This is a genomic window from Paenibacillus sp. EB106-04-04-XG159 (assembly GCF_058791835.1).
Genome location: NZ_JBYTDY010000007.1, coordinates 1 through 57,671, shown reverse-complemented (window position 1 = coordinate 57,671; position 57,671 = coordinate 1). Strand labels below are relative to the sequence as shown.

Genomic DNA, 57,671 nt, shown 5'->3' with positions numbered 1-57,671 from the left:
TTAACCATTTCACTCCGAAATCTTACTGTTCCGCACCATTTACCGTCTGTCAGCATATAGGCCAATATTGCGCCAGCCGCATAAAGATCTGTCCGAGCATCGCTTTGCTTGCCTTCGTACTGTTCAGGCGCAGCAAACCCGACTGTTCCCAGCTTGACTGTATCGCTATCAGCGCGCACATCGTGCTGCCTGGCGATGCCAAAGTCAATCAGCTTGACCGCCCCTTCTCTCGTCAGCATCACATTAGACGGCTTCAGATCTCGATAGATGATAGGCGGTTGCTGCTGATGCAGATATTGAAGCGCATCACATAATTGAAGCGCTATCGATACAGCTTCTTGCAAAGATATGCGCTTGCTCTTCACTCGCTCTGCCAAAGTCTCCCCTTCAATGAGCTCCATGACGAGATAAGCATGGCCACTCGCGTCAGGAGGGAAGAAGTCAACGATAATCGGCAGATTTGCATGCCGCAGAGCAGTAAGCCACTGAGCTTCGCGAAATAAATGATCTCGATCATATTCAAGCGGAATGGATTCTTTAATCGCCCATTGCTTACCCATCAATCGTTCATCCATCGCTGCATAGACGTAGCTCATCCCACCGCTGCCAATAAGGCGAACAATACGATATCTCCTTTGGAACAGCATGCCTCTAGTTAAACGTGAATGCGCTCTCGTACTTATCGTCCCCATCCACTCTTCTCTCCTTCGAAACTCAACATCATATATAACAAAACATCCCGAACAACTCCTGGTGCCAGGATTGTTCGGGATGCTTTCCCTTACTAGACGTGTATAATTGATGCCATTATATGCCAACGAAAATAGTTTGTCTAGCGTAAGTTCACTTTTGCATGATTATTGCCTAATCTATATTCGACTGATCATCATATACCGTTAGTAGTTAACGCTATTAATACTTCATCATATAAAGTGTGATCTCATCGCGATTGTGGAACAACTGCTTCGCACGCAGAATGTGCAAATGCTCCTCAAACATCGCCATGCATTCGCGAATCGTCTGCAAAGGCTTCTTATGCATCAGCTTCACCGTCACAATGATGGTACCGCCAGGCATTACAGCATCCAGCAACTCGATTACAAGCTGAGCCGTATGCTTCGGGCTCCAGCTCATATCACAGACGAGCAGATCGAATTCATTCGGCTCGAACGCCACCTCGGCCGCATTGCGCTGAAAGATCTGCAGCTGCGGATGCCCTTGCAAGCTTTCGTGCATCTTCGCTGGGTCAACCGCCGTTACATGCACCCCGCGTTCGAGCAGCAGGCTTGTCCAGCCTCCTGGGGCAGCGCCAATGTCGAGCGCGTTGCGATATGACGCGAAGCTCAAGCCGAAAGCGTGCTCCGCTTCGAGCAGCTTGAATTTCGCACGCGAGATCTGACCTTCCTCGCGTTGAAAGCGAATAGCGCCTCCCGGCCAGTCTGAGCCTTGATCCGCTATTGAAGCAATGCCCGTGTACAGATTGCCATCATGGATGAAGACAGACCATATCCATTGCGGCGCCCGCAGTACTGGTTCAAGTCCTCGCTGCTGCAGTGCAGCTTCAAACAATGGCTTCTGATTCAGCTCCGTCTCTTCCTTCCCCTTGCTCCGTCGCAGGTGAACGGACACTTTAGCGCCATTTTCCACCATAATGCCGCTCTCGGATATAAGCTTGTCCCACAGTCTAGCAGCTTGTTCCTCCGTTTGAATGTCTTCAGCGGACAATACCGCCATCACCGGGAACATGTCACGAATGAACATCGCAGGCTGATCGACCTGGTGACGCCATATCTCTGTTGCAGCATCCGGAAGCTCCATCAGGGCGACTTCCCCAGGCACGAAGATCTGGCTCTTCAACTGACCGTATCGACGTCGAAGCTCTTCCTGCGCATATGGAATATAACTATGATTAGCCGTAATGATCCAATGTGATCCGTGTTCATAGTGAGCCGTAAGCTGTGATGCTGCGTTATTATGTTCTATTTGCTCTGTCAAAATGAGATTCCTCCAGCCCTACGTTGACTTTAATCGAACCCATGGGCGATTATCCAGCCAATCGACTGCTACCGGCAGTCCGTAGGTGTGTGATAAATGTTCTTCTGTTAATACTTCTTCTTTCCGACCAGCAGCTACGAAACGGCCGCCTTCCAACAACGCGACATGCGTAAAGATCGGAACGATTTCCTCTAAATGGTGCGTTACATATACCGTATGAATATGACGGTCGCGAAGCTGTTCCAAGTCCTGCAGCCATTTTTCACGTTCATATAGATCTAAACCTGAGCATGGCTCATCCATCACGAGCAGCTTAGGATTGCTCATTAGCGCGCGGGCGAGCAATATTTTCTTACGTTCACCTTGTGAACAAACAGACATCGGCTGCTCCGCCAAATGTTCCAGACCTACTAATCTCAAATTATCGAAGGCCCGAGTCTTCCATTCCTCAGGTATCACCTCGTACAATCGCAAGTAGGCTTGGATCCCTGAGGCGACTATTTCCCATACAGGATCTCGCAAGGTGAGCTTCTCCACTAAAGATTGACCAATGTATCCAATCTCTTTGCGCACCTCACGTACATCGCATCGCCCATATTGATGGCCCAACACGTTTACTATACCGCTAGATGGAAATTGGTATCCCATTAACATTTCAAGTAATGTCGTCTTGCCTGAACCGTTACGCCCGAGGATAACCCACTGCTCTCCAGGCGCTGTCTTCCAATTCAGATCGTCCAGTATCGTACGTTCGCCTCGTAAAAAGTTGACCTGTTGCAGTTCAATCATCCATTCTACCTCCCCCGAGCAATGCAAACAAATGAGTGACGGAATGCAGTGCATAATGCAGTTCCGGAATACTATCGTTTCTGGAATGATGAGGCCATATCATAAGACAAGGAATGCTATGAATCTTATAATGAGCAGCCGTCTCAGGAGACATGTTCAAGTCAAGCCGATATAGCCGCAAATGAGGCAGAGCGTGCTGTACCACCCGCAGCATTTCTTCACCCAGCTTGCAAGTGCCGCAGATCGGACTGTACACATAAACCGCATCAGGTCGCGCGTCATCTCCTGCCTGATCGGCAGCATCTATTATAGAGAGCAGTTCGGGCAGTTTAATGTCCCTCATGCTTATCACTTGCTCCTGCTTGCTTCGCGCAAAGCGTCCATCGTTAATGACTCGTTATATAGCTCAACGTGCTCAGGCTTATTCGTATACAGCATCTCATACATTCGTTGTCGACCAGTCTGACAGGACGTATGTATATAGATGCGCTTGGCATATAGGCCGCGACGCACCATCTCCTTCACGAGCTCTGTGCCAGTCGGCTCTCCATAACCAAGATCATGGTCAAGAGACAGCATATCCACTTCTTCAAGTTCTAGAAGCTGAAGACATTCTTTAGCATTCTTAGCAAGCGCGAAGCCTTCAGGGCAGCGCCGCCTATCATCCAGATATACATGAATCAATTGATATCCCTCTCTTCTGTCTAGTGGTTAGCCATAATTTCGGTACGCTTAGCATGCTCAGATTGGCATGATGCACAGTGGACTGCAGGCTTTCCTGCAATTGTCATTTCCTCAATCTTCCCACTGCAAGTTGGGCATGACTCTCCGACGCGACCATTTAACTGATAAGGATTCGTTTCTGTATATTCAATTGCATCCTGAAGCCAAGCGAACATCGCCTCATATACAATTTTCCAATCCTCTTCCGTAAGCACCTCTGTCCTTACATTCGGCAACAAACCGGCACGAAAACATATTTCGTCGGCAACAACAGGAGTTATACCCGATATCACAGCAGGATTCGTCAGTGCTGTTTTCAACGCAGTACGGCGCTTCTCGAATATACGTTTGAACACTTCCGCATTCAAATTACGAGACAACGGGTCCGGCCCCCATTTCTTCAACTGTTCAGACAGTTCCTTTGCTGTGATCCACTGCAATGACAAAGAGCGAGCTCCGCTGACTTCCCAAGAACCGTTATCGAGCGTCAGAACAAGCTGCGCCTTTGCGGCACGTTCGCTATGAGATGACACAACTCCATCTTCAAGATGCTCTTGAGGTTTATCCTCTTTAGCCTTATCCGTCTCTTCGTTATGGACTGGATAAGCTTGCATCTCGCCTCCGAATCCAACTTGCAGCATCAATCGCCGGCCATCATCCAGATGGAAAATGAGCGCCTTGCCCCGTCTCTCCACAAATAAGAGCATTCGCCCAACAACACCATCAGCAAGCTCTTCCATCGAGACAGTCAACCAAGATTCACGCTGTACATGCACACCGCGAATTCGTTGACCTACCCATTGTTGATCCATTTTTCTGCGTATCAGTTCTATATCTGGAATCTCCATCATTGGCCATCATCCCTCTCTCTATCTATCATGTTTCTATTCTGATCGTACTGATTACTGCTCATATCGTTCTGCAAACCATTGCTTCATGGCGAATAAGTCTTTACATATGATGTCAGGAGAAACCCCTGTGTTCTCTATATAAAATGCCAAATTGCTCTCTGTTGTCACACCCGTTAACACTAAAGCTGTATGACAACCAGCATTTGCACCAGCCATAATGTCCGTCAGCATATTATCGCCAATCACGATTGCTTCCTCCGCTGTGCATCCCAGTCTCTTCAGCGCCACATCCATGATGATACGACTCGGCTTGCCGATGACGACAGGCGTGCTGTCCGTTGCAGCAGCGATGGCCGCAGTTAGCGTGCCAGCTCCCGGGGATATGCCTTTGTCTGATGGCAGCTTCAGATCTGGATTCGTCACGATATATTTAGCACCTGCGCGAATTGCGCTTGACGCTGCCTCGAGCTTCGCATAAGTAAAGCTGCGGTCCAGCCCCTGCACCACGACATTAAACTTCGTATCTCCATATACAGTCTCAGGTTCAGATGACCATTGTACATCCATTTCATCCAAGGCCTGATTCAAGCCCTGTTCACCAATTACAAACACTTGCTCACCGACATGCTGCTCACTAATATATGCAGCAGCTGCTTGTGAGGAAGTTACGACATCATCTGATTCCGCAGGTATTCCCATAGATTGGAGCAATGCAGCTACCTGTTCAGGAGTTCGCGTCGAGTTGTTCGTCACGAACAATACTGGCACATTCCAGTGGTGAAGTGCTGTAACGAGTTCATCTGCCCCTTCAATCATATTCGAACCGTGAAACATCGTACCATCTAAATCGATTAACGCACATAGACGTTGATTTGCTAGTTCTTCTTTTTTACAGTGTAGTCCATTATTCATGTTGACAATCCTTTCGTAACTCCATTCATTTCATTGTAATGAACACCGCACTGCCATGCAAGCATGGTTTGCATGAGAATTCGACTTCTTGCGACGACAACCCGCGTCGAACTCCGCTGAATCTTCATCATAATTCGTTCAAGACAACCAAAGTTGTCATTCCCTGCGCTTTCCCGGAAAATAATCAACGCGAACATTTCCCGATTATAAAAAAGAAACGGCTTATCGCCGCCTCCCTGTAAAGTGTATTATTCTTCATGCAGCTCATCAGAATTCTCTTCTGACGTTTGTGTCATGGATATCACAATATGCTCATCGGCAAGCTCAACTACGGGAAATACCTGACGAGCTTCATCAAGCAGCTCATTCATCATATCCTCGTCCTTGTATCTCGAACTGAAATGCGTTAACGCGAGCTTCTTGGCTCCGGCCTTTACTGCAATCTGCGCAGCTTGCTTAGCCGTTGAATGGCCGAATTCATTAGCGTTCTCTGCTTTATCGTCCAAGAAGGTCGCTTCATGGACTAACAGATCCGCATTCCGAGCTAATCGGACTGCATTATCACAGGGTCGAGTATCGCCAAGAATGGCTACCGTTCTGCCAGGGATCGGTTCACCCAGCACAGATGTTGCAAACAGAAACTCTCCGTCAGGAAGCTGAACATCCTCACCCTTTTTCAGTTGGCCATAGATCGGTCCCGGAGGAATTCCTTTATCGCGCAGCAGTTCAAACTTGAGCTTACCTGGACGATCCTTCTCTTGAATGCGATATCCGAAACTTTGAATACGATGATCCAAGGGAAGTGCTATTACTGAAAAATGCTCATCAGACCAGACGGGTCCAGCATCAATTTCCTTAATAAGCAGCGGATAGTTTACTTCCGTTCGACTGACACCGAATACCGTCTTCATATAATCACCCAAGCCCTGCGGTCCGAATACCGTTAGCGGTGTCTGTGCTCCTTGACTGGAACGGCTGGCCAGTAACCCTGGCAAACCGAATAGATGGTCTCCGTGCAGATGGGTAATAAATATAAATTCACATTTACTTAGCTTCAATGGCGAACGCAAGATCTGATGCTGCGTTCCTTCACCACAATCAAACAACCAAAAGGTGCCGCGTTCTTCATATAAGCGTAATGCCAAGCTGCTCACATTGCGACGTGTCGTTGGTGTACCTGCTCCAGTTCCTAAGAAATAGAGATCCACTCTTCCACCTTCATTCTCATTAAAATAATGGCTCGATGCCTCAAGTTTCTTTTACTATAACATATCTAATCGTATCTAAAGGTATAGTTTCCCGCCATTCTGCAGCTTCCATTCGTGCTGTTATCTGTAATGCAGTACTATTGATTCTGTTATACACAATTTTTGAGGCGGAGTCAGCAATTAGTTTCTTCGTTACCCTTATAGAAAAGAAAGCCTCTGTATTCTTAAAGGAATACAGAGGCTGCTGGCAAGAGATGAGCAAATTCAACTTATTATTTGATTTATGCTTTATCTACATTAAAATATTGAGCTTGAGGATGTGCAAACACCATTGCACTCACTGACGCTTCGGGTTCCATCATATAACCTTCAGTCAAGTGAATTCCGATATCTTCAGGCTTCATCAGTTTGAACAACGGTTCCTGATCCTCGAGGTTCGGACATGCAGGATATCCGAAGGATACGCGAATTCCTTGATAGCGAGCGCCGAATCGCTCCTTCATCGTCATGTCGTCGCGGTCAGGGAAGCCCCATGCTTCACGCATCATATGATGGATCCGTTCAGCAAGCCCTTCAGCAAGTTCAAGCGCAAGAGATTGCAGTGCATGCGAACGCAGATATTGTCCTTCCTTCTTCCACTCTTCAGCTTGATCTCGTATGCCGCTGCCCGCTGTTACAACAAGGAAGCCTACATAGTCCATCACACCGCTGTCCTTGCTGCGCAGGAAGTCCGATAAGCAGAGATATGGCTCAACTTGCTGGCGCGGGAATGTGAACGTGTGAAGCACTTCTTCCAGATGATCTGGATTGTAAATATGGATGGAATCGCCCTCTGATTGTGCTGGGAAGAAGCGATACATGGCGTTGGCTCTCAGCAAGCCGTTGCTCGAACCTTCACGCAGCAGCGTATCAACCGTTTCCTTCAGTTCCAGCGTCTTCGGATCACGAGCTTCCAGAAGCTTATCAATCTTGCCTTTCACTCCGAGATGATGACCTAACAGCATCTGGAAGTTCAGATAAGGAACGATCTGTTGCGTCTCGATGTCACGAATGACATGCCGCTCTAGATCAGGCGGAATATATACAATCTCTTCACGAATGTTTGAACGAACGACTCGTGACAATTGCGGAAGCTCATTTTCTTGCTCCTGCTCTAGTGCCAGCCGTTCTTTATGTGCTCGGAGTTCATCGACGAGCAGACTGCGCTCCTGATCATTCATCAGCTTATTGGCGATATCTAGTCCGTCCATAGCATCTTTTGCATAGAGAACAAGCCCGTCATATTCAGGTATAATACGATTTTTCGTAAACTTGCGCGTCAGCGCGGCACCACCAACCATGATCGGCACATCGATGCCCGCATTACGAAGATCCTGTGCAGTGATGACCATTTGCTGCGCTGATTTTACAAGGAGACCGGATAACCCGATCGCGTCAGGCTTCTCACGGTGATAAGCCTCGATTAATTGATCTGGTGGAACTTTAATACCGAGGTTCACGATCTCGTATCCATTATTGGAGAGAATGATTTCGACTAGGTTTTTACCGATGTCATGAACATCGCCTTTAACAGTGGCCAATAGGATCTTACCTTTTACCGCTGATTCATTTTTCTCCATAAACTGTTCTAGGAACGCGACAGAGGCTTTCATGACCTCCGCACTTTGCAGCACCTCGGCAACAATAAGCTCATTGTTGTTAAATAGACGTCCAACCTCTTCCATTCCAGCCATCAACGGTCCGTTTATCACCTCAAGCGATGAATAATTATTCAACGCTTCTGTTAGATCCGGAATGAGACCTTCCTTCGTACCCTCAACAACATAGGAAGCAAGTCGCTCTTCAAGCGAGAGATTGCTTGCTTTCTCCTTCTTTGCCACGATGCGGTCGCGGAATGCCGTCACAAATGCCGCTAACGTTTCATCATTCGTATGATACAGCAATTGTTCTGATAGCTTGCGCTCGTGTTCCGGAATAGAGGCGTAACGCTCCAGCTTTTCCGTGTTTACGATCGCGTAGTCAAGCCCAGCCTTTGTACATTCGTATAAGAATACGGAATTTAGCACCTCACGACCTGCAGGCGGTAATCCGAAGGAAATGTTGCTTACCCCGAGAATTGTCTGACAGCGCGGCATCTCAGCTTTAATCAATCGGATTCCCTCAATTGTTTCTTTAGCGGAACCGATGTACTGCTCATCCCCTGTTCCAACAGGGAATACCAACGGATCGAATATGATATCCTCGGGTTGAATACCATATTCATGGACTAATATATCATAAGAACGTTTGGCAACAGCCAGCTTATCTTCACGCGTAATCGCCTGACCTTTTTCATCAATCGTACCCACGACCAATGCTGCGCCATAGCGATGTACAAGCGGAACAACGCTCTCGAATTTCTCTAAGCCATCCTCAAGATTAACGGAGTTAATGATTGCTTTGCCTTGCGAATATTTTAAGGACATCTCAAGAACTTTAGGATCTGTCGTATCTATGACGAGCGGGGCCTTGACTTTCTTCACGACTTCCTGCAAGAAAGACGTCATGTCTTCTGCCTCATCTCGGTCTGGGTCCTGCAAACATACATCTATAACGTGCGCGCCTGTCTTCACTTGAGAGCGAGCGACTTCTGCCGCTTCCTCAATCTTGCCCTCAGCGATTAAACGCTTAAATTTTCGCGAGCCCAATACGTTTGTACGCTCACCGACCATATATGGGCGGCCTTCGTCTTCGATATATACGGTATCGATGCCGGATACAGCAGGAGGATGCTCGCCATATTTACGGCGCGGTTCGTAGTTCGACAATGTCTCAGCAAGTGCGCGAATATGAGCGGGCGTTGTCCCACAGCATCCACCGGCAATGTTCAGCCATCCTTGTTCGGCGAATGCTGCAATCTTGCGGGCCAATGAATCGGGTGATTCGTGATACTGTCCATTCTCGTCGGGCAATCCAGCGTTCGGATAACAGCTGACTGCCGTCTTTGCGATCGCTGACAGTGAACGAATATGATCGCGCATAAACTCTGGACCTGTCGCACAGTTTAGCCCGATCGAGATCGGATTCAAATGTTCTAACGATACATAGAAAGACTCAATGTTCTGGCCTGCGAGTGTAGTGCCCATCGGCTCGATTGTTCCTGAGATCATGAGCGGCAGCTTGATGCCAGTTGTCTCAAAGGCACGCTGTATACCAATTGAGCCTGCTTTCACATTCAATGTATCCTGCGATGTTTCCAATAGCAGCGCGTCAACGTCACTCTCGATGAGGGCCACTGCCTGCTCGTAATAGCTGTCAACAAGAGCATCAAACGTTACACCGCCAGTTACAGACAGTGTCTTCGTCGTCGGCCCCATCGCACCAGCTACATAACGAGGATGATCTGCCGTTGAATATGCTCGAGCGGACTCAACAGCGAGCTTGGCAGCAGCGAGGTTGATTTCGCGTGCACGATCCTGCAGATCATATTCTGCTAGTACGATGCTGGTTGCGCCAAATGTATTCGTTTCAATAATATCGGCTCCAGCCGCAAAATACTCATCATGGATTCCACGAATGACATCAGGACGCGTTAATACGAGCATCTCATTGCAGCCATCCAAATGATCTCCGCCGAAATCGTCTGGGCTAAGGTTAGCTTGCTGAATCATGGTGCCCATCGCACCGTCAAGAATTAGAATACGTTCCTGTAGACGTTCTTGTAACGTTGGTTTTCTCATCCCTCTGCCCACCCTCTATGTAAAAATATTTGAAAATAAGTGTAACAGAATCTTTCCCAATAGGAAAGATAGGGAATTATCGAAATTAACCATGTAAACGCTGTATATATTATTCTATTTTTATCAGCGTTAATTAAGCGATTACATTACTTTACTTCAAAAGTTTTGCTTGGCATGGAGTGCATAGCCCCAACTGTAACATGAGATATGATGGTATACTTGCCTGCTTGATCGAACTTATTAGACCACTCATACTTACCGTTTTCTTTATGCTTTACTTCTACCTTTTGGTGCTCCCCACCTTCGATCCACCATTCGAACTCTACTTTATCTGCATTCTCAACAACTTTAGAATTTTGCGTAACAGATGCTGTGATTGTTACAGATTCATTCAATCCTATCTGTTCTGGTGTGCTTAGTTCGACGTTGATCATCGCAAGAGAATTCATTGAACTTCCCATATCATGACCTTCATGCTCATTGCTGCAACCTGCTAGTAGTACGAACGCTACACTAGATATATATATGGCTTTCTTCCACATTCACCATTCACTCCTCTGCTTCTATGAGACGGCATATCATAACTTCCATTATATCCAACAATTTCTTGAACGTAATGACTCAATTGAGCTAAAGACAGCAGTATATGTGAACGAAATATGACATTTATCACACTGAAGCTGCGACATCAAAAAAGGACTGAATCTTCGTATGAAGATCCAGTCCTTCAACTGTTCTATTCAACCGTTTGCTGCTTGTTGATATGATTAATAACTTCCTGTAGTTCAGTTAGACTCTTAATCGTATACTCAGGCTGTACCGGTCCAGCTAACGGTTTATCATTGCGGTTTACCCAAGCATTATGCATACCTGCATTAACCGCTCCTTGAATATCTGTTGTAAGTTTATCCCCGACCATGATCGCTTCAGCTGCACGAATACCAGTCAATTTCATTCCGTGCTCATACAAACTGAGCGCAGGTTTACCCTTATCAAAGTTGCCAGAGATGAAGATATGGTCAAAATACTGCTGTATGCCCGGAATACCGTCAAGCTTCTCTTGCTGCAAGCAAGGTGCTCCATTCGTTAACAGCACCAGTTGATAGGATTGTCGCAGACGTTCCAGCACTTCAAACGTTTCATCATAAACATATGGCCGTTGGCGTCTCTCTTCCATGAATTGCTGTGCACAAGCACGCCCTAATTCCTCATCCTTCACGTCCAATGCTTCAAGGCCACGCGTCCAAGCCGCAGCTCGATATTGTGGAACAATCTCTTGCAGCATTCGAAACTCTTTATGCTCTCCACCTGTAAAGTGAGCCCATAGTGCTTCAAATGGATTAATGCCAATATTCTGAGTAAATGGATAAGTTTCATAGGAAGCATACAGGTCGCGTGCTGCAGCCCGAACAGACTCTTCCAACTTAACAGGATCGACTCCAGCTTTTTCCTGTGCAAATTGACACGTTGCTGCGAATGCTTCCTCTACACTGCGTTCATCCCATAGTAATGTATCGTCCAAGTCAAACCATATCGCCCGAATCGTCACTTTGCCCCACTCCTATGCTTACTTCGATACCTTCTCGTACGGAATTTGATGTTGTACCGCAAATTTAATGACGCCTTCTCCCATTTCTTCAGTATTGTATCGATTCAGGAAGCGGGAGAAGACCCAGTTGCTGCCTTTGCCAGACTTTTCAATAACGACATAACCTTGCTGAACTGTAATCTTCTTAATATCCTTGACATAAAGGAAGCGAGGTCGATTCCACTTGGTTGTCGAAACGTAGTCTTTGCCGATCTTGAGATAAGGCTTGCGGAAGAAGATGATCAAGCCTAGACCGATATAAGCAAAGATCGTTACCCAATAGAGCCAAGCTGACTGGGCACCTTGTGCAACTGGAACACTGCCTACCAAGGCGAATAACAGCGCTATAGCAATGAGCACAATCGGCAAAATAAAGTTTCTACCTTTAAATTGCTCGTACTTTTCCACACCGGTGTGGAGTGTAGGCTTGCCTGATTTCTGGCGTTGCTTGTTTAATGATGCACTGTTCTTGCGGACTTTTCTTTCCCAGCTACGTGACATGTTGTACTTACTCCTCCTAATCATGAACAATTCATTCGCTTAAGTAAAAATACTTCAGTTATACTAAACAGTATACACGGAATATACGTTTGAGCCGAGCTTATGATTCATTAATGGCATATACCATATAATGCATAACAGCTTAAAGCTCTTGTACGCTAACAAAGGTACGAACATTGCTGTCCGTACCTTGAGATCATGTTATTGAGGACCGAATCTCGATGTCGACGGCGCTTGTCCATCCTGATCTTCATCTTCAGCCCATTTTATCGTGTTTAGATGGCCTCTTACCTGCTCGCGAAATTGAACTAAATATTGTTCACGCAGTCGTGCACGCTCGCTTGCCTCATCATCAGTCAAGCCTACTGTCTTGTGCTTACGAGCAAGTTCGTTTATGCGGGCAATCAATTTCTCTAATTCCATATCTAACCTCCAAGTTGTCCTTCCAATACTAATACTTTGACATGGAGGTGATTCAAAGTCAAGCAATAAGCTCTATATACGAATCTCTTCTATAACACATCATGAGCATCATATATAAGGAAGAAATGAATACTCAGTTAGATGCAAGTATCGGTACTTCAATTACGTCGCCGGCTTGTAAATTGCTTGCTTTCATATCATTGTGCTTCATTATATCTTGTATGTATTCACGAATATCATAATTGCCCTCAGCAGGAAGATAAGTATCTGCGATACCCCACAGTGTATCACCTGGTTGAACAATGACACTCTCGACTTGTGTTCCCGCTTCTACTACGGCATCTGACTCTCCTGTCAACGCTTGTACGATGTTGGTAAAAGTAAAGCATAAACCTATAAATAATGTCATGAGCAGAGCTGTTCGACGCATTCTGCGTGAACGAATAGCTCGTGACTTCGCTTGTTGTTGTTTGACAGCGCTTCTAGCATATATTGATCGATAAGTTGTATACATCATGATTAACCAGTCCTCCAAACGTGTGTTCTGTTCTCTGTTCTTAATTTAACACGAACACTTGTTTGAGTCAACAACATTTTAGAACAAACGTTCTCTATATTTGTTAAGAGCTATTTACTTGGTTACATTAACCGAAACAGATAACATGCTTATAACTGATTAATCGATAAGAATAGCCACTTATAAAGTGGACAAGAATCTCCCCTAAAGTTTAGAACTTACGTTTGTACGAACGGTCGTTCTATGGTATAATTTAAAAAAAGCGCACTCATTGGAGTTGATTCTATTGTCTAAGATTTCTAGTCGCCAACAAGCGATCCTTGATTTTATACGCACTGAAGTTAGATTGAAAGGCTACCCGCCTTCTGTACGTGAGATTGGCGAGGCTGTCGGACTCGCATCCAGTTCAACAGTTCACGGTCACTTGGATCGACTCGAGAAGAAGGGCTTCATTCGACGTGACCCAACTAAGCCGCGCGCAATTGAGCTTCTAAACAGCCAAGATATGGTCGGAGAAGATTCGAACTTCAATCACGCGATCGCACGAGTACCTGTTGTCGGTAAGGTTACCGCTGGTGAACCTATTCTTGCAACTGAGAACATTGAGGATTATTTCCCGCTTCCATTAGACATGGTTCGTGAGGATGATACGGTATTCATGCTTAATGTTCACGGTGAGAGCATGATTGAAGCTGGCATACATAACGGTGACTACGTTATCGTGCGTCAGCAGCAAACTGCTAACAACGGTGATATCGTCGTCGCCATGACAGAAGATAACGAAGCTACTGTCAAGACATTTTATAAAGAGAAAGATCATATTCGCTTGCAGCCTGAGAACTCCACGATGGAACCGATTCGTTTGAATCATGTTACCATTCTTGGCAAAGTTGTCGGTCTGTTCCGTGATCTTCATTAATACACTTGCACGGCTAAAGAGAACGCCTCGCCGGTACTCATGATGAGAACCACGCGAGGCGTTGTTATTTTAGAAGCTTCTATGGAAACGGAAGTACTCATCCCAGTTGCCTAAGATGTTGATCGGAACTGTGGTTGTCTTCTGGACTCCATTGGAATACGTTACGGTAAATACAAATGAATACTCCCCATCAGCTAACATAGCCAAGTCGGTAGATGTATTGTCATTAGATAGATACCCTTCCCACGAAGCCTCACTACGCTTGGCAAGCTGCACCTGACCGATTCGCTCTGCATATACCTTGATGCTCACAGCTGTGGTTGCAGTGCCTGTTACCGTTGGCTTTGCGACCAACTCAAAGCTTTCTCCTGCCCAAAAAGTATTCAGCGATCGTTGTTTATCAGGATTCGCTTCGTTCCACTTTTGCAAATGATTCAGCCACTCCTTGGCATGCATTACTTGTCCTTGAATACAGAGCGGCAGCACTTCTATCTGCTTCGTTATACTGTGTTCTTCCATTCCATCAGACACTGTCAAGGTAACCATGTAACTTCCCGGGGTGATCCAACTTACAGTCGGATTAGTTGCAGATGATTGGTATCGATAATTGGGACCACTCATTTGCCATTTGTAAGTCATCGGATCTCCGTCAGGGTCTGTAGACTTATTGCTGAATCTAATCGTATCGCCTTCATAGGGTGGTTTTGGTATGTAATCAAAGTCTGCAATTGGCGGGCTATTGACATGTATCCTCATATATTTAGGAGCAGATTGTCCCCAATCATAGCCATCAAATACACGAACCACGACATAATAGTCCGTCTTGTCTTGCAGCGCAGCATTGACCTTCCAGGATAGCGCAGTACCATTTAATACACCCGAGGACTGTATCAATATACCACCATACTTGTATACCTTCACTTCATATTGCTTTTGTTGATCCAGATCCTCATCTGCATATGTCCAAGTGATCGTTGGAGTATACGTATCCACCAATGTCGGCTTCGTTTGATTTGTACTATCTGGATAGCTAATATTCGCCACAGGTACACGGTTGATGATCTGAATCGTCTTAGACGTCTCTGCTGATTGATTACTTGAATCGGTTACAACCTGTCTTACCTTAAATGTACCCAGTGTAGAAAATTGTTTGTACCAAATGTCACGCTTAGCACTTGCTAACGACTCTTTTCCGTCACTCATATTACTGATGTAATATTTGTGATCTAAGTTGAGAGAATTACCATCCTCTTTATCATAAGCCGTCGATTGAAAGCTTACGTCTACATTCCGATAAGTCGCAACCGGATTCGGAATGAATCCTGGAAGAGGGGGACTATCTACTATGGTCACACCAACATCAATATGGTTTACGGCCCATTGCGACCAAGCACCGTATTCATCCTTGACGGACAATCCTATCTCGTACATTCCCTTTTCCTGCGGCGCGGTTAGCTTCGCATCTACGACTTTGCCTGTTGGAGAAATGTAGTAATATTTTCTCTCCAATATTCCTCGTGTCTGCGCATAATCGATGCCTGTATTGTCTTTACTAATTTCTGTTGGGCTCATCCATCTGTCAGGATCGTAACTCTCGTCATTCCAATTGATCATACCATCTGCTTGCTGCGATACCTGGAACTTCGCTACAGGCCGACGATGGACGGTAATTTGATTCACGAATTCGTTGGAATCCATCCGATATTCATTGAATCTGTTATCTGGATACAGGTATTCAGGATGTGGATCGTCCTTGGCCTGTAAGCTCACGACATAACGTCCGACTTTATCAAAGGTCAGCTGCGTCGATTCGAAGGACTTACCATCCAAGCTGGATACTCCTTGGTTACGTAAAAACATCGGCGTGTGTTTATAGCTCCAAGTGAATTTTCCCGCCATCGGATCCTTTTCCGGATCATCGAAGTTAATATTTTCGTATTTCACTTCTGCTTTAGCTCCTGAAGGCTCCCAGATCGCGTAATTGTCCATCCACTCAACCACATCTGATTGAATAGGTTTGTAAGATAGTGCGCCAAAGTGTACGAAGGCTTTATCAGAGAAATAGCCAAAAGCACCGCTCACATAGGAACCGTCTGTAACATTAAATACAGGAGTGTTATTGATATAAAACTCAATCTTGTCTCCTAACGTGCGTAATCGTATATTAAATGTCTTGTTGTCCTGCAGTGGTTGATTGCTTTGAGCTAGGATGTGGGCTGCACCGTTTACGTATTTCATCAAATAGACTTTTGTTCCATCAAATTCAATCGCATACTTATTAAACGGACTCTGCATTCGGAATGAAAATCCTAAACGTTCTCTATCCCAATCCTTATTTGTCACCTTGAAGTTAAACTTCATCTCCACATTCGATAGATCAATCGGACTGAATAGCTGACCACTGGTGAAAGTCTTAATAACTCTTGGTTCAGTGGTGGGTGTACCCGTTAATATATTAAATTTCCAGTAAGAGTCGTAGTTGTTAGTTTCCTCGAACCATTGAATTGCTTTTCCGTCAGCAACAGGCTGGTACCCATAAGGATTATGTTTATTTTCTATGGTAACAGTTACGCTATTACCAGTTATAGGACCATAAAAGTCATACTGTCGACCGCTAAATTGAGTTATTTTTTCCCCTGAGTCAGGAGTTCTGCTGATTATAATCCCATTTTTAGCATTAACCTTGTATCCTATATACCCTGTGTGCCAACCATCATGAGAATAGTACTCGGTAAACAAAATGTTGTCCGTTGCCACGTCATATCGCGTAGCTCCCTGACATCCCTGTACGTTATTCAACATGTTATCAATGGCCACTTGACAATTAAGATAAAAGATACTTTGATTAGCTGCAGTCAGAGACGTAGACCAAACAGTTTTATTTGAAGTATCTACCTTAACTAACCGAGGTGATAGATATGTGTACAAATACTGGTTACTGCCGTCAAACCTATAACCTGTCATATAGTACGAGTTGCCATAGATATCTTTTGCTAAAAGATTCTCTGTATAAGGCTTCATGCTATGCTGAGCCACAGGTGCTCTATATCTGTCACCGTAATCCGGAGTACCTGATGATTCGCTAACTAGTACCTGCTGCTTATACGCATTGATTTCGTTTTTAGCGAGATTACCGTCAGCAAAGTACTTTGTAGTTACTGATCTCTGACCCAGTACAGTTGCGTACCCTATATCTACCTTATACTGATATTTACCAGAGTAATAACCCCAAGTGGATGTACCGAAGTGGAAGTTATCACCGACTTGACCTAAATATCCACTAAGTTTAACATTACCTATATGACTTAAGTCTTTAAGACTGTACACCTTCGCAAAGAAGTCAGTCGTCTTTGGTACATTGTTAATGTAGTCGTCGTGGTCATAGTAGTCGACTGAAAAATATACGTAGAGATAATTGTCATCCACTTTGTAGTGCGAAACGTACTTTGGTCCGGCATTCTGGTATGTTCCGTCATAATATCCACTGTTAGATACGGTCAACTCTAACGGTGTATACGGTGTTTTGTATCTCCATTGGAGTCCACCACTGCCGATATACTGCTCAACTTCCGGTACATCCTCCATTCGAATTGCATGAAATCTATAGTCCCTTGCATTTGGACCAGTTCCTGTATTTACATAATACCTGTAAAATACGTATCCATTTGAAAATAGAGGTGTTTCCATTCCGAATGTCAGTATTCTACCTGTTTTATACGGTTTGGTCTTATCGATTGCACGATATGGAGATAGTCCGTTAGTTCCTAATCCATAATCCACCAACTGATTGAAGTATGTTCTGTAGTAATAGTCACCATTACCTGTAGGGAATGTAGTTGTGTATGTTGGATTAGGATATGTTGTATAAAAATTTCGAGCTTTTCCTGAATACAACAGACCACCTTGGATAGTCCATGACTGATCTCGTGATACGTTCATCGCTCTATCTGAATTCGTCTGCTTCAGCTCCCAGGTATTCATTTCCTCGACCGAAAACACGGTGGTGTCATCTGCGGGAGGCTGCTTATTCATCCCTGAAAGATCGAAGCTAACTTCTGGTGATCGATTGATTACGTTTAGCGTCAGTATCGATTCATTCACCTTCGACGTGTCCGCCCATCGTCCACCTTCTTCCGTTATCTTCGTGTAGAACAGATACTTACCTACTTTCGATGCTGAGAACTCGAAGCCCTTCAAATCCATACTTAAGACCTTCTCCCAGGAGTCATTATGAAAGCCGTCATTCAGCTTATCATATTTGAACTTGTATTCTACTGTGACGATCTTATCTCCATCTGGACTGTATGAATTGTTTACAATAGAAGCTGGTTCATTCCGAACCGTCATTTCTGGTACATCCAGCTTTGCAATTGGCGGTATATCGGGCTTCACTTTAATTGTACAATAAGCTGGCTCTAACGATTTTAAACCGTCCGTATCATAAACGTGCAGGCCTACCCTTGCGTCTATAACTTCATCAGTGTCATTTTTAAATATCGGCAGTCTATCCAACCACTCATCCCTTGAATGATCGATCCGTCCGTATTTCTTAGGAGAATAGCTATACTTACTTGAAAATAAGTCCTCATTGTATTGTTTGTTTGCAGTTACTTCTTTTGGACATTCAATAACTGGTATTGGATTGGCTGGAATGACATTAATATAGGTGGTCGCTGTTGTTAAACCACCAAATGCGTCCTTCGCCGTTGCATCTACTCGATGAACACCGAGCGTACCCATGTAGATGCCGTGATAAGCCTCAATCCCTTGAGTGGATATAGAAGGTATTGTTTTCCCCCACGGCGTACTTCTGGAGAAGTCGAAGCCTAGAAATTCGAGCTCGTCCCCATCCGCATCATATGGTACTGGAATCGATTCGTCATAGATGTTTACCAAGTCAAGAGTAGTTCCTTGTACGACTTGAGTTAATCGCTTTGTTGGCTCAGCTGGATCTACGAATCCGATCTTAATTACCGGTGGAGTGTTATTTCCGTTATCTTCAATGATCAATGGCTTTGGTCCGATCCACTCCGTCTCTCCACAGCTGCTGTAAATCTTCATATACACATCGTGGTAGCCTACCCCGACGTTCGGAGGATAGTTAGCGTAATCATACCTATTTTTTGTATTCATGCCTGTAATAGGACTTGTTGTGATCTCATACCCCTGCCGATCAATCTTATATACATGACTGGTATATTTACATGGATCGATTGGTTTGATGTCTTTAGGCACAATATTGAAGGTATCTCTATACTTTATCTTTGATGGCGTGATTTCAAAGTCACCTGTTATTCCTCCGCCTATAGGAACGCCCTTTTTGGTGATCTGAACATTTTTGGTTACGGTCGGTGATACGCGCCCTTTAGAATCCGTGACGAACATATCGATGGGATAGGATTGTTCTTTGTCTTCAATAAAGCGGGGATATTTCGAGGCGTCAATCGTGACATTGGTTATGGTTCCGGTTGAAAATTCAGTGTGTTGAGTTCGTGCAGGGTTATAGATCTTGTATGTAATGGATTTGAGAGTCTTACCTGAGGGGATGTTAATGTTCTTGGGTACAAGTGTGAAGCTATCGCCGTATGGAACCTTATTCGGAACCGGATCGAAGTCCCCTGCTGGGGTACCGTCATCCATTACTGTTACCTTAGTTGAAATGGCTAGATCCCATTTTGACCAATACGCTTTAACGATTGCTGTTCCTGCGCCTATACCAGTGATCGTACCATCTGAGCTAACCACTACCTTTGAATGATCACTTGACTTGAATTGTAATTCAGATGGGTTTATTTCATATCTTTTTGTTCCGCTATTATAACCCCAAACGGAAGTCGCCTTTAGCTTATAAGTATCATTTATACTGATACTCTTTTGAGTTGGCGCAACTTCTAAAGAAAGCGGTATATAACCTTTCCATTTTATTTCAATCTTATAAGGATAGATAAATCCAGGCATATGACCGCATATATTATCAGATGGACCACCTTTGACACCTGCACCGGATACACCTGTAAATAGTACGGAATGCTTTTGTTTTGGATCTTTATCAGCTGTACCACTTGCTGTAAGAGAGATAACAGCATCAATATCAGGTTCAACAACCGACTCTAATGCAAATTCATGATAACCTTTCTGAAAATCTTCAGCATACCAATAATATTTGGGTAAAACAGCTTTGGCGCGTGTAGTAATTTTTTCATCCTTAAATTCTGGTTGATTTAAACCGTTTAAAATAGTATTTTTCCTGTATTTTATACCATCATAAGCACTATCCGTCTGCCAATCACCATTATATCGCTGACACCAATAATAACCTGGCTCATTAATGTTTTGATTCGTAACATAAATGGGTCTTGAGGACGGAGCATTATCTATAGCTGCATAAACCTCTTTAACTCCTAATATTGGTGCAAATAATTGAATGACTAAAACAAACAACAAAGTAATACTCACTTTATGATTCATTGGTCCACCGACCCATTAAAAGTCATCATTATTGTGCTCGAACCTTTTGTTGCATTATTTCCAAGCATACGTAAAACTGAGTTTTCATTTCTATCATATTTCCCATAAAAAACCCACTCTTCTGTTAGACCCTTAGTAGTATAAGGATTAAGGAAGGATCTTGCATCACGATAACCAAACTTCTGATCCACTCCATTTATATCTGGATAACCTTGTGGCGTTAACGTTATACTGCTAAACGTAAAATATACTGAGTCCGAATATGTAGGAGTAAGATCGGTAACAGCAACTACTAGACCTTCTGAATCGAATACTGATTGATCCTGTGCCTTTTTCTTTTCACCAATAAACTTATTAAAGTAGATGCTCTTATAATGCCCTTCGTGATGGTTGATTACATAAAGACGCTTAACGGTCGCATTATATCTTGTGTGTTCTATCCCTAATGGTTTTTCAACTAAATTTCTTTTAAGCCTATACTCCGGCTCAACAACCGAAAGATTAGAACCTGTTTCTGCTACAGCCTTCAACTCCCTTAACGCCATAAACTCTTCAGGATTCTTCTCCTTCGCATCCTTCAATCTTAGCAGCATCACTGTAGCTTCAGCTCTTGTCGCATTCTTATCCAATCCAAAGGAGTCATCTGGATATCCCCCGATCACACCGCTGCCGTAAGCTAATCCCACCAAAGGAACATCCTCAGCCTTGATCTTCTTCCAATCCGTTACTGGAATATCTCCGTTATATAAGCCTCTGAAGCTTTCCAGATAGAGTTCATAGTCTGCTTGCAGCGCTAGGCTTCTACCGATCATCTTGGCCATTTCAAGACGAGTAATCGCTTTAGTTGGTTCGAACTTACTACCAAACTCACTAGAAACAATTACACCAGCTTGTACAGCAGATGAAATAGCTCCTTCAGCCCAATTGCCTGCAATATCCTTAAAGTCTGTAGACTCAACAGATACAGGTAACTCAAGCAATCGTGCAACAATCGCAGTAAACTCTGCTCTACTAATCGATGCATTCGGTCTAAATGTGCCATCTTCATACCCCGTAAGCAGTCGTTCCTCAGTAGCTTGAACAATCGCACTCTTAGCCCAATGAGTAGCAGTATCCTTGAATTCCACACTCGCAAATGTATTAGATGAAGGTAACAGTATCAGACTCACCATACTTACAAGAACACACATCATCAAACCACGAATACGCATTCAAACTCCACCTCAGTCAAATAGGTATTTTTAACCATTAACGTTTAGAGTATATCATGTATTCCACTATTTATATTTCATAAAATTACACAAACCTGCTCATATTTTGACAGATTGTTTCATGTTGCGACATGCCATGCCTAATAACCTACATATTCATGCGCACTCCCAACTATAAAATACGAATCGGCCGAAAAAGCAAACGGCCGCGGATGCCTCATAGAGATAATCGCGACTACACTCGGTCCTCGTATGGAGTCTATATAATCATATTCACTATTCATATATATACAAGGAAATCCTATCGCACTTCCTGGACATCCAGTCTCAATTTTTTCAATATGAAGCACCTGTAAATCGTCTGTCGACCGAAACATATTGGGAGCGACTGGCATATTTCTTTCATCAAGCTTCAGATTATGTCGCAGCGACTGCAATAGCGCATCATTCATTTCATCAGAAAATACGATCCGTCCGTTTCGAGCCAGTTCATCGTAATTGATCTGCAATGCAGCGTCGTGAGTCGCCCGATCTAATCCATTTTTCAGCCGTATATATGCCGTTTCAGTTATATGGTTATCCACCTGCCACATCCAAAGCATCGCACATATAGCAGAAGTAAACAGAAGGAATATTGCCCACTTCATAAGTTGACCTCTTTCCAATTAAGGAATGTATTCCGACATCTCCATAGCGGTATATGTATACGTTCCAGTCGAAGCATCACGTCCAAACCAATTCATCAGAATAAACATACTGCCGATTGGATATTCAACAGTAACCTGAATATAAGAGCCTCTAGTAACTCGACCATCCGTCGAACCTGTAACCAAGACTTTTGAAGTATTAATATGAAGTCCTTCCAGGTCGCTTTTCAGTTGATTCATCAGCAACGGGGACATATACCCTTCTCTAGCAGCGAGCTTGGCATATTTATGAGCAGCATTCTCCAGAATGACTCCACGCATATGAACCACTTCATTCAAGAATGGCTGAAACATAAAGAATACCATGAATGGAAATACCAACAGCAGTGTTATCGCTTGCTTCATAAGTATCGGGGGAATAGCTTGGCCTACCACTCCCCCTTCACCCCCTACTGAAACATATTAAAATAATATTCCTGGGTTCTATTCTTCGTCTCTTTTCCATCCTGCCAAATAGTCGGAATAGCTATCGCTGTTAAACAGGAAATGGCCAAGGCGATCAGGAGCAACTTCACAATGACTTCCTTCATTTATTACTCGCCCCTTCCAGCTGACTCGTCATTATGGGAGATTGCTCTGGCGTAATTGCCGAGAAACATTGGAGTTTGAATTCTTAGCGGATACAAATAGGTCTGTGAAGATAAATACAGTGAACGCGGAGCAAATCAGTGCGAGAATAATCAATTTCACCATAACGGACTTCATATAGACACCCTCATGTGAACTAATTTTGCGGGATAATAGCATCGGATACTTCGGTATCTTTACGCCCATCGATTGTGTTGCTGTCGCTCCATATACCAGTTGCCACGAAGAACGTGAACGCAGATAAAGCGATCGCTATCAACAAAATTTTGATGATGACATCTTTCAACTTACTCACCTCCTTTAAGAGACTTCACTAATCATCACGATGAATGGCAAGAATTAAGGAGGAGGAGCCAAGTTTCCAGTAACACTCGAATGCGAGCGATCTCGAATCGTTTTACTGTCGCCCCATACACCCGATGAACTGCCAATCAGCAGCATAATCGCTGACAGAGCTATGGCTATGAGCAGTATTTTGATCATAATCTCTTTCATAGAACCTGCTCCTTCAATTCATGTTATATGTCGCATTCATCATATCTTGATATTCCAAGTAATAAACGAACAGTCCGCAAATAATGACCATCATGACACCTGAGAAGGTCAATACGTAAGCAATTACACCGCGATCTTTCATCGTTCCTCGATAAATTTCCTGACGCTTCTTCCTAAGTTCCTCATATCGCTTCGTTAATATCTCATGGATCTCCTCCGGTGAAGACTGATCCACTTGATACAGAATCTCTGCTAACGACTCTGCTTCCTTCGTCCCTACAATGACAGCAAAGCTCTTAAAGGCCTTCTCCTTGTTGTGCGGGTCCAACGGATACTGCTCTAGAAACCGGTCCACTGCCGGTCGTGTGTAAGTTAGAAACTGACGAAGGTACAGAAACATGTGGTATACATTTTGCTTAGAAGTTTTAGGGTCTGCATATTCATTGGAGATAAGTTGTTGAAGAATAAAGATCTCTGTGTTTTTATGTCTATCATGTCGGCTCTTTAAGCCCAATAACACATAACGAACGGGAAATGACTTATGAAGATGGAGCATAAGATAAATAGCCAGCAGCAGAACAAGCATCGCAATTGGATACCCTTTTTGTATATTAGCAACATATCGGACGTTCAGCGCGACTACCAAGACTAGAAATAGAAGATCTCTCGCTATTCGGAATCTAGCAGGTGTTATCCCTTTGGCTATTAATCCCGCTTCTTCAAATAGGCTGTGCATGTCCTGACGTTGATAATAAGCGATGAAATCCGCTTTTCTCATATCAAAGTAGTGACGCATCTGCGAATAAATAGATACCCGTCTTGGAATAAGAGCTTTACGCAGCATATACGACAGGTACAGAACAGGAATGGATGGAAGGAGGTACAGCCAGAATAAGATGATGCTGTCAGCCACGAGTTACACCTCATTTCGCGGTTTCTGAATCATATAGGCCACTAACGCACAGATCAATGTAAACAACAGAGTGAAGATGATCATCCGGATCCCCATTGTCGTTTGAAAATAATAATGCCAAGACTTGCCCATCGACGGATACTGATTCAAATAAATAACAGCTGGTAGTAGAAATGCTGGAAAGTAGGCCATTTGAATAATCTCTCTATTATCCGACTTGATCTCTTCGGTAATCTTAGCAACTTCACTCATATCCGCAATCAGCCAGCGAAGCCCCATCTCGATGTTATCTCCCTGCTCTTCAGATTTATGGATGAGAATGCCTAACTGGATCGACCATGTTGTCTTGATACGATACATGAACAACTCCACGGCATCTTCTATAGTTGTACTCGCTGAACCCTGCAGTGCAGGGAGTAAGCCCATGAATGCGTTCAAAATGTCACCCTGAAGCCCTTTTGATGTCTCAAAGACCGCATAGTACAGATTCCCTCGATACTCTGTATATTTCAATAACAAAGTATTGACTGCCGGAACTAATTCATAGCTGTTCTTCACTCGAATCCGGTGCAGTTTCAATCGCATCATACAGTATGGAATGAAACTGGCCATGAGTGAAATGATCAATGCCCATCTGTCCAATAGATTCGACCACTTATATTCGCCGTTGCTAACACTGGTCCAGAATCCATACCCGATATAGGTCATCATAAATACCCCAGCTGTCACATTGATAAATCGCTGGAGCAGATGATCGTCCTGTTCCTGACCCCCAGATATCGAACGCAAGAGCAAGATGAGATGCCTAGTCCACCTCGAATTCCGCTTCGTCTTCTTCACAGCAACCGCATAACTGAAATAGCCCTTCAAACGGACAGGCTTATATACCTTCGAAATTGGTAATATTCGATGACCGAGCCAATACAGTATGAGGATAGGTACACCAGCAACTAAGATCATTCGAATAACCAGATCAAGATTCTCTCGAATTCGCTCTAATATTAGGGTAAAGTCCATATCTCATTCCCCCTTGTTATGCGGGAATTGAGTTGCTAATTGCAACAAAAGTGCCTGCATGCGCTTCGTTTCAGCTGGTGCATACTTCTCTAGAATCGCGAGAACGCGTTCAGGAATGCAGCTTGAATAAGTCCATGCCATAGCTTTGTCATTCCATTTAACAAGATCGTGAGTATGAAATTGTCTTGTTTCCGCATTCCAATCAAATACTGTGAGCTGACTCAAACGCTTACTTCGATCCTTCAACTCTTCCATAACGACCGCGAAATGAACATTCTTAGCTACACGCTGCCATTGTGCCTGATGCGACTTGCTCGGCTGTTCATCGATGACAACATCCGCCAACTGCGAGGGGATATCAGCAGGGTCTGAGGTATGATAAGTCGTCAATGCTCCAGGCAGCCCGCGTTCACAAGACTTTAAGAAGATCTCCGCCTCAAGCGACCTCATCTCCCCGACTACGATATACTCATAATCCGATCTAAGGATCAGATCAAATATTTGCGATCGATTCGACTGCGTTATGATTAGCTCCATCACAGCATGCTTCGGATAATGGATGGAAGTTTTCAGCTCATCAAAATCCTTCTGTATAATCAACATCCTGTCGTACGTCTCACGTTCTGCAATCATAGCCGACAACAACGTGCTCTTTCCGCTCTTCACAGGACCGCATAGCATTGTCGTCCCTCGCCCCTTCGCAATCGCACGCAGAATAGCTACCATTTCTATCGTATACGTCCCGTAAGATGCGATATCCTCCAGGCTGACTTTTTTGATCGTATAGTGACGGAATATGATCATCGGCTTAACAGACCAAGGAGGTATGATGATCGTCACGCGCGTACCGTCTGCCATATCGATCTGAAGTGATGGATTATGTCCATTTAGAGAAGTGGTAGGGTTACGTAAACTTAATTGTTTAGCTACACGAAGCACATCTGCTTCGCTCTGATAGCTGATCTCTTGAAGCTCTCCTTGTTGACCAGAGATTTCAAAGTAAATATGAACTCCAATTATTCGAGCAGCCTGTGAGTTGTTGTAATGCTCATGCTTCCACCAGGTTGATATGGGGCCTAGCCCGTATGTTTCCTGATATACAGCCTCAACGACATCTGAATAATAGGGAGGATAATGACAACCAAGCAGACCATTTTTCCGCAGAAATTCTTCTATTTCTCGCTTGAACCAATCTATCGCGGAATTCATGCCAATAATTGCTTCATGCTGTCTGCTGAGCCAAGACTTCTTCTCGGATTCCTTGCAATGTTCGAAGCGAGTTGTGAAGTGCTCAATGATCATGTTATTAACCTTGTTAAACATGGTGGATTGATCTGGTTGGATAGCCGTGTTCTGCTTAACAGCACCCAACTGCACTACCTGATGTTCTTCCAAATAATCACGAATCACGAACGGACTATCACGCCAGCCCCAGACGGATTTATTTAAGATACTAGTCTGTTCCATATCCCCTGCTTCTCCTTTACAAGGGTCGACTTGGTTCCAAATAAACGTTCCTGAACAGCCATAGCCAGCTGATCATAGCTCAATTCCGCTTTTCTTCTAACTCGCTTGTCACGACTCTCAAGCAGGAGTGTTTTCTCCATCTCACTGATCACGCCTTCGACTCCAAAGTCAGGAATCGTTGCTGTCACTGGAATTCCCATCGCTTTCTGCAATAATGGCGCTTCCATCGGCAGATCAGACATATAACGATTAACGACTAGCATGAACTCATCCGCTGATATCCCGATTAACTTCAAGATATCTCGGTTCATCTGATCCCACATCTTGATAGACAGAGGCTGTTGAGATGCAACTAACAGCTTAACATCCGCTTTGAACAAGCCTTGCAGTGTTAAATTATTACTCGGTGAGAATCCCGTATCTAACAGCACGATATCAAACTGTTCAGCAGCAACTGCAATCAGATGTTCAATATCTTCCGATTTGTAATACCCCCGCTTTGAGAAATCCTGATTTCCCGCAAGAAAATAGAACTTCCGTTCTTTGTCATAATGAGCAGCTTGAACGATTTCGGATGAGCTGATGGCTAGACGATTATCTACCATCTGCGTGTATAGTTCATCAAGTGTTTGACCCGTATAATTTGCGATGAAATAAGTTCCCGGATTATATTGATTGAGTCCCAATATACACACTGTTCGCTCCGTAAAGGCCAACTGTTTCGCTAAATTCAAGCATACGGAAGTCACGCCAACTTGTGAGTGAGTACCCAGGATAGCACAAACATTTCGCCGACTATTATCCTGCTTGTAGTCACCTAGTATTTGCTCCACAATTTGACTGTTTGTTTGCTTAGGATATATAGGAGTAATACCATGCTGCTGACAAACAGCGATCTTGTTATCCGTAATGGAGGTGTTTAGACTGTTCGAAATTAAATAATAACAGCTGCTAGCGCTATGCTTCTGTTTTAATAAAATCAAATTCTTGAATTGGACCTCTCGATCTGACGCTAAGATAATATCAAATATATTGTCTGCATCGTCTGCCTCTTCGGATCGTTTCATCGTAATCTCATGTTCCGGATTCATTCGCTTATATTCTTCGATCAACTGGGGGTCATGGCTAATAAACAATATCCGTTTCACTGTACTCTCTCCTCACTCATAGCTAATAACAAATCTATAATTGTTCTGGTGTAGATTATCCAGCAGCTCCCACTGCTGAGGCGTCATCGCTACCTCTAATCTCGCGCCGATATTGGTCGCTCGTAGACGCGGCGTACTCTCATTGCTGTCTTTGTTGATCGAATCTGTCACTTCGTTAGCGGAGTTGTCTTTAAAGTAAGCTACTGTAATCCCAGAGAGAATATCTTCCGCCTCCTGCAGGGAGGCTTTCTGAAGCTGTTCGGCTTGAGCTCGATCAGCACTTACATCCGTCGCATGTTCAAGCTGATCGCTTCGACTCAATTCATTGCTCCTTGCCTCGTCTATCTTGCGAACAGGAAGAAAAGCCACCTTGTCCATTCTTCTTATTGATTTTGGAAATGACAGCACCCACTCCGTCGGAATTTCGAGTATCATCTCGCCTTCATTTTTGATAACGGTATTAATCTTTAATGGACTAAATTGTTCGTTCGTGCTCATTGATGTTTGAGTTTCCTTCCCGATTACTTCTGCAGGATCCGTGATGGCATCATACACAAGCGAGGCTAATCTTATCCGCTTCACAGCAATATCATTCTCCGTGATAACGGAATGTACGGGCATGTCCCGAATAGTCACGACAACCTCCTTCGTATCAACTTGTTCAGAAAAGTGATGAATATAGAGGTTTACAATTGCAACATGTCCAGCATATATAGCAATATATAGGAGCAATACGATTAAGAGCCTTATGAATCGCGGAAGCCTAACGAACCAACTGTACATCATGCCTCATTCCTTTCATTCAGAGTTATTCGAATTCGCTATACTGCGTAAAACACAAAAAAACGCCGAGATCCCCTATCGGGTTCTCAGCGTGCTTCGCTTGAATAAAATGTACTTATAAAATTATCAATACCATAGTTTCTCAATTAATCTAAATATATTACGGATAAGCCCTCCTGTCAATCATTGGTTTATTGATTGTTGCTAATAGTTTCATGGAATTACAGTTGTTATAATAAAAGAAAGATAAAAGCGACTCCAATTCAAAAAAATAAGATTATTTAAGACAGGAGATGAGAGCATGAAGAAAGTATTATTTGAAAAATGGCTCATTAATCAGGGGATATCCAGTTACTCCAATTACATTAGCCGTATTAAATCTTTAGAGGCTAGTGCTGGAGATTTAGATGAGCATTATAATACTGATCAATGTAGCAGTCTGCTTGAATTATTTACATATACGAAAGAAGACGTAGAACAGCAGCGATTGCCTAAACATAACTTACTTAGTACTCCTAATAGAGGCAAAGATAAGTTCCAGTCTTACTTTGAAGGGACGAATGATTACAAGTCTAGAATTAGTAAATACATAGATTTCCGAGATGCTTTAAAAACACTGCCCATATACAAAGAATTGAGAGCTGCTTGTAACATTGACCCTGACAGCCATGATGGATCCTATGAACTAATACGTAAAGCTGTTAATATCTATGCAACCGTTCCTATTGATGTTCTTGATTCTTCAGACTTGGATGCTTTATGGTTCCTTAGCGTAGGCACATGGAAATCAGGGTTGGAAACAAAGAAAAATTTGATAGATAAAGGTCACCTTAATCCCGAACAAAAAGAACAAATAAAATCGCTGTTAGATGACCTATGGAAAAAAGCTGAACAAGGTGCTTACTCCAATAAGGAAGGTGGAAAACCGTCAATTGGGATGTTCGGTACTGGATTTCATACTTTTAGAACAAATGTCACAGATGAAGCCGCTCGCTCATTTCTCAGGATGTGCTTCGAAATAAGTTGTATGGAAGACGATCACGAAATATTCGAGAGAGCTGCCGCGACTCTAGAAACTGGACTGAAAGGAATTGGAAGTGCTTCTGCATCACAGTTTCTCCATTGCCTAAAGCCTAATACCTTCCCTATCATTAACGGCAAGTATGGTGAAGGAAGCATTATTTATGATTGCCTTGGCATTTACCTTATTGATTCATCTGACAGCACCAAGTACATCGAAAATGCACGTAGGATTTACGCATTCCGAGATAATCATTTCTCTTTTAAAAACTTTAGAGTTATGGATTTGGCACATGTCGATATTGACAATATATTACAAGGTGATCCACAGCAAGATGATGTTCACGAGAATGTTGAAAAAGTTCCTCCTTTGCTTGAAGCTTCTGCGAATGTAGAAATGAATTCCGCTCTGCAAAATTATACTTCTGTACACTTCCTTCAGGAAGTCTTTATGTCTGAAAAACAATACAATACCATTGTCGAACTTCTGCTTCGCAAAAAAAATGTCATATTACAGGGCGTACCAGGCGTTGGCAAAACATTTGCTGCTAAGCGGCTTGCCTACTCTCTTTTGCAAAGTATGGATGAAGATAAGATAAAGCTTGTTCAGTTCCACCAGAACTATTCCTACGAAGATTTTATTATGGGTTACAAACCTGATAGTAATGGGTTCACTTTGAAAAACGGAGTTTTTTATAATTTTTGCAAGGTGGCAGAAGCGCAGCCTGACAAGATGTTTTTCTTCATCATAGATGAGATCAATCGTGGAAACTTAAGCAAAATCTTTGGGGAGCTTCTAATGCTTATCGAGAGTGATATGCGTGGTGAAAAAGTTAACATGGCTTATACCGGACAGCTGTTCTCAGTTCCTCACAATTTATATATTATCGGGATGATGAATACTGCAGATCGGAGTCTTGCCATTATTGATTATGCATTGAGAAGACGATTTAGCTTTATTGAATTGGAACCAGCCTTTGATCATCCATCCTTCGAGAAGCATCTCATTGACAATAACGTAGATAAGCCACTTAGAGATAGAATCATTACCAAGCTTTCATCTCTCAACCATGCTATTGAGCTCGACCCTTCCTTAGGGAAAGGGTTTAGGATTGGACATAGTTATTTCAGCGGCTGTAGACATGCTGATACGAATTGGTATGAGAATATCATCAAATATGAAATTGCTCCAGCGCTAGAAGAGTATTGGTTCGATGATTTGGCTAAAGCACAAACTTCAATAGCTGAACTGTTGGAGTAATGGATATGGCAGCTGATACTCAGATTCCAATAAAGAATATATATTGCATGCTGTGCTATTCATGGGATACACTCCCTGTCAACGCAGATAAACTGTGCGGAAATGAGAAATTTGACAACATCTACAATCTAATGGCTCGGATACTAATAATGTCAGTAAAGCAATTGCTCCGACGCGGATTTCACCGTGAGTATATTACAGCAGAAGAACCTTTGTCTTTACTGAGAGGGAGAATTGATTTTCAACAGTCCATAAACAAGCAAGTATTGATGCAACGACAGTTGGTTTGTAGCCATGATGACATGTCACCTGATGTACCGTTCAATCAAATTATTAAGGCGACCCTTAATGTACTTATCAAGTACAAAGAACTTAATAATGACTTACGTAAAGATCTTGTGCTGCTTCGATACTCCTTTATGAATATAGCCGACATATTGCCTACAAGGCACACATTTTCTGCGCTCAGATACAATAAGAATAACCAGAATTATAAGTTGATGATCAATGTCAGCAGATTAGTGTTCGATGGATTAGTTAGTAATGAAGATAACAATCAGCTCAAGTTTGCTGATTTTCTCAGAGACAAGCATATGGCTGCACTTTATGAAAAGTTTGTCTTGAACTTTTACAAGTTACATCTATCCAAAAATGATTATCATGTACACGCACCAAAGATCGCATGGGATATTCGAAGTTCTGATGTTTCGGGTATAGAGTACCTCCCAGAAATGCGAACAGACATTGTTTTAGAAAACAAGCACAGCAACACACAGTTAATTATTGATACGAAATTTTATTCTGAATTATTTGCACAACAAAACTATGGTATCCAACAAAAACTTCACTCCAGTAACCTGTACCAGATATACACTTATGTAGGGAATAGCTCTTATAAAGGTAATATTATGGGGATGCTGTTATACCCTACGACTAAAGAAGATCTAGACATAAATTACGTTATCGGTAATAAATCGATTATGATAAGAACGCTTAATTTAGGTTTGGAATGGGAGCAAATTGAAAAGTCCTTGCTAGGAATATCAGAACTGCTGCTATAAATGTATTTCAATTTGCGGTTCAATATTTGCTCTATATTATTGAATTCAGCCCAAAATAAACCCCTAGCAGCCTTACGGCTCTAGGGGTTTGGTGGATTAATATAAAGTCATGTATTGATCGCGTTCCCATTGGTGAACTTGAGTGCGATACATGTCCCATTCGATTTCCTTCAACTCGACGAAATGCTGCAGCGCATGCTCGCCCAAAGCTTCGCACATCGCCTCATCACGCAGAAGCTCTTCAAGCGCTTCTTTCAAGCTGGATGGAAGGCTTGGGATTCCTTCTGCGACGCGCTCTTCTTCACTCATCACATAGATGTTACGGTCAGTCGGCGCTGGAAGTGTAATCTTGTTCTTAATTCCATCAAGACCAGCCTTCAGAATAACTGCCAATGTCAAGTATGGGTTAGCAGAAGGGTCTGGATTACGAACTTCGATACGTGTGCTCAAGCCGCGCGAAGATGGAATACGAATCATCGGGCTGCGGTTACTTGCAGACCATGCTACATAACAAGGTGCTTCATAACCAGGCACAAGGCGTTTATAAGAGTTTACAGTTGGGTTAGTTACTGCGGCTAAACCGCGTGCATGCTTCAACACACCAGCCATGAACAAACGAGCGTCTTCGCTAAGACCGAGTGAATCTTTCTCATCGACAAATGCGTTCTCGTTGCCTTTAAACAGGGATGTATTACAGTGCATACCGGAACCGGACAGGCCGAACAGCGGTTTCGCCATAAATGTCGCATGCAAGCCGTGTTGACGAGCAATCGTCTTAACAACGAGCTTAAACGTTTGAATCTGGTCAGCAGCCTTGATTGCATCTGCATATTTGAAGTCGATCTCGTGTTGACCTGGAGCTACTTCATGGTGAGAAGCTTCAATCTCGAAGCCCATCTCCTCCAGCTTCAATACAATTTCACGGCGGCAGTTCTCACCAAGGTCTGTTGGAGCCAAGTCAAAATATCCGCCCTGGTCGTTCAGTTCCATCGTAGGATTGCCCTTCTCATCTGTCTTGAACAAGAAGAATTCTGGTTCTGGACCTACGTTCATCGAAGTGAAGCCCATCTCTTCCGCTTCCTTCAGTGCTCTCTTCAAGATACCGCGCGGGTCGCCAGCAAACGGTGTTCCATCCGGCATGTAAACATCACAGATCAAACGTGCGACGCGATCTTCTTGTACCCAAGGGAAGATAACCCAAGTGTCCAGATCCGGAACAAGATACATATCCGATTCTTCGATACGAACATAGCCTTCGATAGAAGATCCGTCAAACATCATTTTGTTATCCAACGCCTTTTGAAGCTGGCTAGTAGGAATCTCGACGTTTTTGATCGTTCCGAGCAAGTCTGTGAACTGAAGTCGAATGAAACGGACATTTTGTTCTTTGGCAATGCGAATAATATCTTCTTTACTGTAACCCACGCAGAACACTCCTTTTTTCCATATCAATGCTTATTTCCTAAAGAAACGAGACAGCTCACCTTGAATTAGAGAGACTTGTCCCGGTCTCTTAGCGGTCATTAACTGTTGCTTCAGCATCTGATGTAGCGCTTTGTCATCCAAGTCCTTACGTTTCGGTTCGAACTCTTTATTAATGACAGTTGCTTCTTCAGATTCTCTCAATACTGGATTAAGAACCTGCTTAATACCAGCGATGTTTACGCCCTTCTCGATGAGTGTCTTGATCTCTAGCAATCTCTCAACATCATTGAACGAGAATAAACGCTGGTTTCCAGAGGTACGAGCCGGCATAATTAACTCATGCTGTTCATAATAACGAATCTGACGAGCAGTCAAGTCCGTGAGCTTCATGACAATGCCGATTGGAAACAACGCCATATTTCTGCGGATCTCATCTCCCATCGCTCATCAACCTTTCTTCTGGTAATCCATATTACCACCATTTTATCTTTCAGAACCAAACATGTCAACTGATGTTAGATAATCTAACAAGCTCTTTATTATATTTCTTAAAATGTACTTTGATTGTTCACACATTGAAGCGGCAGCTACTAAATTATAAATCTAGCAATTGACGATCAACCATCGTCTGCAGCGCCTGCAGAGCACCCAGCTTAGCATGCGCATAGGTTAACCCGCCCTGCATATAAGCCGTATACGGCTCACGAATTGGAGCATCTGCCGACAGTTCCAGACTTCCACCTTGTATAAAAGTACCCGCCGCCATAATAACGGGATGTTCATAGCCAGGCATATCCCATGGCTCTGGCACTACATGCGAATCAACTGCTGATGCTTTCTGAACACCTTGTACGAATGCGATTAGATGCTCTGCTGATGTAAAGCGAATCGCTTGAATCAGATCGGTCCGCGGGCTTGTCCAATGCGGTGAAGATTGGAAGCCCAGCGCTTCAAATAGCGCAGCTGCAAACACACTGCCGCGTACCGCCTGTCCAACGGTAGTTGGCGCCAAGAAAAGTCCTTGGTACATCGCTCGTGTCGCATCGAGCATGGATCCAACTTCGCCGCCTATACCTGGCGCTGTCAATCGATAGGCAGCCTGATCCACGTACTCGCGTTTTCCCGCGATGTAACCCCCAGTCGGTGCTATACCGCCTCCAGGATTCTTAATTAACGATCCCGCAATCAGGTCAACACCTACTTCAGTCGGTTCCTGAAGCTCCGTGAATTCACCGTAGCAATTATCTACGAACACAATAACATCCGGTTTCAATTGCTTGACCTTAGCAACCATAGCCCCGATCTGCTCTACAGTGAAAGACGCTCGCCAGTCATAACCGCGCGAGCGTTGAATGCCAATTACCTTCGTATTTGGTTGAATCGCCGCTGCTACAGCGTTCCAATCCACTTCGTCTTCGGCAGTCAACGACACGTCATCATAGGATATCCCCCAATCACGCAGAGAGCCTGTACCGTCTTGATTCGATCCAATTACCTTGTGAAGCGTATCATAGGGCTTGCCTGTGATGTACAACAAACCATCCCCAGGACGCAGAACTCCGAACAAAGCAGTGGATATTGTGTGCGTGCCAGATACGAAGTGCGGACGAACCAGCGCTGCTTCAGCCTTAAATACTGACGCATACACCTCATCCAACACTTCTCTTCCTCTATCGTTATAACCGTAACCTGTAGATCCCGCAAAATGGTAGTCGCTAACTTGATGCTGCTGAAAGGCTTCAATAACCTTCCATTGATTGCGTTCCGCAACATGCTCAATATGTTCAACTTGGCTTGAAATTTTCTTCTCCGTTTCCTTAGCAAGCTTATGCAGTTCTTCTGAGATATTCATGTTTGTTCGTTTCCCCTTATATTTGCATGTTGAAAATGATATCCTACATGATCAGGTACTCCCCATTCAACGCACCCTGTTCAATAGGTCATACCTGTTCTCTCGGATTAATTATGATTTAACACCAGACTGCTCATAACCTTTGAGCTTATGGCCATGAACCTCTGCGTCAGATTTATTTAAGCGGACTTTCACGATCATATCCTCTGCATCTGTGTCCTGCTCCAGCACTTCGCCTATTCGATGAATTAGTGCTAGCAGATCACCGCGCGAAGCTGGAATCCGATAGGTGATCGTATGGCCGATCAACTGCGTCTGAACCGCTTCACGCACCTTTGCCAGATCCGACTCCTCATAAGCGCTGATCAGAAAATGATTCGCATCCAACGGCAGCAATTGTCGCTGCTCTTGATCACACAGATCCTTCTTATTGTATAGCACAATCTCCGGCTTTGCACCTGCGCCAAGCTGCTGTAGAATATCAGCAACAACGCGCATTTGATCATCTCTCATCGGTGAGGAAGCATCCACAACATGCAGAATGAGGTCTGCTTCATTCACTTCCTCGAGTGTCGCGCGAAAGGCAGCAACAAGATCATGAGGCAGGTTCTGAATAAATCCGACCGTATCCGTGAGCACAACCTCCTTGCCATTCGGAAGCTCCCATGTGCGGGAAGTAGGATCCAATGTGGCAAATAACTGATTCTCAATGAACACATCGGCTGCCGTCAGCTGACGCAGCATCGTCGACTTGCCAGCATTCGTATAGCCGACTAGTGCAACCTGAATGATCCCGTTCTTCTTGCGGCGAGCGCGGTGCAGATTGCGGTGCTTGACCACTTCCTCAAGCTGGCGCTTCAATTCCGCAATCCGGTTGCGGATATGACGGCGGTCAGTCTCAAGCTTGGACTCACCTGGGCCGCGTGTTCCTATTCCGCCTCCGAGACGCGACAAGTTCTTGCCGTGCCCAGATAGACGCGGCAGCAAGTACGATAATTGAGCAAGTTCAACTTGAATAATACCTTCACGCGTATTAGCGCGCTGAGCGAAGATGTCTAATATGAGCTGTGTGCGGTCAATAATCTTGGCATCGAGCATGTCTTCAAGGTTGCGCACCTGTGCGCCTGACAGCTCTTGGTCGAAGATCGCTGTATTCGCGTTCAATTCGTTCATGACCGCTTTAAGCTCCTCCACCTTGCCTTTACCGATAAACCACTTCGTATCACGAGTTTCACGATTTTGCGTCATCGTTGAAACGACCTCGACACCAGCTGTTTCAGCCAATTGCACTAATTCGTCAAGGGAATAGGCAGGGTCGACGCCGTTTCGTTTAACCTCATCCGTAATCAATGTAACCAGAACAGCGCGGTCTGGCTGAACCATATCCGTATTATGCAGCGTAGTTCGCATGCTTGTGTTCGTTCTCCTTTTAGATCGCTTTGATATGTATATGGCCTGGGGCCTGTTAAGTGCCGCCTAACAATTCAGTACCAAGGCATCCAGTAGTCATAATTCAAACTTTGTGCTACCAGTATACCCTATTTCCGATCACATTTTAAATCTTCAGGTCTTAATGTCATTAATTCCAACTTGCCTGGCGATTGAATAGGATACAGTTGCAGCAATCGGACTGCTTGATTGCGCATCGCCTTCTCCATAATGTTGCGAACATATCGAGCATTGCTGAAAAGATGCGGTGACAGCAGCTTCTCTTCCCATACCAATTCCCGCAATACGTTTAAGGACTGCGGCATCAAAACATAGTCCTGCTCTTTCGCCATAGTTTCAGCAATTTGCAGGAGCTCATCTACTTGGTAGTCGGGAAAGTCAATCTGAATGGGGAAACGGGAAGGCAATCCCGAATTGGTAGAGATCAATTCATCCATCTCATCCGAATAACCAGCCAGAATAAGCACAAATTGATTCTTGTGATCTTCCATCGCCTTTACAAGTGCATCGATCGCCTCTTTGCCAAAATCCTTTTCACCGCCGCGCGCAAGACTATACGCTTCATCTATGAATAGGACACCGCCCATCGATCGCTTAATCAGCTCACGAGTCTTCTGTGCAGTATGGCCGATATATTCACCAACGAGATCAGCACGCTCTACTTCAATGAGATGCCCTTTAGAAAGAAGCCCTAGTTGATGAAACATCTTGGCCATAATTCGTGCTACCGTCGTCTTCCCTGTACCGGGATTGCCCTTGAAGAACATGTGATAGACCTGTGAACCACTAATTAGCCCCGCTTCCGCCCGGCGCTGCTTCATCTGAATGATGGCATAAAGCTCAAACGCGATATCTTTAATATGCTGGAGTCCGATCAATCGATCGAATTCTTTACGTATCTCGGCAAATGAGCCATATTGAGATATATCCAGCTGTTCTAACGGCTTACTATCCGTAGAGTCATTTCTAACTTGGATGGGAGGCTCGTATGGCCGAAGCACGACGTTGATTTGTCTTGACGGACGCGGACGAGTCTCCGCTTCAATAGAACTATTGTGGCCTGCTGCCTGGGAACGAACAGACATAGCTCTCACCCTCCCGACTTCATGGACAATCCTGTCCCTAGCGATTCGTTTGAACCGCAAGGTGTCTTATCCAACATATTCTTCTTCAGGAGGTGATATGAGCATAATCAGAGCCACAACTCGTCCCATTTCCATTTCGTATACGCTAACGTTTCTCTCACTGGATGCCAGATTGGCGATAGTACCTCGCTTTTTACGGTCACGACCTCGATTGCATCATATTCGAGCGCCTCAGCGATCTCACGAGCCCTCGTTCCATGGAAGCTATGGGTCATGATCGTTGCCGTATTCCAATCGTGCTCATCCATTATCGATTTGGCAAACTGTAAATTCTCCAGAGTACTCGTAGAATTAGGCTCAAGCCAGATGTGTTCTTCAGGTATGCCCTGATCTATCAGATAGAGCTTGCTGCCTTCAGCCTCACTCAGCTTGGACTGCGGCGTATCATACCCGCCAGTCACGATTATCTCGTCAAATCGTCCGGCATTATATTGCTCAACAACAAGATCCAATCGCTCTTTCAAGCCAGGACTTGGCGCATTGCCCCAGAGAGAGGCACCGAGAACGATGCCGACATCTGGATGGTCTGTTAAACGCGCTTCGCCTCCACCTTCAGCTATCTTCCACTGCGTATACAGTGTCCATACAATGAGCAGCGACAGCAGGACTAAAGCAATGTTCTTCAGCTTTCGAAATAGTATTTTACGTGGTGAAATTGCTGCTTTCTCATGCTTATCCACTTCAACATTCATCTTATCCCGATGCTGAGTTTGATTCACCTTGACATCTCCTTATACAAAGAGACGCGCAACTTATCAATTGCGCGTCTCTAGCTTGTATTATATCTAACTTAATCTTCTCGGTTATTACCAGATTCTGATTTAAATTGACTCAGCGGGCTTCATGCTGCGGCTTATGCTGCAGGATCCAATTTATCACCTTTGCCTTTGCCTTTATCTTTGTCTTTACCATCATGACCCCCGTCTGGTTGTGAGTCGGCTGGTATATCAGAATTATTATCCTGACCATCGCCTCCTCCAGGCTGCGTCACTCCGGTATCGGTACCTCCATCAGGATTGGATACATCACCATCTCCTGTGTTGTCACCCGGCACGCCTCCATTATCCGGTACTTCAGGTACATTCGGATCACCAGGCTCTGTAACCGGCGGTTCTATTGGTTCAACAGGCACTTCCGGCTCAAGCTCAGTTGGAATGGCAATCACGACTTCATTGGACTTCGGAGATTCTTCATGTGTTTCCTTAGATGAAGCTGTAACATAATACGTGTACGTTTCACCAGGAAGAACACCGATATCTTCTACTTTCGTGTCCTTCATATCCGCCAATATCTTAGTGAACATCGTTTCCGTGCTTGACTTGCGATAGAGATTATAGTGTACATCCTTACCTTCAACCGGATTCCATGACAGAGAAATGGTCTTCGTATTCTCCGAGTAGGATCCTTGCATACCGGAAACGGCAGGGTTAGGCTTCGGCTTAACCTCTTCCTTCACTCCGCTTGGCTTAGGGAACTCTTTCTCATCAATTCCACGAAGCGCACCGGACATGATTGTACTGAACAATTCTGCAGGCTGACCGCTGCTGCCGACCATAAGATGATCAGGATCCGTCTTGTCATAGCCCATCCATACGGAAGCTGTCCATTCAGGTGTGTAGCCAACGAACCATAAATCACGCGCGCCCGTTCCTTTATATCCAGGAATTCCATGCTGCGTAGAACCAGTCTTACCGGCAACTGGACGATCCATCTGTGCTTTCGTACCTGTACCGCTGTTGACTACTTCTTGCATCATTTGAGTCATATAATAAGCTGTTTCTTCGCTCATGACTTGTTTTGGTTCAGGCTGCTTGTACTTATATACTTCGTTTCCCTTCTTATCTACGATCTGCTTAATCGTATAAGCCGGATAGAACTTACCGCCATTCGCGAATGTGTTATATGCCTCAGCCATCTCAATCGGTGTCGTACCTCTCGACATACCCCCAAGAGCAAGTGACAAGTTGTAATCCGTATCGTCAAATTCAATACCGAGGTTCTTCGCAAACTCATAGCCCGTTTTCAATCCAATTTCATTAAGCAGCCATACAGCTGGCATGTTTGTCGATCGTTTAACAGCCGTTGTCATATCGATCGGTCCAACATATTTGTTGCGGCCATAGTCTGTCGGACAATAATCGCCGAAGCATTGCTTATCATCGCGAAGTGTGGACCACGGATACCACTCACCTGTTTCAATAGCTGGAGCGTAGGTTATGATCGGCTTAAAGGACGAACCTGGTTGACGTTTTACCGTTGTACGGTTAAGGCCTTTGCGCTCGTAGTCTCGTCCACCCATCATCGCCATAATCGCGCCATTCGAATGGTCGGTGATGACCATAGCACTTTGAGATTTAATATCGTCCTTGCTCTCCTCAAAGTTACTGTCTTTATTAAATTGTTCATACATCACTTGCTGAGCATTGCTGTCAACAGTTGTCGTGATCGTATAACCTCCGCGGTAAAGCTGATCCTCAGTCAAGCCAGTCATTTCCTCAACCTCTAGTACCATGTAGTCGATAAAGGACTGATATGGTGCTGAATTATTCGTTGGCTTGCCATCTTCATCCGTTTCCGCTGCTATCGGTTCATAATCAACGGCTTTGGCTTCTTCCATTTCAGTCTGTGAGATATATCCTTGATCGTGCATCAGCTGCAATACAACCGCTCGTCTATCCTTTGATTTTTCAGGATTATTGATTGGGTTGTAGTGTGAAGGCGCCTTCGGAATAGCAGCTAATGTCGCCATTTCCCATAATTCCAAGTCATCTAGATTGCTCTTACCGAAATAAGTGATCGACGCGGCCTTCACGCCGTATGCGCCTTTACCAAAGTAGATTTGGTTCAAATACATCGTTATAATCTCTTCCTTGGAATAATGATTCTCCAAGGCAAGTGCGATCGAAACTTCAGTGGCCTTACGGAATAAGGTCTTGTCGCTCGTTAGAAACATATTCTTAGCCAGCTGCTGTGTAATTGTGCTGCCGCCTTCCACGAAGCCGCCGGCCATAATATCCCTCACCATGGCTCGGCCTATCGACCAAAGATCGACGCCTGAGTGTTCCCAGAATCGTTGATCCTCTGTCGCGATGAATGCGTCAGCCAGTAACTCAGGCACTTCACCTTCTTCGACAATTTCACGTTTCGATTCATTCGTTCCAAGCTTCGCAATCTCATTACCGTGACGATCAAGCACAGTGGATGCTTGTGCAAGCTCGAACATATCGGCAGCCTGATACTCCTTCATCAAACGTTCGCCATTAAGCAATATGAATAAATACCCGCCGACTGCTGCGAATATGGCAAGCGCTGTTGCAAAGAATAACGCCCACCATGTTTTTTTCCATGACCATTTCCGTTTGGTACGAACCAATTCTGGATTGCGACTTCTATTGCGAGGGCTGCCATTGCCACCGCCACCGCTACTGCCACTGCCAGTACCGCCGCTTCTACCAGTGCCACCACTTCTACCTTTGCTTCCGTTACTGCCTGTACTTCTCGTTCTAGATGTTAGCTCTCCCCGGTTGCGGGACGGCTTATCATGTGTAGGCATCTATTCCGACTCCCTTTTCCGTTTACATATTGTTGGACTTGCTTCGAGTCTCCCCTGACTTGCCACTGACAAGCCATTTGCTAATCACTCAATATCAATTGACGAAGGAAACCTCTCAGCGTCTCGTTGTAGACCGTCTCGCTCTTTCCGCTGTACAACATGATATACAGCTTGAACATTGTTCGCTGCGGTCATTATATAGTAATCTCTCGCGCCATCATAATTATGACGCTGTTTGCATTCTCAACTCCTTCGGCTGGAATTGCGGTATGCTCAGCTTAAAGAGTGATACGCAAGTTTGGAACGAAAAGAACAACCCCTGCGGGTTGTTCTTAACCGTTCTATTCAATAAGACGCAGTTTGCAGATAAAAAGTTTCACTTTTAAGCTTATACTTCATTCTGTTGGTCTTGCATCAGGGATACATTGCGCAGCGGCATGAATGTGGAGATCGCATGCTTGTATACCATCTGCTGACGTCCATCGCTGTCAATAACAATTGTGAAGTTGTCAAATGCGCGAATCACGCCGCGAATCTGGAATCCATTCGTCAGGTATACTGTTACTGGAATGCTCTCCTTGCGAAGTTGGTTTAAGAATGTATCTTGGATGTTAATAGATTTATTCATTATCCGTACCCCCATCATCATATTGTGTTGAAATATATTCAACTCGTCAATGTAACTTTCCTGCTATAAGTCCAGAAATTTCTAACAATTGTTTTTCGTAACAGGATGAATCGGTCACATCGAACCAGTGGATATCCTTCATCCGTCGGAACCATGACAACTGACGCTTGGCAAAATGTCGTGTGTCGCGCTTCAGCAGCACGACTGCAGCCTCGTAAGACATCTCGCCCTCCAAGTATGCGGCAATTTCCTTGTAGCCAAGGCCCTGCATCGATACAAGCTTGCGATCATAGCCTTGCGCTAGCAAGCTCTGAACCTCCTGCACAAGCCCTTGAGCGAGCATCTCGTCAATTCGTTCCTCTATACGGTTATATAGCAATTGTCTATCCATTGTCAAACCGATGATGCATAAACGGTACTGAGGCTCACGCAATTGGCCCTTGAGCTGGTCAGACATCGTCTGTCCGGTCATGTGATAAACTTCCAATGCTCGTATAACTCTCCTGACATCATTGGAATGCAATCTGCTTGCCGTTTCCGGATCAATTGCAGCTAGCCGCTGATGCAGTGCTTCATTACCGTTCTCCTCTGCATACTCCGCCATTTCCTGACGGAATGCTTCGTCCGAACCTTGATCGGAAAATTCAAATCCGTAACATAAGGATTCCACATACAAGCCTGTTCCACCTACAATAAATGGAAGCTTGCCTCTCGCTGTAATGTCCTCAATTAACTGTTTCGCACGTTCCTGAAACTCCGCCACTGAAAATGGTTCATCAGGAGAGTGGATATCCATCATATGGTGCGGAATTCCTGCCTGTTCCTCAAGCGCTAGCTTAGCTGTACCGATATCCATCTGGCGATACACCTGCATACTATCTCCAGAAATAATCTCCGCGTGGAATCGATGTGCCAGCTCCAAGCTTAGCTTCGTCTTGCCGACAGCCGTAGGTCCAACAAGCACGAGGAGCGGCAGATTAGGACTCGTTGTCATTGCCAATGTCAATCACTCCATATGCAAGCTTGGAATTCGTTCGAACGACTCGTGTGAATCCTAGACGTTCAAACTCGGTACTGTCGCGCAGCTCCTTCATCACGACAGTTTTGCGCGCTACACGGCAAGCTTCCTTGATCGAATCCTCGCTTAGCGGCTCATGATTAGCCACTTGACGCAGAGGGTCCATGTGCGCGGATGCTTCAACCGTCTCGCGAAACATCGGATCGAAGTAGACGATGTCTACTGAACGATCCTGCAAGCGGCGCAGCAAGCTATCATGCGACTCATGACACATGTGAATGCGCCTCATAGCTTCATTGACGTCGGGGATGTCAGATTCGTATCGCTGCAGACCTTCTCGCACGAGCACGTAGAGCGGAAGCTGGCTTTCACAAGCTGTCACTTCTCCTTCAGGTCCGACAACGACCGAGAATACCAATGAATCGCTGCCCAGCCCTGCAGTACAGTCCAACACGTGATCCCCTGTCACTGCGCGTGATGCCAGTATCATCGTATCTGTTTCGCCGGCTAATAAACGTTTCGCACGGATAAAGGCCATACTAGGATGATAAGTTAAATCCGTGTGCCCTGACCAGACATACCTTGTACGGTCATCCAGCAGTACGATGAAATGCTCATCCCCAAACCGTCTTGCCAATTGTGGAATGGACTGATTTCTTCGATCTAAGAAGCGACAATTCAGTTCCTTCGCTAGCTTGCGAGCTCGCTCGATGACAGGAAGCGGTGTTGAATCACCAGTCGTAATAATCATACGTTCCTCCTCATTATAAACGGTTCGCAAATGTAAATTCAAATGCGAAGGTATTCACATAATACGCTTGAACATTTTTTCTAAGTCATGATTCGTAAACTTCACCACAATAGGTCTCCCGTGAGGACAAGTATATGGCTGCTTGCACGCACCTAACCGCGCGATTAGAGTATCCGCCTCTGCTTGCGTAATGCGCTGGTTCGCCTTGATCGAAGCCTTGCAGGAGCACATGATGGCGGAAGCCTCGCGAATGCTCGTAATGTCCGGCGCTTTCTCCTTCAGAACCCAATCCAGCATCTCTTGAATCAATGACTCTTCTTCTCCTTCAGGAAACCAATGCGGATAGGATCTCACTAGAAACGTCTGCGCGCCAAATGGTTCCAAACCAAGACCAACCTGCTCCAACAAAGGGAGACGATCTCTTATTCTAGCTGCCTCATGCGTTGTCAGCTCTAATGTTAATGGCATTAATAATTCCTGGAACGCTTCAATTGGATTGCCAAATTTTTCGACATAATATTCATAGTTCACCCGCTCATGCGCGGCATGCTGATCGATCAGGAACATGCCCTCTTCATTTCCATATACCAAATAAGTACCATGATACTGACCAATATAGGCCATAGCTGGAAATGCAGGCAATGAAACGTCTCCCGACGCTGGTTGCTTATACACTTGTTCCCAAGGAACCTGATTCGTTCCTCGACCTTTGTCTATAGGCTGACGAGTGTAAGCATCTGAGCTGAAAGAACGACTTGCTGTCGAAGGCGAGCGCTGATCGGATTGCTGTCGCACCTGCTCATCTTTCTTATTAACACTGGTTTCGGCAATATTTGTCTGATTTATGCCGACCTGAGGTAGCTGTTGCTGTAGCTGTTGCGTCGCAGGTTGTATCGTGTCTGTTGAAAATGAATCCTTCGGAGCATATGTTTCATGCCCTTCTTTCTGTACCCAGGACGTTGGGCGGGGATCTGGATCGTATGAATGATCTGCCTGTTTCTCTGCTTCACTGGTTCCGCGCTGAGCGTCCAACTGTTCTAGCCCTTTATTGTCAGTAGAGCTAAACAGATCTTGTTGAATCTCGCGCGGAGTTTCCGGCGGGACTAGCTCGCCCATTGGACGCACAGGTGTACCCGCTTCATTTCTCGTAGTTCCCCAGCCCCACTTCGGCTGCTCAACCATTGTACGAATCTTCGCTTTCGCGACAGGCACCGCGAGCGGAATAAGCGGCTGACCGGATAGCTCGTTACGAAGCGTCTCTTCTACGAAATCAGTCAGTTCCGTCTCCTTGCTGAAGCGCACCTCCATCTTGGCAGGATGAACGTTGACATCCACCAGTGTAGGGTGCATCTTCGCCTGCAGAACCATCACAGGATAGCGATTGATCGGCAGCAGGGTATGATAAGCGCGAAGCGCAGCAGAGTTCAGGCTGAAGCTGCGTACGTAGCGGCCGTTGACGAACCAGGACATCGCATTGCGGTTAGAACGCGTGCACTCCGGCTTGCCAATATAGCCTTCGATCACATAGTCAAGCTGCTCCGCTTTAATCGGGATCATCTGTTTTGCAGTGTGCACGCCGTATATAGCGGCGATGACCTGCAGCAGATCGCCGTTCCCCAGCGTCTGGAGCAGCATATTACCGTTATGCTGCAACGTGAAGCCAATCTCGGGATAAGACAGCGCGAGTCGATACATCAAATCCGAGATATGTCCTAGCTCGGTCTGAATCGTCTTCATATATTTCAACCGCGCAGGCGTATTGAAGAACAACTCCTTCACGGTAAAGGTCGTCCCTTTCACCGCCTGTGCCGGGCCATGATCAATCAGTTTGCCGCCTTCAATCAGAACGCGGCGGCCTAAGCCGCTCTCGTCTGTAGCGGTCAGCATCTCTACCTTCGCGACGGCCGCGATACTGGCTAACGCCTCGCCGCGGAAGCCAAGGCTGCGGATGGCGAACAGATCGCGGGAGGTGCTGATCTTACTCGTCGCATGACGTTGAAATGCCGTCTCAACGTCATCCTCCGCTATGCCAGATCCATTATCCTTAATCTGAATCAGCGATAAGCCGCCTTCATCAACTGTGACATCGATCAGCGTGCTTCCTGCATCAATCGCATTCTCGACGAGCTCCTTCACAACAGATGCAGGCCGTTCTACTACCTCACCGGCTGCGATCTGGTTGGCAAGCTGATCATCGAGGATATGGATAACCGCCATCTCTATCCCCCCAATTTATAATATTGTTCTACACTAACTACGATTTTGACAATGCTCTCGCACGCTTCATCAGATCGTGCAGACAGTTCATCGCGTCGAGCGGAGTCATCGACATCACATCGACCTCGCCTAGCTCCTGCACGATGGAAGCCCATTCTACTGGCGGCTGAACGACAGGCGCCTGTTCGCTGCCTGCCGCCGCTTCCGCAGCAGATGCTGCTATGTGCGACGCGACTTCGGATGCTTTGCGCTCATGTACCGTCGAAGTCTTAGAAGCCTTCTTGCTCGCGGTCGAATTGTCCTCTTCACCGAACAATGACATTTGTACGATTGGCTCCGCCCCTGAAGCAGCCGCTGCTTCACCAACAGCATCGAGCTCATGCGGATCAGCTGCTTCATAATGAGTCAGCAGATCATAGGCACGCCCGATGATCGATTCCGGCAGACCCGCCAGCTTCGCACAGTAAATTCCATAACTCGTGCTGGCTGCGCCCGCAATAAGCTTTCGCAGGAAGGTTACATCGCTGCCGCTCTCTTGCACTGCCATGCACACATTGGTCAGCCGAGCTAATCTCTCTTCCAGATGAGCCAGCTCATGAAAATGAGTCGATACGAGCGCTTTGCAGCCAATGTGATCATGAACATATTCAATAACAGCCTGTGCAATCGACATGCCTTCGCTCGTGGATGTCCCGCGTCCGAGCTCATCAATGACGACCAAGCTGCGTCGTGTCGCCTTTTCGGTCATCACCTGAATGTCCATCATTTCAACCATGAACGTACTTTGTCCGCCGATCAGATCGTCAGCAGCGCCAATACGGGTGAAGATTCGATCGATAAGCGGTAGAGATGCGAACTCGGCAGGCACGAAGCAGCCCATCTGTGCCATGATGCTGATGAGTGCAACCTGGCGCATATACGTGCTCTTACCTGCCATATTCGGACCCGTGATCAGAAGCATTGAGGAATTCGCCTCATGAAGCTCGGTATCATTAGCCATGAAAGAACCATGCTGCATCACTGCTTCAACAACAGGATGCCTGCCGTTCTTAATGTTCATGTCATAGCCGTCGTGCAGCACAGGCTTCACATAACGCTGCTTCGCGCTGATAGCCGCGAGCGACTGATACACATCAAGCTCCGCTACTCTCTCTGCCAAGGCTTGCAAGCGTCTTACATGCTCATTGATTCGTGCTCGCAGCTCGCTGAACAGCTCATATTCAAGTCCGACCATCTTATCCTCGGCCTCGAGTATAAGCGCCTCCTTCTCTTTCAGCTCCGGTGTCACATAACGCTCCGCATTTGCGAGCGTCTGCTTCCGTTCGTAACGCCCTTCAGGCAGCGAAGCCAGATTCGCCTTCGTCACCTCGATATAATAACCGAACACCTTGTTATAGCCGACCTTCAAAGAACGAATTCCAGTCAATTCTCGTTCCTTGCGCTCCAGCTCCGCGATCCAACGTTTGCCGTTCACGCTCGCCTCGCGCAATTGATCCAAGTAGCTGTCGTAGCCGGTATTTATCAGGTTGCCTTCTCGTACTGAGATCGGCGGCTCTTCCACGATCGCTTTCTCGATCCATTCGGCGATGTCTGCACATGGATCAAGCTCTTCCGCTAAGCGATTTAGCGTCGCGGAGGACATCGATGAGCACAGCTCAACCAGCGCTGGCACACGCTGCAGCGACAGCTTCAGCGCGATTAAGTCACGTCCGTTAGCCGTTCCGAAAGCAATTCTCGCCACAAGCCGCTCTAGGTCATAGATAGCGGCCAGCTGCTCACGCAGCTCCTCGCGCCAGATCAATTGATGGTAGAGCGTATCTACCGCTTCAAGACGCGCTTCAATGCTTGTCCGGTTCAAGAGCGGCTTATCGATCCAACGGCGAAGCATGCGTCCGCCCATTGATGTTTCTGTCTTATCAAGCAGCCACAGGAGCGAGCCCTTCTTGGCGCGCTCGCGCACCGTTTCCGTCAGCTCTAGATTGCGGCGTGTAAATGGATCGAGCACGAGATAGTGGTCCGGCTCTACTTCGCGAATCGTCGTCAGCTGACCAAGCGAGCGCTTCTGAGTCGTCTTCAGATAGCTCATCATCATGCTAACCGCAAGCTGGCGCTCTTCGTCCAGGCGAGTCCATATCGCCTCACCGAACTGCTGGCGCGCCAAGGCATCCTCCCGGTCGGGCCACACGGTAGTCAATACATTGCGATTCCAGGCCGCTGTGATCGGCTTAATCTCCTCCAGCAGTTCCTCGTCGCCGATCATCTCTGTCGGCATATATACGTTCAATTCGTCTGTCAGCCAGCTGCTGCCTGCCAGCGCTGAGGAAACGATCAATTCGCCTGTCGACAAGTCGCATGCCGCGTAAGCATGCTTATCACCGAGCTTGGTGATGCCGACGAGATATCGGTTCATCTTCTCGTCCATGCTTTTGCCATCCATGGCCGTGCCTGGGGTTACGATGCGAATAATCTCGCGCCGCACAACACCTTTAGCTGTAGCAGGATCTTCAACCTGCTCACAGATCGCGACCTTATATCCCTTTTCCACTAAACGTTGAATATAGTTTTCCGCGGCATGATGGGGAACTCCGCACATCGGTATACGTTCTTCCCCTCCGCCATCGCGGCCAGTAAGTGTAATTTCAAGCTCCTTCGTAGCCAATAACGCGTCATCAAAAAACATTTCATAGAAATCGCCAAGACGGAAAAATAAAAACGCATCCTCCGCTTGCTTTTTTATCGACAAATACTGCTGAATCATAGGCGTATAAGTTGCCATAATATACCTCCGCCCTTTCTGTTATAACTTTATCATTATAGCAAAAAACTTACACGCCGTCGTCGTCACAGCCAAGTATGCAAAAGTTAACACGTCCTTGACAAGATTGCCACTTAAGTATGGCATCTTAATCGTATGAGTGCTTAAGTTAATGACCACTGAGTAATAGCTTGTTGACGTAAAACGTTTTTACCCAGTTATCTCATTCCAACTAGCTCGCCCGCAGTCTGTAACGCGGAAAAACCCTGTTAACTCTCACGCAGTGACTAACTTTCCCCTGCATCAACCCACCAAAGACGGTTTAACCCGGTTATCTCATACCAACTAGCTTGTCCCACAGCTTGTAACATGAAAAAACCCGCTTTGCTCTCGCGCAGTGGACTAACTATCCTCCGCTCCTATTCTCCTAAGACGGATTTACCCCGTTATCTCTTACCAACTAGCTCGTCCCGCAGCCTGTAACGCGGAAAAACCCTGTTAACTCTTGCACAGTGCCTGACAATCCTCCGCTTCAACTCTCCTAAGACGGTTTTACCCCGTTATCTCATTCCAACTAGCTCGTCCCGCAGCCTGTAACACGGAAAAACCCTTTTATCTCTCGCGTATCGCATAATAGCCGGACAATAGTCTCACGCAGCGCAGCGCTGCACAATCACATAGAAAAGCGAGGCTCGCGACTAGCGCTGCCCCGCCTAATAGTCCTTCATTTCTACTCATCCGCGCTCCCTCAGCCATGCATCCTGCACATTGGAATGCTCATTCCAATGCCAGCCTTCATCGAGATATCCTATCAATCTCCGTATCGAGCTCACATGTGATTTTTTAGTGCATTGCTCTCCGAGCTCACGCAAGATACGAATAGAAGTCTCACGATATCGCTCACTCCTTCTTCCCAATAAAAATGAACGCAGCCATTTATCCTCAGTCGCATCGCGCCGGTGCAAGCGTTCAAATTTCATTACGACCGCTTCGAAGAGCTGCAAGATATCCAGAGTCAGTTCTGGAGTATGCGTAAAGTTCGGCAGCGTTCGGTATTCGAACCCTCCTGCTCCCCCATGATCGTGCAGCCGTACATCACCAAACGTTCCATATGCAGGCCTGCGTTGCTTAAGCGAAGCAGGCTCCAGCAGCGCCAATGGCAGCGCGACATAGGTATCTAACGCTCGGATCAGCTCATGATGGAGCGGGATACCCGAGACATGAATGTGGCATCCAATCGGTAAACGCCCCAGCGGATAAGATCCGGCATACCAACTTAACGGATTAACATAGTCCGACAGCTGAATCGCTCGATCCGCTTCCCTCATCGCTAGCTGCAAATGCTTAACAAGCTGTGCGGGAGTATAAGCAGGCATAGGCCTAAGCTCCATCAGCGGATAGAGCACACGTCCCTTGATTCGGACCGCATCACAGCCCGCTGTGCCATTAACCGATAAGAAGTATGATGCAGACAGCATCCGCTGTCGTACTTCATCATACAATATGAATTCACAATCCATTCCATATTGCACTCGATTCATCTCTGACGCATTAGAGCTGTCACTGCTGTTTCCCCTCTTTAGCGCAGTACAACTTGCAGCATCAGCTTCCTGTTTCAGCTTGCGCATATATTGCTGCCACACCCATGGCGGCACTCGCTCACTAACAGGCTGCGCAGAAACAATCATATCACCGTGTTGAGGATCATCGAGTACACCTGCTGGGGTGTCATCTACAGCCTCTAAAGACGTTGCTGAATCTGCAGCAGCTTGAAGGGTAACCTGCAGCGTCTCATACCCTAACGCATAGGCCGCTCTGACAGCTATACGAGCTAATCTTCGATATGGCTGGCGACTCCATTCCCCTATAGGTTGTATGAATGAACCCCCTGACGGGGCATATGCACCTATCCCTGCCGCGACAACTTCAAACCCGAACACCCACAAAGTAATTGTGCGCACATACCGATTGCCGCTTGATAAGCTGACGCTTTTACTCCAGCCAGCTCGATCCGATACTGGTATTCCGCACAACTCCAAACGAGCTCGCATACTGACGTCAGTCCAACATTCCGCATACCGATTTATGACGCGAGCTCGACCGCGGGAATCGTTTCGATCTAACTTCAATAGCCTGCCAGCAGAGTCAGCAGCCGGATGTACAAGCCAATATACACGATGAGTATCACCTGTCGTAACCGTTCGCCATATGGACATAGAGTTATCACTCAGCATGAACATTACCACCTTGCATTAGCTGTCGTATCAGAACATTTTTAAAACAATCCAAAAAAAAGAGGGCTATCGCCCTCTACAATGATATTACTCCGGCATATTGTAAATCATGCGGGTGTTTAAAAAAGAAACCGCCGCAAACGGCTTGCGGCGATATTACACTTCCTCATCCGACAAGTCTAGTTCCATATCTTCAAAATCACTTGACTGCTCATCGAAATCGAAGTCCTTATCTTCGAAATCGTTACAGCCATTCGGGCACACCCGCACGCACACTTTCGTTTCCGCGGTCATCTCGACAACGAATTCGCGTTCTACCCGAATCGCTACACTTGAACCGCCGCCGGAGATGGTAGCTTCAACGCAGTTCGGCTCCTGCGTTGCTTCAGCGGATACTTCCTCTGTCGATGCACGATGTTTCGGATCAACATACGATAAGGGAACAAGCTCAGCATACGACACTGTTTCCTTGGCAACATCCGTCTGTGAGTTCCCGCTGTACGAATACCAAATGTTAATGTCGTAAGTACCGATTACCTCAATCCCATCCCCCGCCCGCACCGCCTCATATTGATGGTTAATAATCCATGCTCCCAATATGCTGGTCGGATTGTGAGGCGGAGTGACCGTATGTGTGACGACAGAAAACTTACGACCTTTGCCGCACACAGCTTTTGTGATGATCTCCCGGCACTGGTGTCTATCTGTAATTGCCATCTTGTGGACCTCCTCCATACAATCATTCAATTAAAGTGTATGCAGGACATAGGCGAATGTTGATTACTTAGACAAGAATAAAATAGGCGAAACTTCTATTCACCTCAAAAAACCTTTCTGCGGATCATGTTCAGCGTACAGCATGGCTATGAAACTCGCTAACGACTCCATCTTCAACGAGCAAAGCTCTATTACAGCATATGAATGAGGTAATAATTAATAACATTAACCATGTAAAAAGAATGGGACTTACATAAAAAAGAACGATCGATGGACAAGCACTCTGCCCGCGATCGTCCTATTTAACCAGACTAACTTATATACATTTTACAAATGGATGGCCTGACCTGTACGTGAAGATTCAAATGATGCCTCAATCACCTTCATAACCTGCATAACTTCCGAATTCTTAATAAATGGCTCCGCTTTTCCTTCAATTACGTCAATAAAGTTAGCGTAAAACTCTTTAACGTTCGTCTCAACAATTGGAAGCGGGTATCGAGCTACGTCGCCTTCACCACGCGGTGCCATCGTTTTCGTGAAGCCTGCTCCTGCAACAATCGGTGTCGCATCCTTAGCTTCCTCGGTTTCAAGGCGAACAAGCTCGCCTTCCATACTCCAATCCTTGATCGTAACTGTTCCTTCAGTGCCGCATACGTACCAGAGAGGCAGATTCTGATAATTAAGCGTTCCAACCTCAATATGAGCAGTCTTGCCGCTCTCAAACGTCAACAGCAGCTTGAAGCCGTCGTCACATTCCTCGTGCCATATATAGCTCATTTCACAATAGATCTTCGTGATCTTCTCATTTACCATCATCATAATGCGATCAATGAGGTGAACGCCCCAATCCAGCATCATCCCGCCGCCGTATTCTATGGAATGGCGCCAGTCGCCTGGGATACCGCGTGAACCATGCACACGAGACTCGATGTTGTATACTTCCCCAATTAGCTTCTCATCGTAAATTTTCTTAATTGTCGCATAGTCGCTGTCCCAGCGTCTATTTTGATGAACCATAAAGACTTTGCCTGTTCGCTCAGCCGCCGCCAATATCTCCTCAAGCTCATCTGACGTGATCGTTACCGGCTTCTCACAGATAACATGCTTCCCTGCTTCAAATGCTGCAATTGCAAAATCCTTATGCAAATGGTTAGGTGTCGCGATCAACACTAGATCAACATTCTGATCCTGCAGCATCTCCTCATATTGCTCATAAGCTTGATAACCAAGCTCTCTGCCATGAGCCAAACGATCTTCTTTAAGGTCGCAAACGCTTACTACATTAATTCGAGCATTATCCTGCAGATTATGTCTATGGTGACTGCCCATTCCTCCATAGCCTACAATTCCAAGTCCATATTTTCCGTTATTCATCATAACCCTCCATATGTACGCGAACGTAATATCAATACTTGTTCAGACTAATATAGTATCACAATTATGACCATATGAATCGTCACATGTTGGATACCGTTTTTAAATATTATAAATGATGATTCAAAAGTGATGTTCACTCAAAGTATAGTTTATGTAAAAATGAGATATTTGACAAGAGAAGCCGCCCCCATATACGAATATATAAGAGCGGCTATCTTCTTCTGTCCACTTATACGTTGACTTATGCTACAAATCATTCGGCATCGTTTGCTTCTTATTCTGCTTCGCTATCTTCAAGAACCGCTCCAATTCACGAATCACCTGCAAGATCGTGGCCCGGACTTCAAATTCTTCACGCGTCTTCGGCAGATCCATCTCTTTGAACTGCGGTTCTAGATCAATCAGCATTCGTTCCGTCTTGCCTGTGTATCTTTGAACCTTAACATCCTCGCTTAACTGCTCAAACACATTCGCCACGAGATGTGCCGACGGCAAAGTCTGAAACACAAGTGCCAGCAATTCCAATATGTTCTGAATGGATTCAAGCTGAGACTTCCGCATATAGAAATAAATGAGCCAATTCTCTTCATCCTTTACTTCATCCGACGGCATCACGCTGTTCTCCAGCGCTTTGGAGGCAATCTCGATTCCCTCGTCAATCAACCGACCCGCTTCCGTTATTTCATAACCATCCCATATGTGGGCAGTGTCATGAAGATGATGATTAATCTGATTAAATATACTTGAAAAATTGTCATCGATTGATCTTCGAATTTCCTGCATACGCTGATCTTCGTTCGGCATGTACACCATATTCACCAGTGTTGCCGAGCCAAGACCACACACCAGCAGCAAGACTTCATTCCAGATCATGGCGATCGACGCTTCTCCAGATGCATACAGATGAAAAACGACAACAGCGCTAGTTACAACGCCCTGCTTCAAGTTTAATCTTGCGATAATCGGAAAAGTAACCAATATGTACAAAGCCAGCACCCATAAGGAGAACCCCAACAGCTTGAATAACATTCCAGCCAGTATCAAGCTCACGATAGAAGCAAGAAATCGTGCGCTCGCAGAGCTTAAGCTGCGTTTTCTCGTCACGTCAACGGCAATTATTGCCAGTGTCCCCGCTCCAAGATGATTATGTAATCCTAACATATCCGCTAATACGATCGCCATAATCGTGGCGATCGCTGTCTTAATAACGCGGAATCCTACAATTCTGAACAGCATCTCGCAGCCCCTTTTTCCTTCGACAAAATATGATCATTTATCTGAATTCTTAAGCATTTATTATACTCAATTTACGGATATAAGCTATGACAAAGTTTTGCACCAATTTACACCACACCAATAACCCAGCGCGAATCCGCGCCAGGCTACATCGTGTTCGTGATCCGTTATCTGCGTACCCAACGTTTCTCGAAATAATCTACAGCCTGATACATCATTGTGGCAACGACTGCAATCAAGACAAGCGAAGAGAATACTAACGTAAAGTTGAACACCTGGAATCCATATATAATTAAGTATCCAAGCCCGACCTTAGATACGAGAAATTCTCCAACAATTACACCTACCCAAGCTAATCCTACATTTACCTTTAAAGCGGATACGATTGCGGGTACAGATGCAGGCAGTATTACTTTTTGAAAAATGACTCTCCTGGTTCCTCCGAACACTTGAACAACTTTGATATAATTCGGATCTACTTCCCGGAATGCATTGTAGACAACAATAGTCGTAATAATGACTGTTATCGATAGGGTTGTAGCGACGATTGCCATAAATCCAGGGCCGAAGCCGACAATAAACAGTGGACCTAATGCTACCTTAGGCATACTGTTGAATACAACCATAAAAGGATCCAGCACACGTGCGAGGAATCGGGACCACCAGATCAGAACAGCTAGCAGCGTTCCTAATAAAGTACCTAACACAAAACCAACGATCGTCTCCCCAACCGTCATCGCTAGATGCGGCCATATACTGCCGTCCATCATGTCTTTCCATATCTGATAGCCTATTTTACTCGGGTAACTGAACAGCAGGACATCAATCCATTTGAACCGCCCAGCGATCTCCCAAAGGGCAATCATCGCGATAAGAATAATGACCTGTGTCGAGATTACGCGAAAGCGAAATCTCCGTTCTTTCTTCCTATAGTTAACAAAGGTCGAGTGTACAAGTCCCTTTAGCTCAGAACGCACTAGAATCACCTCCATATCGCCGATCCGAATCCTCAAGCTCTTTCCACAGCTCATGGAATAGATCGTTGAAGCCTTCCTGCTCACGCGCATAGAACGGTTGTGCATGGCGGATCGATTCAGGTATGACAAATGATCGTCTAATGCTTCCAGGATTCCGATTCAGCACGATCACCCGGTCGCTGACCGCAATCGCTTCTGATAGATCATGCGTAACCAGAATCGCCGTCTTTTCCCTTGCCCTTAATGTTTCAACAACTAAGTCTTCCAGCTGCAGCTTGGTCTGATAATCCAATGCGGAGAAGGGTTCATCAAGAAGCAGCAGCTCCGGCTCAGTAGCAAGCGTTCGAACTAGCGCCACACGCTGTCGCATTCCGCCTGATAACTGATGAGGGAACAGCTTGCCTGTTCCCCCGAGACCCATCCCCTCCAGCAATCGCTCGACTCGCTCGCGAGATGCCGCATTCAGCTCTCCCATCAGCTCAAGCCCCATGCATGCATTCTCCATAATCGAGCGCCATGGAAATAAATAATCCTGCTGCAGCATATAACCGACATGAGACGAAGGACCCTTCACGAGCTCGTTGTAGACCCGAACTTCTCCTTTTGTCGGCTTTAATAATCCTGCAATTATGGAGAGGAGTGTAGTTTTGCCGCAGCCGCTCGGTCCAACGAGCGTAACGAATTCGCCTGGTGCGATGGAGACGGACATTTCTTCAATCGCAAGCTTCGCTTCTCGACCTGATACATACACATGTGTCACACGATCCAGTTCAACCACTGCTTCCATCTGTTCGCCTCCATTTTGATGATGTGACTGCACTACATATCATCGATCGTTCGGTTTATTTCACTTCATCAATCGCCTTATTCGCAAAATCAACCGTCACGATCTTATCCCGTCCGACCTCTTGCTTCAGCTCGCCTGCTGTCCGCAGCACATCCAGCAGATTGTTCCATTCCGCATCATCGAGGATAGGATCAGCCGCATACGATCCCTGCTCTTTATAGCGCTTTACCGCACTGACTACTATGTCGTGATCCGCATCCTTAAAGAACGGCATAATTGAATTGGCGATCTTCTCAGGATCGTTATCCTTTACCCATAACTGCGCTTTGTATATGGCGTTCGTAAACTTTTGCGCAGTATTCTTGTGCTTCTTCAAATAGCTGTCCTTCGTCATATATACGGTATAAGGCAGCTTCCCGCTTTCTACACCGAATGATGCCACTACTTTCCCCTTGCCTTCACGCTCGAATATCGAGGCTTGCGGTTCAAACAGCTGCACATATTCACCTGTTCCTGAAGAGAAGGCTGAAGCGATGTTGGCAAAGTCGACGTTTTGGATCAACTCCAGATCCTTTTGAGGGTCTATTCCGTGCTTGCGAAGGGTAAATTCGCCTGCCATCTGCGGCATTCCGCCTTTTCGTTGACCAAGAAATACACTGCCTTTGAGCTTATTCCAGTCAAACTCAGCGTCTTTATTGCGCTGCATCAGGAATGTACCGTCCGTTTGGGTTAATTGTGCGAAGTTGATAATCGGATCATCCGAGCCCTGCTGATACACGTAAATCGAAGTTTCGGATCCAACCAAGGCAATATCAATCACACCTGACAGCAGTGCAGTCATCGTCTTATCGCCGCCCGCAGTCGTCTGTAGTTCTACTTCTAAGCCCTCTTCTTCAAAGAAGCCCTCTGATAATGCCACATATTGCGGCGCGTAAAATATCGTTCTTGCCACCTCGCCTAACCGAACCTTCTCCTTCTCGCCTGAGCTCTTACCGCAACCGCCCAGTATAACTGACAAGAAGAGGACGGCCATTACAGAAATCAAGCCTACACGCTTCAATGGCCGCATCCATATAACCCCCTCATGAAAATGCAAAGCATAAGCGCCAACCCTTATATGGGCGGCTGCTAGTGCAGTGTATGCAGGCTCCTGCCTGTTGGTTAACGCAAAGAAGGCCCCCCTGAATAAACTGTACCCTGTCGAGTAGACACTTTAAAAAAGTCTCTCGATAGGGTACTTTTGTTTTTAACAGCTAAATGAGA

At 45.4% G+C, this 57,671-nt stretch carries 48 protein-coding genes (1 of these 48 running past the window's edge); 3 read left to right on the top strand and 45 right to left on the bottom strand.

Features of this window, described 5'->3' with window-relative positions:
• From AC3WTP_RS10465 to AC3WTP_RS10400, 14 genes are all read right to left on the bottom strand, one after another.
• A protein-coding gene (locus AC3WTP_RS10465) for a serine/threonine protein kinase (RefSeq protein ID WP_492394551.1) crosses the window boundary here: on the bottom strand, nucleotides 1–692 show its 5' portion. Its footprint begins 919 nt before the window's first position; only the first 692 of its 1,611 coding nucleotides appear in the window; its start codon is at nucleotides 690–692; the stop codon falls past the left edge of the window.
• Between the two features lie 220 nt (nucleotides 693–912).
• Nucleotides 913–1,995, bottom strand: a complete 1,083-nt coding sequence (locus AC3WTP_RS10460; RefSeq protein ID WP_492394550.1) for an SAM-dependent methyltransferase — start codon at nucleotides 1,993–1,995, stop codon at nucleotides 913–915.
• Nucleotides 1,996–2,013: 18 nt separating this feature from the next.
• Nucleotides 2,014–2,784 carry an ABC transporter ATP-binding protein gene (locus tag AC3WTP_RS10455; RefSeq protein ID WP_492394549.1) on the bottom strand — a complete coding sequence of 257 codons (771 nt, stop codon included), beginning with the start codon at nucleotides 2,782–2,784 and terminating at the stop codon, nucleotides 2,014–2,016.
• A complete protein-coding gene (locus tag AC3WTP_RS10450; RefSeq protein WP_492394548.1) occupies nucleotides 2,777–3,127 on the bottom strand; it encodes a thioredoxin family protein in 351 nt (116 codons plus the stop codon). Before AC3WTP_RS10450 ends, AC3WTP_RS10455 begins: the two co-directional genes overlap by 8 nt.
• Nucleotides 3,128–3,132: 5 nt before the next feature.
• Nucleotides 3,133–3,468, bottom strand: coding sequence for a cyclic-phosphate processing receiver domain-containing protein (locus AC3WTP_RS10445; RefSeq protein ID WP_492394547.1), 336 nt, complete (start codon nucleotides 3,466–3,468; stop codon nucleotides 3,133–3,135).
• 20 nt (nucleotides 3,469–3,488) lie between these two features.
• Nucleotides 3,489–4,358: a DNA-formamidopyrimidine glycosylase family protein gene (locus AC3WTP_RS10440; protein ID WP_492394546.1), complete on the bottom strand. Its 870-nt coding sequence runs from the start codon at nucleotides 4,356–4,358 to the stop codon at nucleotides 3,489–3,491.
• A gap of 51 nt (nucleotides 4,359–4,409) precedes the next feature.
• Nucleotides 4,410–5,270 (bottom strand): TIGR01457 family HAD-type hydrolase, encoded by an 861-nt coding sequence (locus AC3WTP_RS10435; protein WP_492394545.1) that lies wholly within the window; start codon nucleotides 5,268–5,270, stop codon nucleotides 4,410–4,412.
• Nucleotides 5,271–5,518: 248 nt separating this feature from the next.
• Entirely contained in the window at nucleotides 5,519–6,478 is a 960-nt protein-coding gene (gene rnz, locus AC3WTP_RS10430; RefSeq protein ID WP_492394544.1) for a ribonuclease Z, read from the bottom strand.
• A 281-nt stretch (nucleotides 6,479–6,759) separates the two neighbouring features.
• Nucleotides 6,760–10,197, bottom strand: coding sequence for a methionine synthase (gene metH / locus AC3WTP_RS10425; protein WP_492394543.1), 3,438 nt, complete (start codon nucleotides 10,195–10,197; stop codon nucleotides 6,760–6,762).
• Between the two features lie 146 nt (nucleotides 10,198–10,343).
• Nucleotides 10,344–10,739: a FixH family protein gene (locus tag AC3WTP_RS10420; protein WP_492394542.1), complete on the bottom strand. Its 396-nt coding sequence runs from the start codon at nucleotides 10,737–10,739 to the stop codon at nucleotides 10,344–10,346.
• Between the two features lie 194 nt (nucleotides 10,740–10,933).
• Complete coding sequence (locus AC3WTP_RS10415; RefSeq protein ID WP_492394541.1) at nucleotides 10,934–11,746, bottom strand: HAD family hydrolase; 813 nt, start codon at nucleotides 11,744–11,746, stop codon at nucleotides 10,934–10,936.
• Nucleotides 11,747–11,764: 18 nt separating this feature from the next.
• A complete protein-coding gene (locus tag AC3WTP_RS10410; protein ID WP_492394540.1) occupies nucleotides 11,765–12,286 on the bottom strand; it encodes a methyltransferase in 522 nt (173 codons plus the stop codon).
• A gap of 201 nt (nucleotides 12,287–12,487) precedes the next feature.
• The gene (locus AC3WTP_RS10405) at nucleotides 12,488–12,709 is read right to left on the bottom strand and encodes a DUF896 domain-containing protein (protein ID WP_492394539.1); all 222 of its coding nucleotides are present in this window, start codon (nucleotides 12,707–12,709) and stop codon (nucleotides 12,488–12,490) included.
• A gap of 133 nt (nucleotides 12,710–12,842) precedes the next feature.
• Nucleotides 12,843–13,226, bottom strand: coding sequence for a LysM peptidoglycan-binding domain-containing protein (locus tag AC3WTP_RS10400; RefSeq protein ID WP_492394538.1), 384 nt, complete (start codon nucleotides 13,224–13,226; stop codon nucleotides 12,843–12,845).
• Nucleotides 13,227–13,512: 286 nt separating this feature from the next.
• Between AC3WTP_RS10400 and lexA the strand changes: the two genes are divergently transcribed.
• Nucleotides 13,513–14,145: a transcriptional repressor LexA gene (gene lexA / locus AC3WTP_RS10395; RefSeq protein ID WP_492394537.1), complete on the top strand. Its 633-nt coding sequence runs from the start codon at nucleotides 13,513–13,515 to the stop codon at nucleotides 14,143–14,145.
• A 69-nt stretch (nucleotides 14,146–14,214) separates the two neighbouring features.
• Here lexA and AC3WTP_RS10390 read toward each other — a convergent pair whose 3' ends face one another.
• From AC3WTP_RS10390 to AC3WTP_RS10340, 11 genes are all read right to left on the bottom strand, one after another.
• Entirely contained in the window at nucleotides 14,215–20,613 is a 6,399-nt protein-coding gene (locus tag AC3WTP_RS10390; protein WP_492394536.1) for a PKD domain-containing protein, read from the bottom strand.
• Nucleotides 20,610–21,824: an S-layer homology domain-containing protein gene (locus AC3WTP_RS10385; protein ID WP_492394535.1), complete on the bottom strand. Its 1,215-nt coding sequence runs from the start codon at nucleotides 21,822–21,824 to the stop codon at nucleotides 20,610–20,612. The genes AC3WTP_RS10390 and AC3WTP_RS10385 overlap by 4 nt, the downstream gene beginning before the upstream one ends.
• A 140-nt stretch (nucleotides 21,825–21,964) precedes the next feature.
• Nucleotides 21,965–22,471 (bottom strand): hypothetical protein, encoded by a 507-nt coding sequence (locus AC3WTP_RS10380; RefSeq protein ID WP_492394534.1) that lies wholly within the window; start codon nucleotides 22,469–22,471, stop codon nucleotides 21,965–21,967.
• Nucleotides 22,472–22,489: 18 nt separating this feature from the next.
• Nucleotides 22,490–22,906, bottom strand: coding sequence for a hypothetical protein (locus tag AC3WTP_RS10375; RefSeq protein WP_492394533.1), 417 nt, complete (start codon nucleotides 22,904–22,906; stop codon nucleotides 22,490–22,492).
• A gap of 349 nt (nucleotides 22,907–23,255) precedes the next feature.
• On the bottom strand, nucleotides 23,256–23,405 hold the full coding sequence (locus AC3WTP_RS10370; RefSeq protein WP_492394532.1) for a hypothetical protein: 150 nt from the start codon (nucleotides 23,403–23,405) through the stop codon (nucleotides 23,256–23,258).
• A gap of 53 nt (nucleotides 23,406–23,458) precedes the next feature.
• On the bottom strand, nucleotides 23,459–23,614 hold the full coding sequence (locus AC3WTP_RS10365) for a hypothetical protein (protein ID WP_492394531.1): 156 nt from the start codon (nucleotides 23,612–23,614) through the stop codon (nucleotides 23,459–23,461).
• Nucleotides 23,615–23,627: 13 nt separating this feature from the next.
• On the bottom strand, nucleotides 23,628–24,527 hold the full coding sequence (locus AC3WTP_RS10360; protein WP_492394530.1) for a hypothetical protein: 900 nt from the start codon (nucleotides 24,525–24,527) through the stop codon (nucleotides 23,628–23,630).
• Nucleotides 24,528–24,530: 3 nt separating this feature from the next.
• Nucleotides 24,531–25,544: a hypothetical protein gene (locus tag AC3WTP_RS10355; protein WP_492394529.1), complete on the bottom strand. Its 1,014-nt coding sequence runs from the start codon at nucleotides 25,542–25,544 to the stop codon at nucleotides 24,531–24,533.
• 3 nt (nucleotides 25,545–25,547) lie between these two features.
• Nucleotides 25,548–27,011, bottom strand: coding sequence for an ATPase, T2SS/T4P/T4SS family (locus AC3WTP_RS10350; RefSeq protein WP_492394528.1), 1,464 nt, complete (start codon nucleotides 27,009–27,011; stop codon nucleotides 25,548–25,550).
• Nucleotides 26,990–28,159 carry a CpaE/TadZ family protein gene (locus tag AC3WTP_RS10345; RefSeq protein WP_492394527.1) on the bottom strand — a complete coding sequence of 390 codons (1,170 nt, stop codon included), beginning with the start codon at nucleotides 28,157–28,159 and terminating at the stop codon, nucleotides 26,990–26,992. Before AC3WTP_RS10345 ends, AC3WTP_RS10350 begins: the two co-directional genes overlap by 22 nt.
• Before the next feature lie 12 nt (nucleotides 28,160–28,171).
• On the bottom strand, nucleotides 28,172–28,795 hold the full coding sequence (locus AC3WTP_RS10340) for an SAF domain-containing protein (protein WP_492394526.1): 624 nt from the start codon (nucleotides 28,793–28,795) through the stop codon (nucleotides 28,172–28,174).
• A 448-nt stretch (nucleotides 28,796–29,243) separates the two neighbouring features.
• Between AC3WTP_RS10340 and AC3WTP_RS10335 the strand changes: the two genes are divergently transcribed.
• Together AC3WTP_RS10335 and mcrC are read left to right on the top strand one after the other, a co-directional pair.
• Nucleotides 29,244–31,223 carry an AAA family ATPase gene (locus AC3WTP_RS10335; RefSeq protein ID WP_492394525.1) on the top strand — a complete coding sequence of 660 codons (1,980 nt, stop codon included), beginning with the start codon at nucleotides 29,244–29,246 and terminating at the stop codon, nucleotides 31,221–31,223.
• 5 nt (nucleotides 31,224–31,228) lie between these two features.
• Nucleotides 31,229–32,284: a 5-methylcytosine-specific restriction endonuclease system specificity protein McrC gene (gene mcrC, locus AC3WTP_RS10330; protein ID WP_492394524.1), complete on the top strand. Its 1,056-nt coding sequence runs from the start codon at nucleotides 31,229–31,231 to the stop codon at nucleotides 32,282–32,284.
• 96 nt (nucleotides 32,285–32,380) lie between these two features.
• Here the strand turns inward: mcrC and glnA are convergent, their stop codons facing one another.
• From glnA to AC3WTP_RS10230, 20 genes are all read right to left on the bottom strand, one after another.
• Nucleotides 32,381–33,709 carry a type I glutamate--ammonia ligase gene (gene glnA / locus AC3WTP_RS10325; protein WP_492394523.1) on the bottom strand — a complete coding sequence of 443 codons (1,329 nt, stop codon included), beginning with the start codon at nucleotides 33,707–33,709 and terminating at the stop codon, nucleotides 32,381–32,383.
• Between the two features lie 30 nt (nucleotides 33,710–33,739).
• The gene (locus AC3WTP_RS10320; RefSeq protein ID WP_492394522.1) at nucleotides 33,740–34,150 is read right to left on the bottom strand and encodes a MerR family transcriptional regulator; all 411 of its coding nucleotides are present in this window, start codon (nucleotides 34,148–34,150) and stop codon (nucleotides 33,740–33,742) included.
• Between the two features lie 154 nt (nucleotides 34,151–34,304).
• On the bottom strand, nucleotides 34,305–35,561 hold the full coding sequence (locus AC3WTP_RS10315) for a methionine gamma-lyase family protein (RefSeq protein ID WP_492394521.1): 1,257 nt from the start codon (nucleotides 35,559–35,561) through the stop codon (nucleotides 34,305–34,307).
• A gap of 111 nt (nucleotides 35,562–35,672) precedes the next feature.
• Entirely contained in the window at nucleotides 35,673–36,971 is a 1,299-nt protein-coding gene (gene hflX / locus AC3WTP_RS10310; protein ID WP_492394520.1) for a GTPase HflX, read from the bottom strand.
• Nucleotides 36,972–37,099: 128 nt separating this feature from the next.
• Nucleotides 37,100–38,095, bottom strand: a complete 996-nt coding sequence (locus AC3WTP_RS10305) for an AAA family ATPase (RefSeq protein ID WP_492394519.1) — start codon at nucleotides 38,093–38,095, stop codon at nucleotides 37,100–37,102.
• Between the two features lie 107 nt (nucleotides 38,096–38,202).
• Nucleotides 38,203–38,874: a YdcF family protein gene (locus AC3WTP_RS10300; protein WP_492394518.1), complete on the bottom strand. Its 672-nt coding sequence runs from the start codon at nucleotides 38,872–38,874 to the stop codon at nucleotides 38,203–38,205.
• A 134-nt stretch (nucleotides 38,875–39,008) separates the two neighbouring features.
• On the bottom strand, nucleotides 39,009–41,708 hold the full coding sequence (locus AC3WTP_RS10295) for a transglycosylase domain-containing protein (RefSeq protein ID WP_492394517.1): 2,700 nt from the start codon (nucleotides 41,706–41,708) through the stop codon (nucleotides 39,009–39,011).
• 388 nt (nucleotides 41,709–42,096) lie between these two features.
• Nucleotides 42,097–42,336 carry an RNA chaperone Hfq gene (hfq, locus tag AC3WTP_RS10290; protein WP_492394516.1) on the bottom strand — a complete coding sequence of 80 codons (240 nt, stop codon included), beginning with the start codon at nucleotides 42,334–42,336 and terminating at the stop codon, nucleotides 42,097–42,099.
• Between the two features lie 46 nt (nucleotides 42,337–42,382).
• A complete protein-coding gene (gene miaA, locus AC3WTP_RS10285; protein WP_492394711.1) occupies nucleotides 42,383–43,330 on the bottom strand; it encodes a tRNA (adenosine(37)-N6)-dimethylallyltransferase MiaA in 948 nt (315 codons plus the stop codon).
• A complete protein-coding gene (locus AC3WTP_RS10280; protein ID WP_492394515.1) occupies nucleotides 43,314–44,105 on the bottom strand; it encodes a class I SAM-dependent methyltransferase in 792 nt (263 codons plus the stop codon). The genes miaA and AC3WTP_RS10280 overlap by 17 nt, the downstream gene beginning before the upstream one ends.
• Nucleotides 44,106–44,159: 54 nt before the next feature.
• Entirely contained in the window at nucleotides 44,160–46,322 is a 2,163-nt protein-coding gene (mutL, locus tag AC3WTP_RS10275; protein WP_492394514.1) for a DNA mismatch repair endonuclease MutL, read from the bottom strand.
• Nucleotides 46,323–46,359: 37 nt separating this feature from the next.
• The gene (mutS, locus tag AC3WTP_RS10270; protein ID WP_492394513.1) at nucleotides 46,360–49,098 is read right to left on the bottom strand and encodes a DNA mismatch repair protein MutS; all 2,739 of its coding nucleotides are present in this window, start codon (nucleotides 49,096–49,098) and stop codon (nucleotides 46,360–46,362) included.
• A gap of 591 nt (nucleotides 49,099–49,689) precedes the next feature.
• On the bottom strand, nucleotides 49,690–49,815 hold the full coding sequence (locus AC3WTP_RS10265) for a hypothetical protein (protein WP_492394512.1): 126 nt from the start codon (nucleotides 49,813–49,815) through the stop codon (nucleotides 49,690–49,692).
• Complete coding sequence (locus AC3WTP_RS10260; protein WP_492394511.1) at nucleotides 49,812–51,311, bottom strand: putative amidoligase domain-containing protein; 1,500 nt, start codon at nucleotides 51,309–51,311, stop codon at nucleotides 49,812–49,814. The genes AC3WTP_RS10265 and AC3WTP_RS10260 overlap by 4 nt, the downstream gene beginning before the upstream one ends.
• Nucleotides 51,312–51,467: 156 nt before the next feature.
• Complete coding sequence (locus AC3WTP_RS10255) at nucleotides 51,468–52,028, bottom strand: outer spore coat protein CotE (RefSeq protein ID WP_492394510.1); 561 nt, start codon at nucleotides 52,026–52,028, stop codon at nucleotides 51,468–51,470.
• Nucleotides 52,029–52,355: 327 nt separating this feature from the next.
• Nucleotides 52,356–53,405, bottom strand: coding sequence for a Gfo/Idh/MocA family protein (locus AC3WTP_RS10250; RefSeq protein WP_492394509.1), 1,050 nt, complete (start codon nucleotides 53,403–53,405; stop codon nucleotides 52,356–52,358).
• A gap of 249 nt (nucleotides 53,406–53,654) precedes the next feature.
• Nucleotides 53,655–54,644, bottom strand: a complete 990-nt coding sequence (locus AC3WTP_RS10245; RefSeq protein WP_492394508.1) for an aromatic acid exporter family protein — start codon at nucleotides 54,642–54,644, stop codon at nucleotides 53,655–53,657.
• A gap of 167 nt (nucleotides 54,645–54,811) precedes the next feature.
• Nucleotides 54,812–55,636 carry an ABC transporter permease gene (locus AC3WTP_RS10240; RefSeq protein ID WP_492394507.1) on the bottom strand — a complete coding sequence of 275 codons (825 nt, stop codon included), beginning with the start codon at nucleotides 55,634–55,636 and terminating at the stop codon, nucleotides 54,812–54,814.
• Entirely contained in the window at nucleotides 55,611–56,408 is a 798-nt protein-coding gene (locus AC3WTP_RS10235; RefSeq protein WP_492394506.1) for an ABC transporter ATP-binding protein, read from the bottom strand. The genes AC3WTP_RS10240 and AC3WTP_RS10235 overlap by 26 nt, the downstream gene beginning before the upstream one ends.
• A 55-nt stretch (nucleotides 56,409–56,463) precedes the next feature.
• A complete protein-coding gene (locus AC3WTP_RS10230) occupies nucleotides 56,464–57,477 on the bottom strand; it encodes an ABC transporter substrate-binding protein (protein ID WP_492394505.1) in 1,014 nt (337 codons plus the stop codon).
• Nucleotides 57,478–57,671: the final 194 nt, after the last annotated feature.

Coding starts and splice junctions, on each gene's coding strand:
- AC3WTP_RS10455 (WP_492394549.1), bottom strand. CDS start 2,784: ATGATTGAACTGCAACAGGTCAACTTTTTACGAGGCGAACGTACGATA.
- AC3WTP_RS10450 (WP_492394548.1), bottom strand. CDS start 3,127: ATGAGGGACATTAAACTGCCCGAACTGCTCTCTATAATAGATGCTGCC.
- AC3WTP_RS10440 (WP_492394546.1), bottom strand. CDS start 4,358: ATGATGGAGATTCCAGATATAGAACTGATACGCAGAAAAATGGATCAA.
- AC3WTP_RS10435 (WP_492394545.1), bottom strand. CDS start 5,270: ATGAATAATGGACTACACTGTAAAAAAGAAGAACTAGCAAATCAACGT.
- metH (WP_492394543.1), bottom strand. CDS start 10,197: ATGAGAAAACCAACGTTACAAGAACGTCTACAGGAACGTATTCTAATT.
- AC3WTP_RS10420 (WP_492394542.1), bottom strand. CDS start 10,739: ATGTGGAAGAAAGCCATATATATATCTAGTGTAGCGTTCGTACTACTA.
- AC3WTP_RS10410 (WP_492394540.1), bottom strand. CDS start 12,286: ATGTCACGTAGCTGGGAAAGAAAAGTCCGCAAGAACAGTGCATCATTA.
- AC3WTP_RS10405 (WP_492394539.1), bottom strand. CDS start 12,709: ATGGAATTAGAGAAATTGATTGCCCGCATAAACGAACTTGCTCGTAAG.
- AC3WTP_RS10400 (WP_492394538.1), bottom strand. CDS start 13,226: ATGATGTATACAACTTATCGATCAATATATGCTAGAAGCGCTGTCAAA.
- AC3WTP_RS10390 (WP_492394536.1), bottom strand. CDS start 20,613: ATGAATCATAAAGTGAGTATTACTTTGTTGTTTGTTTTAGTCATTCAA.
- AC3WTP_RS10385 (WP_492394535.1), bottom strand. CDS start 21,824: ATGCGTATTCGTGGTTTGATGATGTGTGTTCTTGTAAGTATGGTGAGT.
- AC3WTP_RS10380 (WP_492394534.1), bottom strand. CDS start 22,471: ATGAAGTGGGCAATATTCCTTCTGTTTACTTCTGCTATATGTGCGATG.
- AC3WTP_RS10365 (WP_492394531.1), bottom strand. CDS start 23,614: ATGAAAGAGATTATGATCAAAATACTGCTCATAGCCATAGCTCTGTCA.
- AC3WTP_RS10355 (WP_492394529.1), bottom strand. CDS start 25,544: ATGGACTTTACCCTAATATTAGAGCGAATTCGAGAGAATCTTGATCTG.
- AC3WTP_RS10350 (WP_492394528.1), bottom strand. CDS start 27,011: ATGGAACAGACTAGTATCTTAAATAAATCCGTCTGGGGCTGGCGTGAT.
- AC3WTP_RS10335 (WP_492394525.1), top strand. CDS start 29,244: ATGAAGAAAGTATTATTTGAAAAATGGCTCATTAATCAGGGGATATCC.
- mcrC (WP_492394524.1), top strand. CDS start 31,229: ATGGCAGCTGATACTCAGATTCCAATAAAGAATATATATTGCATGCTG.
- AC3WTP_RS10320 (WP_492394522.1), bottom strand. CDS start 34,150: ATGGGAGATGAGATCCGCAGAAATATGGCGTTGTTTCCAATCGGCATT.
- AC3WTP_RS10315 (WP_492394521.1), bottom strand. CDS start 35,561: ATGAATATCTCAGAAGAACTGCATAAGCTTGCTAAGGAAACGGAGAAG.
- hflX (WP_492394520.1), bottom strand. CDS start 36,971: ATGCGAACTACGCTGCATAATACGGATATGGTTCAGCCAGACCGCGCT.
- AC3WTP_RS10305 (WP_492394519.1), bottom strand. CDS start 38,095: ATGTCTGTTCGTTCCCAGGCAGCAGGCCACAATAGTTCTATTGAAGCG.
- AC3WTP_RS10295 (WP_492394517.1), bottom strand. CDS start 41,708: ATGCCTACACATGATAAGCCGTCCCGCAACCGGGGAGAGCTAACATCT.
- hfq (WP_492394516.1), bottom strand. CDS start 42,336: ATGAATAAATCTATTAACATCCAAGATACATTCTTAAACCAACTTCGC.
- miaA (WP_492394711.1), bottom strand. CDS start 43,330: ATGACAACGAGTCCTAATCTGCCGCTCCTCGTGCTTGTTGGACCTACG.
- AC3WTP_RS10280 (WP_492394515.1), bottom strand. CDS start 44,105: ATGATTATTACGACTGGTGATTCAACACCGCTTCCTGTCATCGAGCGA.
- mutL (WP_492394514.1), bottom strand. CDS start 46,322: ATGGCGGTTATCCATATCCTCGATGATCAGCTTGCCAACCAGATCGCA.
- mutS (WP_492394513.1), bottom strand. CDS start 49,098: ATGGCAACTTATACGCCTATGATTCAGCAGTATTTGTCGATAAAAAAG.
- AC3WTP_RS10265 (WP_492394512.1), bottom strand. CDS start 49,815: ATGAGTAGAAATGAAGGACTATTAGGCGGGGCAGCGCTAGTCGCGAGC.
- AC3WTP_RS10260 (WP_492394511.1), bottom strand. CDS start 51,311: ATGCTGAGTGATAACTCTATGTCCATATGGCGAACGGTTACGACAGGT.
- AC3WTP_RS10255 (WP_492394510.1), bottom strand. CDS start 52,028: ATGGCAATTACAGATAGACACCAGTGCCGGGAGATCATCACAAAAGCT.
- AC3WTP_RS10250 (WP_492394509.1), bottom strand. CDS start 53,405: ATGAATAACGGAAAATATGGACTTGGAATTGTAGGCTATGGAGGAATG.
- AC3WTP_RS10245 (WP_492394508.1), bottom strand. CDS start 54,644: ATGCTGTTCAGAATTGTAGGATTCCGCGTTATTAAGACAGCGATCGCC.
- AC3WTP_RS10240 (WP_492394507.1), bottom strand. CDS start 55,636: ATGGAGGTGATTCTAGTGCGTTCTGAGCTAAAGGGACTTGTACACTCG.
- AC3WTP_RS10235 (WP_492394506.1), bottom strand. CDS start 56,408: ATGGAAGCAGTGGTTGAACTGGATCGTGTGACACATGTGTATGTATCA.
- AC3WTP_RS10230 (WP_492394505.1), bottom strand. CDS start 57,477: ATGCGGCCATTGAAGCGTGTAGGCTTGATTTCTGTAATGGCCGTCCTC.